General features: G+C 38.0%; 63 protein-coding genes, 1 pseudogene and 1 riboswitch. Of the genes and pseudogenes, 40 read left to right on the forward strand and 24 right to left on the reverse strand.

Annotated features, from left to right (window positions below):
• The first annotated feature begins 233 nt into the window (after positions 1-233).
• Positions 234-1,007, forward strand: coding sequence for an IclR family transcriptional regulator (locus tag VK91_RS10505; protein ID WP_036077236.1), 774 nt, complete (start codon positions 234-236; stop codon positions 1,005-1,007).
• 27 nt (positions 1,008-1,034) lie between these two features.
• Here VK91_RS10505 and VK91_RS10510 read toward each other — a convergent pair whose 3' ends face one another.
• Both VK91_RS10510 and VK91_RS10515 read right to left on the reverse strand, forming a co-directional pair.
• On the reverse strand, positions 1,035-2,234 hold the full coding sequence (locus VK91_RS10510; RefSeq protein ID WP_048392473.1) for an aminotransferase class V-fold PLP-dependent enzyme: 1,200 nt from the start codon (positions 2,232-2,234) through the stop codon (positions 1,035-1,037).
• Between the two features lie 14 nt (positions 2,235-2,248).
• Positions 2,249-3,337 (reverse strand): Xaa-Pro peptidase family protein, encoded by a 1,089-nt coding sequence (locus tag VK91_RS10515; protein WP_048392474.1) that lies wholly within the window; start codon positions 3,335-3,337, stop codon positions 2,249-2,251.
• Positions 3,338-3,628: 291 nt separating this feature from the next.
• Here VK91_RS10515 and VK91_RS10520 point away from each other — a divergent pair, with 291 nt between their 5' ends.
• From VK91_RS10520 to lepB, 3 genes are all read left to right on the forward strand, one after another.
• Positions 3,629-4,564: an LCP family protein gene (locus VK91_RS10520; RefSeq protein ID WP_048392475.1), complete on the forward strand. Its 936-nt coding sequence runs from the start codon at positions 3,629-3,631 to the stop codon at positions 4,562-4,564.
• A 351-nt stretch (positions 4,565-4,915) separates the two neighbouring features.
• Complete coding sequence (locus tag VK91_RS10525) at positions 4,916-5,026, forward strand: hypothetical protein (protein ID WP_004230560.1); 111 nt, start codon at positions 4,916-4,918, stop codon at positions 5,024-5,026.
• A 150-nt stretch (positions 5,027-5,176) separates the two neighbouring features.
• A complete protein-coding gene (lepB, locus tag VK91_RS10530) occupies positions 5,177-5,737 on the forward strand; it encodes a signal peptidase I (RefSeq protein ID WP_048392477.1) in 561 nt (186 codons plus the stop codon).
• A 36-nt stretch (positions 5,738-5,773) separates the two neighbouring features.
• Here the strand turns inward: lepB and VK91_RS22685 are convergent, their stop codons facing one another.
• Positions 5,774-5,977, reverse strand: coding sequence for a hypothetical protein (locus VK91_RS22685; RefSeq protein WP_036218669.1), 204 nt, complete (start codon positions 5,975-5,977; stop codon positions 5,774-5,776).
• Positions 5,978-6,136: 159 nt separating this feature from the next.
• A riboswitch (purine riboswitch) is annotated at positions 6,137-6,236 on the forward strand.
• Between the two features lie 74 nt (positions 6,237-6,310).
• Between VK91_RS22685 and VK91_RS10535 the strand changes: the two genes are divergently transcribed.
• Together VK91_RS10535 and VK91_RS10540 are read left to right on the forward strand one after the other, a co-directional pair.
• Entirely contained in the window at positions 6,311-7,501 is a 1,191-nt protein-coding gene (locus VK91_RS10535) for an MFS transporter (protein ID WP_009370354.1), read from the forward strand.
• A 253-nt stretch (positions 7,502-7,754) separates the two neighbouring features.
• Positions 7,755-10,361 (forward strand): cation-translocating P-type ATPase, encoded by a 2,607-nt coding sequence (locus VK91_RS10540; protein ID WP_048392479.1) that lies wholly within the window; start codon positions 7,755-7,757, stop codon positions 10,359-10,361.
• Positions 10,362-10,409: 48 nt separating this feature from the next.
• Here VK91_RS10540 and VK91_RS10545 read toward each other — a convergent pair whose 3' ends face one another.
• Positions 10,410-10,892: a DUF3231 family protein gene (locus VK91_RS10545; RefSeq protein ID WP_048392480.1), complete on the reverse strand. Its 483-nt coding sequence runs from the start codon at positions 10,890-10,892 to the stop codon at positions 10,410-10,412.
• A gap of 97 nt (positions 10,893-10,989) precedes the next feature.
• Positions 10,990-11,646, reverse strand: a complete 657-nt coding sequence (locus VK91_RS10550) for a cupin domain-containing protein (protein ID WP_348638180.1) — start codon at positions 11,644-11,646, stop codon at positions 10,990-10,992.
• A gap of 240 nt (positions 11,647-11,886) precedes the next feature.
• Here VK91_RS10550 and VK91_RS10555 point away from each other — a divergent pair, with 240 nt between their 5' ends.
• The 4 genes from VK91_RS10555 to VK91_RS10570 are packed head-to-tail and all read left to right on the forward strand — an operon-like array spanning position 11,887 to position 14,049.
• Complete coding sequence (locus tag VK91_RS10555) at positions 11,887-12,108, forward strand: transcriptional regulator (protein WP_048392481.1); 222 nt, start codon at positions 11,887-11,889, stop codon at positions 12,106-12,108.
• The gene (locus VK91_RS10560; protein ID WP_048392483.1) at positions 12,105-13,364 is read left to right on the forward strand and encodes a UV damage repair protein UvrX; all 1,260 of its coding nucleotides are present in this window, start codon (positions 12,105-12,107) and stop codon (positions 13,362-13,364) included. The genes VK91_RS10555 and VK91_RS10560 overlap by 4 nt, the downstream gene beginning before the upstream one ends.
• 12 nt (positions 13,365-13,376) lie before the next feature.
• Complete coding sequence (locus tag VK91_RS10565; RefSeq protein WP_048392485.1) at positions 13,377-13,712, forward strand: YolD-like family protein; 336 nt, start codon at positions 13,377-13,379, stop codon at positions 13,710-13,712.
• Entirely contained in the window at positions 13,696-14,049 is a 354-nt protein-coding gene (locus VK91_RS10570; RefSeq protein ID WP_009370358.1) for a hypothetical protein, read from the forward strand. Before VK91_RS10565 ends, VK91_RS10570 begins: the two co-directional genes overlap by 17 nt.
• 61 nt (positions 14,050-14,110) lie before the next feature.
• On the opposite strand, the gene VK91_RS10575 is transcribed toward VK91_RS10570, so the two are convergent.
• The 5 genes from VK91_RS10575 to VK91_RS10590 form a co-directional block, all read right to left on the reverse strand.
• A complete protein-coding gene (locus VK91_RS10575; RefSeq protein ID WP_048392486.1) occupies positions 14,111-14,851 on the reverse strand; it encodes a hypothetical protein in 741 nt (246 codons plus the stop codon).
• A gap of 206 nt (positions 14,852-15,057) precedes the next feature.
• Entirely contained in the window at positions 15,058-15,534 is a 477-nt protein-coding gene (locus VK91_RS10580; RefSeq protein WP_048392488.1) for a GNAT family N-acetyltransferase, read from the reverse strand.
• Positions 15,535-15,621: 87 nt separating this feature from the next.
• A complete protein-coding gene (locus VK91_RS10585) occupies positions 15,622-15,906 on the reverse strand; it encodes a hypothetical protein (RefSeq protein ID WP_036076476.1) in 285 nt (94 codons plus the stop codon).
• 359 nt (positions 15,907-16,265) lie between these two features.
• The gene (locus VK91_RS22450) at positions 16,266-16,391 is read right to left on the reverse strand and encodes a YjcZ family sporulation protein (protein ID WP_081011033.1); all 126 of its coding nucleotides are present in this window, start codon (positions 16,389-16,391) and stop codon (positions 16,266-16,268) included.
• A gap of 251 nt (positions 16,392-16,642) precedes the next feature.
• Positions 16,643-16,867 carry a hypothetical protein gene (locus VK91_RS10590; RefSeq protein WP_004224247.1) on the reverse strand — a complete coding sequence of 75 codons (225 nt, stop codon included), beginning with the start codon at positions 16,865-16,867 and terminating at the stop codon, positions 16,643-16,645.
• A 199-nt stretch (positions 16,868-17,066) separates the two neighbouring features.
• Between VK91_RS10590 and VK91_RS10595 the strand changes: the two genes are divergently transcribed.
• Positions 17,067-18,047 (forward strand): DUF2268 domain-containing putative Zn-dependent protease, encoded by a 981-nt coding sequence (locus VK91_RS10595; protein ID WP_048392490.1) that lies wholly within the window; start codon positions 17,067-17,069, stop codon positions 18,045-18,047.
• A 445-nt stretch (positions 18,048-18,492) separates the two neighbouring features.
• Here the strand turns inward: VK91_RS10595 and VK91_RS10600 are convergent, their stop codons facing one another.
• On the reverse strand, positions 18,493-19,479 hold the full coding sequence (locus VK91_RS10600; RefSeq protein WP_036076497.1) for an SDR family oxidoreductase: 987 nt from the start codon (positions 19,477-19,479) through the stop codon (positions 18,493-18,495).
• Between the two features lie 92 nt (positions 19,480-19,571).
• Here VK91_RS10600 and VK91_RS22850 point away from each other — a divergent pair, with 92 nt between their 5' ends.
• Entirely contained in the window at positions 19,572-19,742 is a 171-nt protein-coding gene (locus tag VK91_RS22850) for a hypothetical protein (RefSeq protein ID WP_167444824.1), read from the forward strand.
• Between the two features lie 69 nt (positions 19,743-19,811).
• Here VK91_RS22850 and VK91_RS10605 read toward each other — a convergent pair whose 3' ends face one another.
• Positions 19,812-21,368 (reverse strand): S-layer homology domain-containing protein, encoded by a 1,557-nt coding sequence (locus VK91_RS10605; RefSeq protein ID WP_048392492.1) that lies wholly within the window; start codon positions 21,366-21,368, stop codon positions 19,812-19,814.
• Positions 21,369-21,466: 98 nt separating this feature from the next.
• On the opposite strand from VK91_RS10605, the pseudogene VK91_RS23320 reads away from it, so the two are divergent.
• The 9 genes and pseudogenes from VK91_RS23320 to VK91_RS10645 form a co-directional block, all read left to right on the forward strand.
• Positions 21,467-21,763: pseudogene (locus VK91_RS23320) on the forward strand (isochorismatase family protein); the annotation flags it as partial.
• A gap of 14 nt (positions 21,764-21,777) precedes the next feature.
• Entirely contained in the window at positions 21,778-22,500 is a 723-nt protein-coding gene (locus VK91_RS10610) for an SDR family oxidoreductase (protein WP_048392494.1), read from the forward strand.
• 336 nt (positions 22,501-22,836) lie between these two features.
• Positions 22,837-23,385 carry a hypothetical protein gene (locus tag VK91_RS10615; RefSeq protein ID WP_036076496.1) on the forward strand — a complete coding sequence of 183 codons (549 nt, stop codon included), beginning with the start codon at positions 22,837-22,839 and terminating at the stop codon, positions 23,383-23,385.
• Positions 23,386-23,755: 370 nt separating this feature from the next.
• Positions 23,756-24,817, forward strand: a complete 1,062-nt coding sequence (locus tag VK91_RS10620) for a suppressor of fused domain protein (protein ID WP_048392496.1) — start codon at positions 23,756-23,758, stop codon at positions 24,815-24,817.
• A 65-nt stretch (positions 24,818-24,882) separates the two neighbouring features.
• Positions 24,883-26,544 carry a DUF6138 family protein gene (locus VK91_RS10625; RefSeq protein ID WP_048392498.1) on the forward strand — a complete coding sequence of 554 codons (1,662 nt, stop codon included), beginning with the start codon at positions 24,883-24,885 and terminating at the stop codon, positions 26,542-26,544.
• A 13-nt stretch (positions 26,545-26,557) separates the two neighbouring features.
• Complete coding sequence (locus VK91_RS10630; protein WP_048392500.1) at positions 26,558-27,253, forward strand: DUF4274 domain-containing protein; 696 nt, start codon at positions 26,558-26,560, stop codon at positions 27,251-27,253.
• A gap of 17 nt (positions 27,254-27,270) precedes the next feature.
• Positions 27,271-28,071 carry a hypothetical protein gene (locus VK91_RS10635; RefSeq protein WP_048392502.1) on the forward strand — a complete coding sequence of 267 codons (801 nt, stop codon included), beginning with the start codon at positions 27,271-27,273 and terminating at the stop codon, positions 28,069-28,071.
• Positions 28,072-28,200: 129 nt separating this feature from the next.
• Positions 28,201-28,668: a DUF4259 domain-containing protein gene (locus VK91_RS10640; RefSeq protein WP_048392504.1), complete on the forward strand. Its 468-nt coding sequence runs from the start codon at positions 28,201-28,203 to the stop codon at positions 28,666-28,668.
• Between the two features lie 21 nt (positions 28,669-28,689).
• Entirely contained in the window at positions 28,690-29,157 is a 468-nt protein-coding gene (locus VK91_RS10645) for a hypothetical protein (protein ID WP_048392507.1), read from the forward strand.
• 61 nt (positions 29,158-29,218) lie between these two features.
• Here VK91_RS10645 and VK91_RS10650 read toward each other — a convergent pair whose 3' ends face one another.
• Both VK91_RS10650 and VK91_RS10655 read right to left on the reverse strand, forming a co-directional pair.
• On the reverse strand, positions 29,219-30,253 hold the full coding sequence (locus VK91_RS10650) for a YdcF family protein (protein ID WP_048392508.1): 1,035 nt from the start codon (positions 30,251-30,253) through the stop codon (positions 29,219-29,221).
• A gap of 116 nt (positions 30,254-30,369) precedes the next feature.
• Positions 30,370-31,536, reverse strand: coding sequence for an immunity 26/phosphotriesterase HocA family protein (locus VK91_RS10655; protein ID WP_048392510.1), 1,167 nt, complete (start codon positions 31,534-31,536; stop codon positions 30,370-30,372).
• A 183-nt stretch (positions 31,537-31,719) separates the two neighbouring features.
• Between VK91_RS10655 and VK91_RS10660 the strand changes: the two genes are divergently transcribed.
• The 4 genes from VK91_RS10660 to VK91_RS10675 all read left to right on the forward strand — a co-directional run bounded on the left by VK91_RS10660 (position 31,720) and on the right by VK91_RS10675 (position 34,288).
• Positions 31,720-32,154: a GNAT family N-acetyltransferase gene (locus VK91_RS10660; protein ID WP_048392511.1), complete on the forward strand. Its 435-nt coding sequence runs from the start codon at positions 31,720-31,722 to the stop codon at positions 32,152-32,154.
• Between the two features lie 12 nt (positions 32,155-32,166).
• Positions 32,167-32,658: a nucleoside 2-deoxyribosyltransferase gene (locus VK91_RS10665; RefSeq protein WP_048392513.1), complete on the forward strand. Its 492-nt coding sequence runs from the start codon at positions 32,167-32,169 to the stop codon at positions 32,656-32,658.
• A complete protein-coding gene (locus VK91_RS10670) occupies positions 32,658-32,972 on the forward strand; it encodes a YbjQ family protein (RefSeq protein ID WP_004225046.1) in 315 nt (104 codons plus the stop codon). Before VK91_RS10665 ends, VK91_RS10670 begins: the two co-directional genes overlap by 1 nt.
• Positions 32,973-33,367: 395 nt before the next feature.
• A complete protein-coding gene (locus VK91_RS10675) occupies positions 33,368-34,288 on the forward strand; it encodes a YafY family protein (RefSeq protein WP_231595620.1) in 921 nt (306 codons plus the stop codon).
• A 32-nt stretch (positions 34,289-34,320) separates the two neighbouring features.
• Here the strand turns inward: VK91_RS10675 and VK91_RS10680 are convergent, their stop codons facing one another.
• Positions 34,321-34,752, reverse strand: a complete 432-nt coding sequence (locus tag VK91_RS10680; RefSeq protein WP_048392515.1) for a hypothetical protein — start codon at positions 34,750-34,752, stop codon at positions 34,321-34,323.
• 93 nt (positions 34,753-34,845) lie between these two features.
• Here VK91_RS10680 and VK91_RS10685 point away from each other — a divergent pair, with 93 nt between their 5' ends.
• The 6 genes from VK91_RS10685 (at position 34,846) to VK91_RS10710 (ending at position 41,120) form a co-directional block, all read left to right on the forward strand.
• A complete protein-coding gene (locus tag VK91_RS10685) occupies positions 34,846-36,534 on the forward strand; it encodes an AAA family ATPase (protein ID WP_048392516.1) in 1,689 nt (562 codons plus the stop codon).
• Positions 36,535-36,732: 198 nt separating this feature from the next.
• Positions 36,733-37,242, forward strand: coding sequence for a TetR/AcrR family transcriptional regulator (locus VK91_RS10690; protein WP_048392517.1), 510 nt, complete (start codon positions 36,733-36,735; stop codon positions 37,240-37,242).
• 90 nt (positions 37,243-37,332) lie between these two features.
• Entirely contained in the window at positions 37,333-37,752 is a 420-nt protein-coding gene (locus VK91_RS10695) for a DUF3995 domain-containing protein (RefSeq protein ID WP_048392518.1), read from the forward strand.
• Between the two features lie 44 nt (positions 37,753-37,796).
• A complete protein-coding gene (locus tag VK91_RS10700) occupies positions 37,797-38,414 on the forward strand; it encodes a histidine phosphatase family protein (RefSeq protein WP_016993289.1) in 618 nt (205 codons plus the stop codon).
• A gap of 78 nt (positions 38,415-38,492) precedes the next feature.
• Positions 38,493-39,329, forward strand: coding sequence for a D-alanyl-D-alanine carboxypeptidase family protein (locus tag VK91_RS10705; RefSeq protein ID WP_048392520.1), 837 nt, complete (start codon positions 38,493-38,495; stop codon positions 39,327-39,329).
• Positions 39,330-39,857: 528 nt separating this feature from the next.
• Entirely contained in the window at positions 39,858-41,120 is a 1,263-nt protein-coding gene (locus tag VK91_RS10710; RefSeq protein WP_048392523.1) for a polysaccharide deacetylase family protein, read from the forward strand.
• 48 nt (positions 41,121-41,168) lie between these two features.
• On the opposite strand, the gene gltS is transcribed toward VK91_RS10710, so the two are convergent.
• Together gltS and hutG are read right to left on the reverse strand one after the other, a co-directional pair.
• A complete protein-coding gene (gene gltS, locus VK91_RS10715) occupies positions 41,169-42,353 on the reverse strand; it encodes a sodium/glutamate symporter (RefSeq protein WP_048392524.1) in 1,185 nt (394 codons plus the stop codon).
• Entirely contained in the window at positions 42,350-43,315 is a 966-nt protein-coding gene (gene hutG / locus VK91_RS10720; protein WP_048392526.1) for a formimidoylglutamase, read from the reverse strand. Before hutG ends, gltS begins: the two co-directional genes overlap by 4 nt.
• 140 nt (positions 43,316-43,455) lie before the next feature.
• On the opposite strand from hutG, the gene VK91_RS10725 reads away from it, so the two are divergent.
• From VK91_RS10725 to VK91_RS10745, 5 genes are all read left to right on the forward strand, one after another.
• Positions 43,456-44,343: a LysR family transcriptional regulator gene (locus tag VK91_RS10725; RefSeq protein WP_048392528.1), complete on the forward strand. Its 888-nt coding sequence runs from the start codon at positions 43,456-43,458 to the stop codon at positions 44,341-44,343.
• 150 nt (positions 44,344-44,493) lie between these two features.
• Positions 44,494-45,729 carry an acyl-CoA dehydrogenase family protein gene (locus tag VK91_RS10730; RefSeq protein ID WP_048392529.1) on the forward strand — a complete coding sequence of 412 codons (1,236 nt, stop codon included), beginning with the start codon at positions 44,494-44,496 and terminating at the stop codon, positions 45,727-45,729.
• Positions 45,726-46,502, forward strand: coding sequence for an SDR family oxidoreductase (locus tag VK91_RS10735; RefSeq protein WP_048392531.1), 777 nt, complete (start codon positions 45,726-45,728; stop codon positions 46,500-46,502). The genes VK91_RS10730 and VK91_RS10735 overlap by 4 nt, the downstream gene beginning before the upstream one ends.
• Positions 46,503-46,515: 13 nt before the next feature.
• Positions 46,516-47,559: a phosphotransferase family protein gene (locus VK91_RS10740; protein ID WP_048392532.1), complete on the forward strand. Its 1,044-nt coding sequence runs from the start codon at positions 46,516-46,518 to the stop codon at positions 47,557-47,559.
• Between the two features lie 290 nt (positions 47,560-47,849).
• Entirely contained in the window at positions 47,850-48,065 is a 216-nt protein-coding gene (locus VK91_RS10745; protein ID WP_048392534.1) for a DUF3955 domain-containing protein, read from the forward strand.
• Positions 48,066-48,101: 36 nt separating this feature from the next.
• On the opposite strand, the gene VK91_RS10750 is transcribed toward VK91_RS10745, so the two are convergent.
• Both VK91_RS10750 and VK91_RS10755 read right to left on the reverse strand, forming a co-directional pair.
• Positions 48,102-48,587 carry a tetratricopeptide repeat protein gene (locus tag VK91_RS10750; protein WP_048392536.1) on the reverse strand — a complete coding sequence of 162 codons (486 nt, stop codon included), beginning with the start codon at positions 48,585-48,587 and terminating at the stop codon, positions 48,102-48,104.
• A gap of 30 nt (positions 48,588-48,617) precedes the next feature.
• Positions 48,618-49,061 carry an SMI1/KNR4 family protein gene (locus VK91_RS10755; RefSeq protein WP_048392537.1) on the reverse strand — a complete coding sequence of 148 codons (444 nt, stop codon included), beginning with the start codon at positions 49,059-49,061 and terminating at the stop codon, positions 48,618-48,620.
• 185 nt (positions 49,062-49,246) lie between these two features.
• On the opposite strand from VK91_RS10755, the gene VK91_RS10760 reads away from it, so the two are divergent.
• Positions 49,247-50,089: an alpha/beta fold hydrolase gene (locus VK91_RS10760; protein WP_048392539.1), complete on the forward strand. Its 843-nt coding sequence runs from the start codon at positions 49,247-49,249 to the stop codon at positions 50,087-50,089.
• An 81-nt stretch (positions 50,090-50,170) separates the two neighbouring features.
• Here the strand turns inward: VK91_RS10760 and VK91_RS10765 are convergent, their stop codons facing one another.
• The 3 genes from VK91_RS10765 to VK91_RS10775 all read right to left on the reverse strand — a co-directional run bounded on the left by VK91_RS10765 (position 50,171) and on the right by VK91_RS10775 (position 52,194).
• Positions 50,171-50,593, reverse strand: a complete 423-nt coding sequence (locus tag VK91_RS10765; protein ID WP_048392541.1) for a hypothetical protein — start codon at positions 50,591-50,593, stop codon at positions 50,171-50,173.
• A gap of 142 nt (positions 50,594-50,735) precedes the next feature.
• A complete protein-coding gene (locus VK91_RS10770) occupies positions 50,736-51,311 on the reverse strand; it encodes a GNAT family N-acetyltransferase (RefSeq protein ID WP_048392543.1) in 576 nt (191 codons plus the stop codon).
• A 16-nt stretch (positions 51,312-51,327) separates the two neighbouring features.
• Positions 51,328-52,194 carry an AraC family transcriptional regulator gene (locus tag VK91_RS10775; RefSeq protein WP_048392545.1) on the reverse strand — a complete coding sequence of 289 codons (867 nt, stop codon included), beginning with the start codon at positions 52,192-52,194 and terminating at the stop codon, positions 51,328-51,330.
• Positions 52,195-52,461: 267 nt separating this feature from the next.
• Between VK91_RS10775 and VK91_RS10780 the strand changes: the two genes are divergently transcribed.
• Positions 52,462-53,217 (forward strand): bifunctional 2-polyprenyl-6-hydroxyphenol methylase/3-demethylubiquinol 3-O-methyltransferase UbiG, encoded by a 756-nt coding sequence (locus VK91_RS10780; RefSeq protein WP_048392547.1) that lies wholly within the window; start codon positions 52,462-52,464, stop codon positions 53,215-53,217.
• 47 nt (positions 53,218-53,264) lie between these two features.
• Here the strand turns inward: VK91_RS10780 and VK91_RS10785 are convergent, their stop codons facing one another.
• Positions 53,265-54,458 carry a Ger(x)C family spore germination protein gene (locus VK91_RS10785; protein ID WP_053075695.1) on the reverse strand — a complete coding sequence of 398 codons (1,194 nt, stop codon included), beginning with the start codon at positions 54,456-54,458 and terminating at the stop codon, positions 53,265-53,267.
• 142 nt (positions 54,459-54,600) lie between these two features.
• Between VK91_RS10785 and VK91_RS10790 the strand changes: the two genes are divergently transcribed.
• Positions 54,601-54,984, forward strand: a complete 384-nt coding sequence (locus VK91_RS10790) for a VOC family protein (RefSeq protein WP_048392717.1) — start codon at positions 54,601-54,603, stop codon at positions 54,982-54,984.
• Positions 54,985-55,145: 161 nt separating this feature from the next.
• Here the strand turns inward: VK91_RS10790 and VK91_RS10795 are convergent, their stop codons facing one another.
• Positions 55,146-56,060 (reverse strand): class I SAM-dependent methyltransferase, encoded by a 915-nt coding sequence (locus tag VK91_RS10795; RefSeq protein WP_048392549.1) that lies wholly within the window; start codon positions 56,058-56,060, stop codon positions 55,146-55,148.
• A gap of 134 nt (positions 56,061-56,194) precedes the next feature.
• On the opposite strand from VK91_RS10795, the gene VK91_RS10800 reads away from it, so the two are divergent.
• Positions 56,195-56,629 (forward strand): hypothetical protein, encoded by a 435-nt coding sequence (locus VK91_RS10800; RefSeq protein WP_048392550.1) that lies wholly within the window; start codon positions 56,195-56,197, stop codon positions 56,627-56,629.
• Positions 56,630-57,671 lie beyond the last annotated feature (1,042 nt).

Consider the following 57,671-nt stretch of genomic DNA (forward strand, 5'->3'; position numbering starts at 1 on the left):
CAAACTGTCGGATAAAACTCAAAATGTGACGGATAGAAAGAGGATTCTAGCGGATAGCCTTCTTTTTTTGCGTGATAGCCATGCTCAGCACAATCCGAATGTCCATATGAACTGCTTGAAATGAAATAGTTCATTTAAAATCTAATTGTAAAATAGTTGAATTTATTGAAAATTGTCCGTCTTCATTTTATAATCAAAATACGGTTCTATTATAGAGACATTTGAGGTGTGAAATGACATTAAAAACATTAGATAACTCATTGGAGGTACTGAAATATTTTAATAAGGAAAATCCTACATGGGGTGTTCGTGAGCTAGCAAAAGAGATGGATATTAGTCACTCCATTATTTATCGGATTTTAGCAACCTTCGAAAAACAAGGCTTTCTTATTCAAAATCCTGAGACAAAAAAATATGAATTAGGGCTTCGCTTTCTAGAATATGGCCAGATGGTTAAAGATAAATTAAATCTTTCTGACTTTGTTTTACCAATTATGATCAACCTTGCAGATACCATCAAAGAATCCGTATTTTTAACATGGCTGGATGGAACAGATGGTGTCACAGTAGAAATAGCTGAGAGCTCTCAAACCATTAAGTTTTCAGTGTCGATTGGCACGCGGACACCACTACATATCGGGGCATCTTGTAAAGTCATCATGGCTTATCTACCTGAAGAGAGAAAAAAGGAGATTATGGAGCATGGGATGAAAAGGTTAACGCCTGAAACCATTACTGACCCTGATGAAATGTTAGCCGATTTAGAAAAAATACAACAGCAAGGCTGGTGCTTTTCAACAGGAGAGTACTCTCATTCAGTATTTGGGCTAGGTGTACCTCTTTTTAATAGTAAAAAAGAAGTCATTGCCTCTTTAACAATTGCTGGCCCTATTTATCGTAAGCCAACAGAGGAGAAGTTACCTGATATGGTGAATGTTCTTCAATATGGAGCGATGAATATTCAACGGTATTTCGATCAATACAGCTTTAAATTATATCATGAATAAGCATGAAAAAGAGGCTCAAGATAGACATTAACTATCTTGAGCCTTTGCTTGGATTTTTTTCATGATGGATACGGCCTTGTCAATTTCTTCAAACGTATTAAAATAGTGTGGTGAAAAACGGGCCATTTTAGAAATTTGATTGCGTTCCATAATGGTATTCGCCATAAATGTGCCAGCTTCAATGATGACCCCATGTTCTGCTAAAGCATTGGTTAGCTCATCTGGTGACAGCCCTTCAATGTTAAACGGCGTAATCGATAATCGATGGGCACTATTTTGAGGACCATATAAGACAATGCCTGGAATGGTGGCAAGCTGTTCAATTAAATAGTTTGTTAGCTGCTTTACACGATCATATATGTGATGGATACCGATATTGTTCGCATAATCAATAGCTGCCCCTAAGCCGAAAATACTTGGAATAATTGGACAACCTGGTTCAAAACGCTTAGCGGTTTCTACAAAAGAATAGGCATTGTTTTGATAATCCCACTGGGTGCTGCCCCAGCCAATCATAATAGGTGTCAATGTTGGAATGAGTGCTTCTCGTACGTATAAAATACCTGATCCTTCAGGGCCGCGTAGCCATTTTCGTCCACATGCAACTAGAAAGTCACAGCCAAGCTCTGCAACATTCATTGGTGTTAAACCAAGTGTTTGATTGGCATTCATCAATGTTAGTACATGGTGTTGCTGGGCGAGCTGACATATTTCTTTGGCAGGCTGGAGTGCCCCAGCAGCATTGGACATATGGGCAAAGGCAATCAATTTTGTTTGTGGTGTGATGAGTTGCTCAAGTGCATATAAATCTACCATATATTCATCATTGGTTTTTAACACCTTCAGCTGAACCCCTTGCTGCTGAAGGGCAAGCCAAGGCACATAGTTACTCAACATTTCTGTGTCGAGCACTATGACCTCATCTCCCTGTTTCCATTGCAAGCCCCCTGCGACATAATTAATCGCCACTGAACCGTTTGGCACAAAGGCAATTTCCTCTTTTGTTGCGCCGATGAACAATGCTGCTTTTTCTCGAATACGCTCTACTTGCGCATACGTTTCTTGACGAAAAGAGGGCAAGTAGGGACCAATACTTGCTTGTTTTTGGAGATAGCTAGTCATTTCATCCACTACTGGCTGTGGCATGGCAGATGCAGCAGCTGTGTTTAGATAAATATAGTGTTCAAGTAGCGGCATATCCTGTTGTATTTTCCTCATATCGATCATTGTACACACCAACCTTATAAAATGATTAATTCTTTCGAATAGGTCATTAAATTTTCGTAACCATTTTCTGTGACGATTAAATTATCCTCGATACGAACACCACCAACATCCTGCACATAGATACCTGGCTCCACGGTAAAGGCCATGCCTGGCTTTAACACTAGTTGATTCCGCTGCGTCATATAAGGCTCTTCATGTGCACTTAAACCAATGCCGTGGCCAAGTCGGTGTGTGAAATACTTGCCATAGCCGGCATCGCGAATAATGTCTCTTGCCAGATCATCAATGGCATGAGCTGTCATACCTGGTTTTATGGCTTCTATGGCTGTTTCATTTGCTTGCTTCACAATGCTATAAATTGTTTTGAGCGTTGGAGAAACTTCTCCTAAAGCAACTGTTCTAGTCATATCCGCCACATAGCCCTTATAAATCGCGCCAAAATCTATGACGATTAATTCACCTATCTCTATTTTCTTTGTGCTCGCTCTACCATGAGGAAGTGCACCTCGATAACCAGAAGCAACAATGGTTCCAAAAGGTGTTCCCTCTGATCCACGTCGTCTCATTTCATATTCTAATTGGGCTGCGACTTCCATCTCTGAAATACCAGCTTGAATAATCGGTAATGTGGCTGCAAGACTTTCTTCGACGATCTGTACAGCCTGACGCATGAGAGCTATTTCGTGTTCATCTTTTTCCATACGTATATCACGAATGGTTTCACCGATATCACATAAAGTGTCATATGTAAGGTTTTCGATAGCTTTCTGTTCCTTCACGTGCATGGTGTCAAACTCAACGGCAAGTGTCTGCGCTGTTCCTAGCTCTTTTTTTAGTTGCTGGATGGCCTGTGACGGTCCTTCCTCATCCGAATAGGATAAGATTGTCCCTCCATTACCCAAGTCAACTTTTGTTAATTCTACTTGTGGAACGAGAAAGTATAATTGATGATGAGCAGTAATAGCGACTACTGTTAGGCGTTCACTTTGCTTTAACTGAAGACCTGTAAAATAATACATGTTTGCCCCTGGCACTAGCACTGCTACATCAATTGACTGTTGCTGCATACGGGAAACGAGCTGCTCTCTTCTTTTTTGAAACATTGAGTGATTCCTCCTAAAACGTTTCTATTATAGAGACGTTGTATCTGAAAAATAGTATATATCAACAATAATGAATTTTCAATAAATTAAGATAGCATCATTTTGATAGAGGGAAATGAATGTAAAAGGAAGATAATTGACAAATGAGGGAATAGTATGTTGTAAATTTAGTAAATACTAGTGTACGTCTTTTTTTCGTTCATTATGCATATAAGTAGACTAGATAAACTTTTTTCCAACTTAATACGTCAAAAAGAGGGGCAAAATTGTTAAGCAAGAAAGGACTTATGTATGGAAAAAAACATGAAACGCTCAAAAGAGAAAAAGAGCAAGAAAAAATTATGGCTGTGGATTGTTGGTAGCCTATTAGCAATTTTTTTAATTTTTATAGGTACTGCCTACTTTACCATCCAAAAAACTATGAATAAAATAAATACACCACTTATTCAAACAACAGATGCAGCACAACCAGAAGAAAAAACAGTGATTAAAAAAGATCCCTTTTCGGTTCTAATGCTTGGGGTCGATGAACGTAAAGATGATAGTGGACGTTCCGATACCATGATTGTAATCACTGTAAATCCTGAAAAGCAGACGATGAAAATGCTTAGTATACCCCGTGATACTCGAACAGAAATCGTTGGTCATGATACGGTAGATAAGATTAATCATGCCTATGCCTTTGGAGGCGTCCCTATGGCTGTGGATACGGTCGAAAATTTTTTAGATATACCCATCGATTATTATGTATTTATTAATATGGAGGGCTTTTTACAAATTATTGACACGCTGGGTGGCGTAACAATCGATAATGATATGGATTTAACCTTTGACGAATACCATTATCCAAAGGGAGAAATCACATTAGATGGTAATGAGGCCCTTATTTTTTCTCGTATTCGTTATGAAGATCCTCGAGGTGATTTTGGACGCCAAATTCGACAACGTCAAATCATTGAAGCGGTGATGAAAAAAGCCTCCACACCATCAACATTATTAAAAGCAACTGATATGTTGAATGTACTAGGCGACAATGTTCGCATGAACTTTTCGGTGAAGGATCTTATTCAGCTGCAAAGTATTTATAAAAAAATGGATAAGGATATAGAGCAGTTATCGTTCGAACAGGGAGACGGTGAAAGGATTAACCGCATTTGGTACTATATTCCGAATGAGGCAGAGCTTCAAAAAATCCAAACAGATTTACAAAACCATTTAAAAAAGTAAGTAAGCAAGTTGCTTACAAATGTCGCATACTAGTTGTTAACTTTTTGGCCACGAGGGGAGGGAGATGAATGAATGGGAGGACCCAGGTGCTGAGGTATACAGCGCTGAATCATTGCATGCAAAGCTATGTACCTAAACGTAAAGTGCGAAAAAATCCAGTCCAATCAGCAATTAGAGGCCTACAAGTATTATGTTTAAAATTATTTATGTAAGGGATAAAAAATCATTCAGGTAGGGTGCATGCCTAGTTGAATGATTTTTTTGCTGTTATTCATCATTTTTCGATATTTCTTGAAATATCAGAAAATTAAGTGTATACTGACATTAGAAATGGTTAAAGGAGTGATTGTGATGATTGTAGGCACAATTTTATTAGCATTTGCATTACCAGTGGGTATCGTATTAGCAGTAGATTTATTAAACGAGCAGCATCACTCTGCTACACAAACTAACCATTCATAACGTTGAAACAGTAAAATATCAATTTCTAGACAATGTTACTTTGTAGCCTTGTCTATTTTTCTATGAATAGGAAACAATTTGTGTGATTCATTCGTCAATATATAGTGAGAAAATGTTATACTATTAAAAAAACAGTATCGGGGAATGAGCATGCAAGCGGAAAAAACATCCAATCTTAAAAAAGAAATATTATCCTACATCAAAATTATTGTCATTACAGCTGTTGTTGTTTTTGGCTGTAAGCAATTCTTATTTGCGCCGATTAAAGTACAGGGAGCATCTATGTATCCAACTTATCACGATAAGGATATTATTATTGTAAGCAAAACAAGTAAAATTGAGCGTTTTGATCAAATTGTTTTCCAATCTCCTGTCGAAGATGAGTTATATATTAAACGTGTTATCGGTCTTCCAGGGGATAAAGTGGAAATGAAAGATGATGTATTGTACGTCAATGGCAAAGCATATAAAGAAGATTATGTGAACCGTCAAACGGATGATCCTAATCAATTACGCATTACGGAAAACTTTACATTGGAACAATTAGTGAATGAAAAAGAAGTGCCAGAGGGCATGTATTTTGTGCTTGGTGATAATCGCCTAAAAAGTAGTGACAGTCGCCATTATGGTTTAATTTCAGAGGATGCTGTATATGGTGAATCGAAATTAATACTATATCCATTTAGTCATTTTCATATTGGCTCAAAATGATGAAAAAAGAGGTCACTCCATTGAGTAGCCTCTTTTTTATTGTTGGGGTAAATCGGTACAGCTTTTATAAGTGGGATAATAGACACAAATCCTTGAATTTTCAACGGTTTCCTTGATGGGCGATGGCTTACTTTTCATGGGAGATTGCATTGCTGGTTCTTCATTTGTGAACGCTTCTTCTACTAATTCTACGCCATAAAATAGTATTAAAAAATAGCAGACAAATCCTACTATACGCAAACAATCACCTCGTAAAATAGTTATTGTATGTTTATATATATGGTCAAATTCGTCGAAATATAAGCAGAAAATCGAAATTTTCTCTTGCCAAAAAGATTTTTAGAGGCAATGAATTCTATGAAAAAAGCTATTGTCAATGAAATTTTGATGTGCTACTATAGCTAAAGTAAATATTTGATCTGTATAACCTCAATAATATGGATTGAGGGTCTCTACCAGGAACCATAAAATCCTGACTACAAAACTTTGCTTCATTTTTGTAGTCAGGATTTTTTTAGTTTGTTTTAAAACAATCTCCTACAAAAATGAACGTGTATCGAAGGGGAGATTACGATGAATTGGAGAGTTTATATTCTTGCTGTGACTACCTTTGCAGTAGGGTTAGTTGAATTAATTGTTGGTGGAATCCTGCCAAATATTGCAGAGGATTTAGATGTGTCTTTAGCGACAGCGGGACAATTAATTACTATTTTTGCACTTGTTTATGCGATTTCTGCGCCTGTCCTACTATCCTTGACAGCCAAGGTGGAACGCAAGCGCTTATTCCTTATTTCTTTATTTATTTTTACGTTAGGAAATCTAATGACCTTCTTTAGTACAACGTTTATCATTGTACTAATCGCACGTATTTTCACAGCTATGAGTACAGCGTTAGTGATTGTTTTATCATTAACGATTACAACTAAAATCGTAGAGCCTCGCCATCGTGCTAAAGCACTGGGGCTTGTTTTTATGGGGGTAAGTTCTGCGCTGGTGATCGGTGTGCCAATGGGTATTTTTATTACAGAAGCGTTTGGCTGGCGAGCTGTATTTTTAGGTATTAGTATCCTATCAACGATTTCAATGATATTAATTGCTTTATTACTTGAAAAAATGCCAATTGGAGAAGTAGTGCCACTCAAGGCGCAAATTAAATCGCTGGCGAATTTGAAAATCCTGACAGCACAGTTAACTACCCTATTTATGCTAGCGGGCCATTACATGCTCTACGCCTATTTAACACCATTTTTAGTAGAGGCATTTGATATGAATGCTTCATGGATTAGTATCTGTTACTTAATCTTTGGTATTGCCTCTGTTAGTGGGAATGCTGTAGGTGGATGGGTGAGTGATAAAATTGGCACAAGTAAAGCCATAATTTTAATTGTCTCAGCCTTTGCCATTGTCTTATTTAGTATTCCTTATACAATTATTGCCCTTCCACTGTTTTTAGTATTTACGGTTTTATGGGGTGCGTTGAGCTGGGCACTGACACCGCCATTACAAAATTACTTAATTCAGGCGGATCCTCAATCATCGGATATTCAGCAAAGCTTAAATACAGCTGCCCTGCAAATTGGTATTTCTATCGGATCAGCAGTTGGTGGCGCAATGTTTGCTTGGACAGGGTCCGTTATGCACCTAGCTAGCTTTGGTACAATTCTAGTTCTTTGTGCATTAGGCTGCGCGATCTTTTCTATTAAAAGGGCACCTCTTGGACAGGAACAGCACGTAGATTATCAGTCAGCACATCATCATTCATAATCGAACGATAGCCCTGAAAGGTATTGGGAAAGCCATCCCAATACCTTTTTAATTGGTTTGCATGAATCTATTTTCGTACACTTCCCAAAATTAAATTCTCTATGGTTTCTTAGCATACTCTAATTACCTATGGAATAGATTGTTGTAGTTAATGAATTTACAGATTTGAGAAGTTTGAGATTTTAAGAGCGAATATTATTTTTAAGAAAAATAGTAGGAGACTTTCAAATCTTGTAAATGGAAGGAGAACTCAATGACTGAATATCATCAACAATCAACTGCTGAAGTCATGAAGATATTGAACGTCACCACGCAAGGTTTGACTGATGATGACGTCCAAAAGAGGCAACAAGTCTATGGCTACAATGTATTAGAGGAAGGGAAAAAGACAAGTACGTTGGCTGTTTTTATGGGCCAATTCAAAGATTTATTGGTCATCATTTTACTCGTTGCTGCCTTCGTTTCCTTTCTACTAGGAGAAGTAGAAAGCACCATTGTGATCATGATCGTGGTTATTTTAAATGCCATTTTAGGTACAGTGCAGCATGTGAAGGCTGAACAATCATTAGATAATCTAAAAGCATTGACCTCTCCCATTGCCAAGGTCATGCGTCATAATCAACTAGTAGAAATTCCTTCTGAAGAAATTGTAGTAGGGGACCTCCTGATGTTGGAGGCGGGAGATTATATTAATGCGGATGGAAGACTACTAGAAAGCCATAATTTACACATCAACGAAAGCTCTCTTACAGGCGAATCGATTGCTGTGGCAAAAAGTACAGACCCCATTCGGAAGCAGAATATCACCATTGCGGATAAGAAAAATATGGTGTACTCTGGAAGCTTTGTGACCAATGGACGTGGCATCGTGATGGTTACGGCAATTGGGATGCAGACGGAAATCGGAAAAATTGCGAATTTACTCGATACAGCCAAGGAAAAGAAAACGCCATTACAAATTAGTCTCGATCAATTCGGTGAAAAATTAGCCTTAGGGATTACGCTGATTTGTTTAGCAATCTTTACGATTGATCTTATCCGAGGACGAGCCTTAGTAGAATCCTTTATGTTTGCTGTATCTCTTGCTGTGGCGGCTATCCCTGAGGCTTTAAGTTCTATCGTGACCATCGTATTAGCTTTTGGCACCCAAAAGATGGCAAAGGAAAATGCGATCATCCGCAAGCTTTATGCTGTGGAAAGCTTGGGGAGTGTATCGGTCATCTGTTCTGATAAAACAGGTACTTTAACAGAAAATAAAATGGTAGTACAGGAAGTTTTTGTGGACCAGAAGAAAATTCCTCATGATTGGCTCAATCCAATAAATCCAGTGGAAAAAGAACTAATGGTAAAAGCGCTTTTATGTAGTGACGCTGTCGAGCGTGACCACAAAGAAATTGGTGATCCTACAGAAATTGCGCTCGTGAAATTGGGGAAACAGTATGGGTTAGACGAATTGAAGATACGTGAGCAATATCCACGATTGGCTGAAATTCCATTTGATTCGACGAGGAAGCTTATGAGCACTGTCAATCAGATGGACAAGCAGCCCATCATGATTACCAAAGGTGCTCTGGATGTACTCTTACCCAAAGTGACGCGAATCAAAACATCAACAGGTATTTTTGAGATAACCCCGCAGCATCGCCAGAAAATCGAGGCGGTGAATCGTGATTTTTCTATGAATGGTTTAAGGGTGTTAGCCATTGCTTATAAGGAGGTATTGCCTCTACAAAAAGTCGATCCACGAGCGGAACGAGATTTAATCTTTGTCGGCTTAGTAGCGATGATGGACCCTCCAAGAAAAGAGTCGAAAGAGGCTGTGGAAAGCTGTATAAAGGCAGGTATTAAACCCGTCATGATTACAGGAGACCATAAAATTACAGCAACCGCGATTGCCGAACAAATTGGTATTTTGCAAAATCCAGCTGAAGCTATAGAGGGACATGCGCTCGAAGGCTTAACTGATCAAGAGCTGCAAGAGAAAGTACAGGATTATTCTGTTTATGCCCGTGTTACACCAGCCCAAAAAATTCGAATTGTTAAAGCATGGCAGGATAAAGGACATGTGGTGGCCATGACAGGAGACGGTGTCAATGATGGACCTGCTTTGAAGCAAGCAGATATTGGGGTGGCTATGGGCGTAACAGGCACAGAGGTTGCAAAAGATGCCTCATCCATGATTTTAACGGATGACAATTTTTCAACAATTGTTAAAGCAATCGCCAATGGCCGTAGCATCTATACAAATATTAAAAATGCCATTCTGTTCTTATTATCTGGAAATGCAGGCGCTATTTTTGTCGTGTTATATGCAACGGTTCTGGGCTTACCTGTTCCTTTTGCACCTGTCCATCTTCTATTCATCAACTTATTAACAGATAGTCTGCCTGCTATTGCCATCGGTTTAGAGCCAAATAATAAGAAAACAATGAAGGACAAGCCTAGAAACATTCATACTCCTTTATTAAATAAAAAATTTACCACACAAGTTGTGCTTGAAGGGATATTAATCGCCATCTCCACCATTATTGCGTTTCAAATCGGTTTATCGACAGGCGATACGTTAACAGCAAGCACGATGGCCTTTACAACACTATGCCTGTCAAGGTTAGTGCATGGCTTTAATTCTCGATCCAAACAATCCATCTTTGCGATTGGTGTATTTTCGAATAAATATACGTGGTTCGCCTTTATCATTGGTGTGCTAAGTTTACACATGGTCTTATTTATGCCGATGCTTACAACGGTCTTTGAGGTAGCTCCATTAACACCTGCTCAGCTAGGCTTTATTTATAGCCTATCGGTGTTACCATTCCTAGTCAATCAATGGTATAAGCTACTGTTCGTGAGAAATCGATAAAGATTAAAAAAAGAAGCTTCCGTTAGTTATTAAAACGGAGGCTTCTTTTTAGTGTGTAGAGGCTAATAACCAGCCTTTACTCTTACTTAGGTCAATCAATCTCGCTCCAAGTAGCGCATAACGCATATGGAGTTCACTATATTTGGTTAGATGTGTTTTCTTTACTGCTAGCTCTAAAGCTTGGCTTACGGCAATCAAAGAAGAGGCAATATTCATCGATAAAATAGCACTTATTTCGCCATCATTAATGAAAGATTTCCCACGAATATCCGTTATTTTCATTTTACTGTATTCTATCGATGCTGTTGGTGCCAGCACACCGTTTTCCTTTAATAGCAGTGTTAGCTGTTTATTTTCCTCTTTTAAACATTGAATAAATTCCAATGTAAGGATTTTTAAGTTTTTATCACGCGTATGCTTAAAAAAAGCATGACTGGAAGCAATATAGCCTTGATTGATCCCAAGCTGTGACCAAAGCTTGAAAACCTCCTTAAATCGTAGCGATGCTAGATTTTCATTTATCATTGTCATCCTGACACTTCCTAACTCTTAGATTGATTTAAGATTAGGATGTAGCAGTAAATGACATTCTATTCATCTTTTACAATAAAAAATGTATAAGAGGTCGCTAATAGTAGGTGCCATAAGGGTACATAGGAGGGTAACGATAGGGATAAGGGTATGGACATGGTTTCATATATTGCTGTGGCATGGTTGGTTTATAAGGGGCTTGATCGGTTGCTGATTGGACACGATTGCAGCCTTTTGCTGGTCCGATATAAGTCGTAGGAACAATCGGTGCAATCGTTTTCTTCCATTGTTCTTCATCTAAACAATACGTATGGGCCATAATATTGGCTGGTGTGAATTTTAAGATATCAGAGCCTAAAATGACCTCTGGCGTTGGTGCATCAAAAATAGCAAGTAGATGCGTGTCATCTTCTGTGGCTACTTCATAATGCCACCAGCCCTGTGGTACATTCGCAACCTGCCCAGGCTTGATAGGATAGTTTTGAATTTTCTTGGTAAAGGGATTCAATAGAGAAACCGTTGCTGCTCCTGCAATACAATAGACAAGCTCTGCAGCATTTTGATGGTAATGTGGCTCGATGACATTGTCTTTACTTAAAAAAATATCAAGCAAAGATGTATTTTCTAATGTATTTAATTGTTCCACACCGAGAATATTAATGTAATTTCGGGAGTCTTTTTTAAAAAGCGTACTTTTATTGACATCAAAAGTGAACGCTGCAGAAGGGGAGCTATAATCGATATTTGAGCTGATACTTACATCCTTTCTCATATAAATTGAGCTATTCATCATCATAGATTATGTTTTAGGTACTTCTAGACTTACACAAATGCCTAGCTACAGTCAGCCTCTGTCTGGATAAAAAATTAGCTAAAATTACCACTTCTATTTCAGAACATACGTGCGTATAATAAAAACACAAACGTTTGTTCTTAGTTATCAAAAACTCTGTTCAACATGAACGCAAACAGAGTCAGTAAAGGAGCATTCAACATGAAAGAACAGTTGATAAAAGCCATGCATCGTCACCAAATCGTTCACATGATGTATATAGCGAAATCAGGTGCCATTACGAAAAGGCGCGTGAAAATCATCCACATTAAAGGTGATTCCTTTACCGCCTTTTGTTTTACAAGGCTAGCGAAGCGTACGTTTCATATTAACAATGTTCTAGCACTTCTGCCCATTCTCCAACGGGAGTCTGAGGTGATATGAATTACAACGACTTCCCACAGAAAGATATTTTTTGTATTGATATGAAGTGCTTTTATGCAAGCTGTATTGCCATGCTAGAAGGGCTAGATGTGCTGACAGATCCAATTGCTATCATTGGTAATTTTGAACAACCTGGCAGTATTGTGCTGGCTGCATCACCAGTGATGAAAGAAAAATTTAACATTAAAACAGGGAATCGACGTTATGAAATTCCCAAACATCCAGATATTAAGTTGTTTGAACCAAAAATGTCCTTTTTTCTAGAGATGTCCATGGCCATTACGCGTCTGATTGCACAATATGTCCCTCCAGAGGCAATCCATGTTTATAGTGTGGATGAAAGCTTTATAGATCTAACAGGCACGGAGCAACTTTGGGGTTCGCCTGAGCAGGTAGCCAAATTGATTCAGGAAGACATCTATGAAAAGTTTCGCATTCCGTCCGCCATTGGCATGGGACCAAACATGTTGATGGCTAAATTAGCATTAGATTTAGAGGCAAAAAAAACAGGCTTTGCCAAATGGACCTATGCCGATGTCCCAACAAAGCTTTGGCCAGTGCGTCCTTTATCTGATATGTGGGGGATTGGGAAACAGATGGCAGCCAATTTAAATGCGATGGGCATTCAAACAGTCGGTGGATTAGCCCATGCCGATTTAGCCGAATTAGAAAAGCGCTTTGGTATTATGGGTAATCAATACTATTACCATGCATGGGGCATTGATCTCTCCACATTAGGTGAGCCATTGGTGAACAATGCGGCATTAAGCTTTGGGAAGGGCCAAATGCTCATGAAGGATTATCACACACGAAAGGATATTGCGGTTGTACTCCTAGAAATGTGTGAGGATGTGATGCGACGTACACGAGAAGCAGGCTATGTCGGGCGGACTGTTAGCTTGGGGCTCTCTTACAGTCGCAATGCGATGACGAAGGGGTTCCATCGCTCAAGAACCATCGAAAATCCAACCAATGAGACCCTTGTTATGTATCAGACTTGTCTGGACTTACTAGATGAGCATTTTGCGGGTGAGCCAGCGCGTCAATTATCTGTTAGACTGACAAACTTAGAGCCAGAGCGTAGCATTCAGCTTGATTTATTTGATGAGCGTAAGGACCAGCGACAGGTCATTGGTCATGTCATGGATGCGATTCGTAGAAAATATGGAGTGGTGGCCTTATTACGCGCAGCCTCCTATACCAGCGCTGGTACAGCTATTTCACGGAATCGCTTAGTGGGCGGGCATTTAGCATAAGGAGTGGAAAAAATGATAAGAGATAGAGGAACGATGAAATGGACAGCGATGATGCTACCAGAGCATTTAATGCTTTTGAAGGCATGGAAACAAGAGGTGTTGACAGAGTTGCCTCGGGAACATGCTGAATGGGAGCTTGAAGAATTACAGCAAATAATCATACAAGCATTCACACAGCATAACTATATTATGTTAACTATATGGGAACATGGTGACTATGTGCAATGGGGAGGTACCATTCAAGCGATGAACGAGGACCGGCTGCTACTAGAAACCATTACCACAACGAAGCCCATCCCGTTAAGATACATTTATGCTGCTCGTATAGAAGATGATGGATGTGATTAATGGAGAGCAACGACGATTATTACATCAATATTTGCTGCTTGATTTAGCTGTGAAATCCTTGCAGCACGACCTAACAGTGGCGGAACATTTTAAGATGAAGCGTGTATTTTTACCTGCTATGGATGCCTTATTAAAGCAGCTACACAAAGATTATTTTCAATTAAAACGTCAGCTCGCCCAACAAAAAATACGATTAGTTGGCTGGCATCGGATTGATGACTATTTTAGTGATGTGCAGGTGGCTACCGCAGGCAATGATGAGGTACTACGCTATGCCAATCAAGCGTTAAAAACCCAAGTCGAAGAGCTAATGAATAAACATTTACACAATGCCTAGGCTTACGTCTACGACGAAAAAGCCAAAAGCTGATGACAGGAGTGGTCAGCTTTTGGCGGCTTTATTTCTCGATAGGTTTCACATCAATTTGCTCAACAAGAAACTCATTGTTAGTACGATTAAATTCATAGGTAATACGAACATCGGCTACATAGATAGGTGAGATGCCAATCGATCCAGGGATGTTTAACATTATTGTTTGATTTTCTACTGTATAAATGACCACACCACCGAAAGCAAGTTGCGCTTGCTTGATATCTGGTGCTGGATCAAAGTCATAATCAAATGTAGATTCTTTTCCCTGTGCTTTCATCGTAATCGCTAATGTGCCATCATCTTTTTTCGTAATCGTTGATTCAATAGTATGTGCAACGATGTCTTCATAATGTTGGACATTCATCTCCGATAAATCCTCTCCATTTACCACATGAATCTCATAGTGATTAAGGCCTGTCCCTCGTCCAGTTTGGATAATAATAGCAGCCTCTTCCTTATGATCATTTGTCAGATCTGTATAGAATAACTGAGGTTTAGTTCCTGTATCAGGGATTGTCCAGTCAAAATTTTTCCGCTTACCATCAATATCTAAAGTTACCTCTGTAATTTCATTTTGTGCTTCATTTCGTGCAAATAATTTCACCTTCTCATCATCGGAAACGGCGATCAATGGAGCCTCATGCTGTATCTCCAGCTGTGATGAGACCTGTTCAGCAGGGGTGTTTACTGTCTCGTTTGGAACAGTAACACTACATCCAGCTAGTAGAGAAATTCCTAATAACCATAGCCACATCTCTTTTTTCAATGTCTAGTTCCACCTTTTCTATAGCTAATTGACCTTATTATACTGTACAAACATGCCTCATAGCAGTTGAATTCGTGAAGGAAAAGCTTATATGCCAGGGAGTGGAGGTGTAACAATGAAATTCTTAGAGATGGTAGGGGAAAATAGAATTCCATTGTTTGTAAGGTACGTCTCGCATTTTGAAAAGCAAATGAGTGACGATTTCTTTACAATGGCAAATTCATAACGATTTGCTCACCAATAGGTCCCATTCTTCTTTCTCCATGATCCATAAAGCCCACTTTGACATATAAATTCTGTGCAGCTATATTTTTATGATTGACGACTAACACTACTTCATTACATTCTTTAAACTCCTGCTTCACAAAATCAGCAAGTGCAGACATAGCCTTTTTAGCATAGCCCCTACCTTGCTGCTGATGATCGATGGACAGGGCAGTTAGTAACATTGCCTGAGGATTACTAGAATATTGTTGGACTCTGTCCGTTGCATGAAGCACAAAAAAGCCGACAGGTACGCCACCACTTAAAATCACAATTGGATACTGTCCGACCTTCTCGATTGAAATCTCTTGAGGAAGTGCCGTAAATTGGTGTTGTTCTTCAGGTAATTCAAAACGATTTAACTGCTCTACATAGCTTTCAGAGAAATGTACTAACTCAATATTCGTTGTTTCTTGCATAAAAAAGCCCCCTTTTCTAATAGTTTAACCAGAGAACAAACGTTCGTCAAGGAGGCTTGTATTAAAATAATGTGGGGGTAGGTCATTTTAACTTAAAAGGGTACCAAAAAGTAAAATAAAAGAAATACTAATCATCACAATAAGTGTAATGACCATTGTTAAAATTCCTCGAAGCAAGGTCGTTAAATTTTTAACATTTTTCATACCGACCAGGCTTAGGTAGAAACAGGCAATAGACAAGAGTAGTGTCAACAGTAATGGATGGAAATGAAGATAGGTGTCAAAGAAGTCTTTCATTGAACCTGATAGAAAAAATAAAAGAATACAGCCCAAAGATAAGATAAATGACCAGAGATTTAAATTAATTCCCATTGTTTTCCTCCTTCCTATAAAAACGAATTTGTTGTAGGAATGTTCCGATGATTCCGCTTGATAGGGAAAAGGAGAAACTAAATGTGTGTTGCTAGAACAGGGTCACTCGGACGAAAGTGACCCCAAGTACCAAAAGGAGTGTAAAGTAAAGTTACAAGAACTTTACACTACTATTATTATGTGAAGCTAGCGGTTTAAGATAGTTATCTATCTAAATTACTAACTTTTAATTGTGAGTAAAAATGAATGAGCTAGAATAAAACGAAAAGGGAGGAGATTTGAATAGCTGTGGTAGCGATTCATGCTAAAAAGGCTTTAGCTTCTGTAATGGAACAGAGGCTAAAGCCTGAGACGATCAATTAACACATGAAGCTAGCACCAACGATAATAAGAAGGATGAATAGTACAACAATAAGCACGAATGTAGAGCTATTGCCGCTTCCATTGTCCCCGCCACAGTAACTATTGAAATTACAGTAACTCATGAAACACACCTCCTTTCTTTCTTTCTTTTAAAGTATGTATTGGACAAAAGGGGGGTGTTAGCGAGTAGAGAAAAAATGAGTTGTCCCTTCATTCGGGAATAAAGAGGTGAAAGCTTTACTTTATTATTATGATGGAATAGTAGCTTGAGTTAGTTGTTAGCCTGTATAGCATCAAGAATAATGAAACAAATTCTACTAATTGTATTGGTATTCAACACGATGTAAAAAAACATCCGTTCTAGGATGTTTTTTTAGTATAACGGCTGCTGCGTATGACAAGGGGGGAAGCCGTTCACATCATGAATCATATGAAGGTCGTATTGCTTTAAGGCAAATTGACTTTGATACAAATATTCAAGAACAAGCAGTTTTCCTCCCGATACGCCACAGAGGACACCAGAAGTTCCTTGACCATTTGTAAAAGAAACACCAACAGGCTGACCGATTAAATACGGAATTTTATGTTGCCAAGGCACAATAGCCACTCCTTTCACTATAATATATGAAAGGCGTGGCTAGAGGTTCTTACCTTCACAAAATCGTACACTCTGTTTGTGGAGATGCTAACTAAATACTGACAAATCAATCATTCTTTCATTACTATTTTTATGGTAATATAAGTTATATATGGGGTTATAAAGAATTTTTAGTTACTAACGATCGGGAGGAGAATGGATGAAATTTAAAAAGGGAATCACCTTTATTCTAGGTCTCTTACTACTTATGCTTGCTGCCTGTACACCAACAGAAAAAAGTGAGAGCCAACTTCATGAGAAAAAGCAAATAACAGATGATGAAGAGATGGTGCTCTCATTTGAGCACCCTCAAACCAAACAAAAATACAAAATCATTCATGCCAATCAACTGTTTTATCCGTATATGGAAAAGCTCAAAGAGAATCCGAATCTTTCAAGCTCGGAAACTCTGGATTTGTACAATAAGGAAGTTATTCAACCGATCTACCAGGATTGTTTTGAAAATGGGGAATATTATCATATGGCAGAAACCCTGCTTACTACGGTTCCTACAGGGTTAACAGAAATTCAAGTGGTGAGTGAAAAAATGGAGACGCATAAAGCAGAAATCAATCAACTCATTCAAGAATCGTTATTGAAATCCGCAGACCTCTTACCCTCTCAAAGAGATGTAGCCGTTTGTGTATTCCCTTCAGCAACCAATAATAGAATACCCTTCGCAGTTGGAGCGGGCAAAATAATCCTCCCGCTTAATCTAAATGTTTTGGATGATGGTATAAAGTCAACTGTTGCCCACGAATACCATCACAGCGTTTGGGCGGAAAAATATTTCAATAAAGATGTCGGAGCTTCGGTATTGGATAATATCGTCTTTGAAGGAAAAGCGGTCATGTTTGAAAAAACCGTTTATCCCGACTACGGCTATACAGCGAAGAATGTAACTTACAACAAGGAATTATGGTCTAAAGTAGAACCTGATTTACATAAGTACGACAGTAATCGTACCTCAGACATCTTATATGGTGGAAAAGGGTTACCGAAAAATTATGGTTACAGTGAAGGCTATAAGATGGTTAAATCCTATCTTGACTTGCATCCTAATCAAACACCAGAGGATTGGACAGCCTTAAGTGCAAAAGAAATTTTCGAAGAAGGAAAATACTTGGAACACTATCAATAACTATTTTGATGACATTTATTTGTGAGAGTTCAAAATTAAAGACTACGGTATTAAATCGCAGTGGCTTATGTAATGCCGCACAGTCCTATTAGCCTGATGGAATGAGGAGAACCTTCCCAAGAACAATGCAACGGCTTATTAATGAATTAAATCTTGGGGAAAGCTCCAACTAACAGAGTATGTAAAAAGGGATAGCATTGTACAAAAACATCTTGGGGGCGATGTTAAAGGTGCTATCCCGACATTAATGTATGTGAAAGAACTTAAGAACATTACCACTGTAAGTAAATTGAAAAGTAATTGAAATAAGGGTGTAAAGCTTTTATTATAGGTATAATCCTAGGCATCATGGATAAAAAAGGTGGATTTTCCTTGTCTGCTATGGATGAATTTATATTTTCATTTAATAGAAAACTTTTAGTACATATTTTAAATATAATGTCGATTATGAATTGGTTGATTCGCCACCATCTACATGCAAGACTTGCCCTGTAACATGCCTCGAATCATCTGATGCTAAATAGACAAAAGTAGGGGCGACTTCAAAGGGCTGAGCCATTCGGTTAAATAAATTAGTTCCATGTAAGGCGTTTTCATCAGAGGAAAAGCTAGAAGGAATAAGTGGTGTCCAAATACGGCCAGGGGCTATCGCGTTGACACGAATCTGTTTTTTGGCAACGCTTTTAGCTAGGGAACGAGTCCAGCCTACGATAGCCGCCTTTGTAGCAGAATAATCGATGAGTAAAGGTTCTCCAGCATAAGCCACAACGGAGGCAGTGCCAATAATGGAGCTTCCTGCTCGTAAATAAGGGAGAGCGGCTTTTGTCGTATAGAAGTGAGCATATACATTTAATTTAAAGGTTTCATCAAACTGTTCATCCGTGATGTCTGTCAGCTCATTTTGCTGAAATTGAATCCCAACATGGTTACATAAAATATCCAATTGACCAAAAGTGTTCATCGTTTCGGAAACAATGTCTACACATTGTTTTTTAAAGCGAAGATCTCCAGGAAGCAGCAGACATTTTTGTCCTAATTCTTCAACTCTTTTTTTCGTTCTTAGCGCATCTTCATGCTCATCTAAATAAGCAATGGCCACATCGGCCTCTTCTTTCGCAAAGGCAATGGCAGCAGCTGCACCCATCCCGCTATCACCCCCAGTAATAAGCGCCACTTTTCCCTTTAATTTACCACTCCCTTTATAATGAGGATTTTCTATGATGGGCTTAGGAACCATTAAGCTTTCCAATCCCGGTTGGCGTAATTGTCTTTGTTCAGGTTGAGTAAGTGGCACTTCTTTATATTGCGTAATCTTCCCATAGACAGGATATTGCGGGTATGGATCTTCCTTTTTATTGTCCTCAAACCACTTTTGATAAAAGTGGATTTGTGCTAATAATTCACGATAGTCCTTGTCATTCGGATTAGTAATAACCAATCCCTCCTTTTCCACATATACTATGAAAGCTTAGCTTTTTGTGTTAAACATCCAAACAAGCCGTGAAGGAAACAGGAGGACTGAAAATGGAGGTTGAATTTTTCCCAGAAGTTACGCGATTATTAGAAAATGAAGCGTCTACACTTGAGATCCATTATTTGAATGACACCTGGTTAACACCAACCATTGGCGTAAGACCACCTTATTATAGCTACCCAATCTACGAGTCATATTATCCGATTTGGGACAATGAATAAAACTGTAAACGAAGAAGCCATCTGATGCTGAAAAAACAACACCAGATGGCTTCTTTATTTATAAGAATATTAATAATTTTTAATCTCTTCGAAAGTCCCGAACGTTGCATCCCGTAGATTAATTGTACCATATATATTTTTCTTCCCATCAATCACTAGCACCTTTGGATGCATGTATTGTCTGGGAATACTTGATTTTTGTCCGTCCGTTTTGTGGAATGCTAAAATTTGTTGCAATGTCACATCATCGGTATACGTAAATCCACCGAAATCATCATTATAGGTATGAAAAGGTACCGGCCGAATGATAGGTAAATAATAAAATGTACGATCTTTTAGTACTTTTCCTTCAAATAGAACATCTCCATTATTTGTTACTGTGTAACGCTTATCACCGATATGATTCATGGCATCTGTATCAGATACCATCACACCTTGATAGTCGAAATAATATCGGTAATGCACCGTCTTGGGTGTTCTTATAATTTCTTCATTTTTCATAGATAATACAGTTCCATTGATTGTATGCTCTATTATGCCAGAATCACTGTTTATGAAATACATAGATATACCTTGTTTATCTAAATATCCTGCTTCTGATCCATATTCTTTTCCTGTATCTAATAATTTGTAATGCGCATCTGTAAAACTATGCATTAAGAAAAGGTTCATATTGATATATCCATGTTGACCTGGAATGTATTTTTTTACAATGGAGAAAGCATTTGATTGCATAAATTGATTTCTTAGCTGTAATCGTGATTCGTGAGGGCGACCAAAAAGGCTAGTCCCTTCAATTACCACTTCTTCGTCGATGGCAAAGTTACCATCATAGCGTGCATAAATATGAAGAAGAGAATTAGAAAAGGACACATGTAAATGGGATTTATTGATCGTTGTTACATTTGAAATTTTTTGAAATCCTAGCTCTTCAGCTGTTTTTTCAAAATGAATAACATGGTGATTGCGCTCAATTAATTTCATTGTTCTTGATAAAAAAGAAGCAAACTGCACACGTGTCACACTGTTTTTGGGATAGAAAGTATCTACATTGGAAATGCCTAAAGCATTAAGTGCCTCTATATAGGGTCTAGCTTCTTTATTTGCTTTCTGTATATCCACTACATCACTTTGCAAATCATAGGCATAGTCAATCAATGAATAGTTTCGGGCTAATACCATAAGTCGGTTTAACGTTAGTGCCATTTGTTCTCGTGTCATGTGATTATATGGATTTAGGCGTCCATTTTCTCCTTTAAAGATGCCATTATCGTAAAGTAAAGTTGAATACTTTAGCAATTCACGATCCTTCACACGAAGGGGCATATCCATAAAACGATCCATTTCCTCCCAATTTTTATCAACCTTCGCTATGCCGTTCTGTTCGATATATCGTCCCATCATTACGACAACTTGACCACGAGTAATCGTCGTGTTTGGGGAAAAAGTTGTCGGTGTTGTTCCCTTAATAATATTTCTTTTTGTTAGATCCTGTACTTCTTGTTGCATTTGATTCGGCAGTTTTTTTATATCATCAAAGCCACTTGCAGAGACAGAAATGTGATTCATTAAAAAAACGAAACAGAATAAAACGAACATTATTGTATAAATAAGCTTTCTTTTCATCTTTCACCTGCTTTAACCAATATCCACAAAATGATAGCATGTTTAAACAGATAAATTCTATTGGTAATAAATAACAAATATAAAGTGACCCAGAGCTAACTAGATTTATAAATGCTACTGGTATTAAAGAAATAATTATTGTTGGTTTATTTGCAGAAGGCTGTGTGACTGCAACTACTTTAGGTTCTCTTCACAATAATTTTAATACGACAATCGTAAAAGAGGCAGTGGCAAGTTCAAGTGATAAAAAGAGATTAATAGCATTAAATAAGATAAGATCAAATAAGGTGAAAGTTATTCATTCTTTTCAGTTAGTAGCGATAATTTTGAAAGGCAGAAATTCCTTTCACTTAAGGATATATACAAGCTACAGATTTCATTACATTTTGTCATGAGAAAGGATGGTAATATGAGTAGGAATTTTATTATCTTTGGAGCTAGCCAAGGATTGGGAGATGCATTTGTTAAGGGGTTACCTGTCAAAGGAGATACAGTATGGATGGTAGCACGAACGAGACCCAATAGTTTAGAACTAAATGATGGAGTAAATCGTCACTGGCTATCCATTGATCTGTCTAGTCAACAACAAATTTCCACTTTAAAAGAAGTGTTACAAGGCATTCCGCTCGATGTATTAATTTATAATGTGGGTGTATGGGAAAAGCATGGTTTTGAAGATGATTATACATTTGATAAGGATGAAGTAGAGGATATTTCGAAATTAATCAATATCAATCTAACTTCTACTATTACATATATTCAGGCACTTTTACCCAACTTAAGACAAGCGGAGCAGGGAAAGGTTATTTTAATTGGATCTACAGCAGGCTTAGATCACACAAACAATGCACAAGTTTCATTTGTCACATCTAAATTCGGCGTAAGGGGCATTACAAATGCACTACGTGAACATTTAAGGAAAGATAAAATTTCTGTCACATGCATTAATCCTGGTGAACTGGCAGCAGAAGTACCCTATGAAGAAGGAGCGGAAAAAGCCATTCATTTATATGAAGGTACACGAATCCCCGTACAAGATATTGTCTCTCTTGTGCAATGTGTAATTAATCTATCAGCAGTCTCCTGTGTAAAAGAAATTAATGTCCCAGCCATAACGGATTTAAATGCATGATTACTCAGTGAACGCTACTCAAAATTGAGTAGCGTCTTTTAATAAAAAGGACAAATAGATTCCTTACCTTAGAAAAAATTTTCACGATCCCTTCACACATAACACTACAATTAGGCTCATATAAATAAAGGTAGTAAAAAAATCAACATCCTTTCATCGTCATAACCAATTCTAAAAATACTTCCAGCCTATTAAATCTTAAGAAAATCTTCAGGTTCTACTAGGAAATATTTAAGATTCGCTGTGTATAATTATAAAAAAAGGAAATTAACGAAACCATTTGAAGATTTAAAACGTATTGGTAGTAGGAGAGAGAATATTGAAGTAGGTGAAGATATGGCACATACGATTTACATAGTATTAACCAAAACAGGGACGTTATTATCAAAAGCGATCGGCATGTATACGGGCAAGGAGATGAATCATGCATCCATAGCCTTTGATGAGGGGCTATTTGAAATGTATAGCTTTGGTCGAAGGCAATTGAACAATCCGTTAAGTGGGGGCTTTTTACGAGAGGATGCAGAAAGAGGGCTATTTGAGTGTGCGGATTGTGTTATTTATCGCTGTCGTATATCACATTATCAATATTTAGACATGATGAAAATTGTCCGTTATATGTACTGGAATCGAGATCGCTATAAATATAATTTTATCGGACTTTTTGGTGTGGTGATGCAAAAGGAAGTGAGACGTGAGCGTGCTTATTTTTGTTCCCAGTTTGTAGCGACGCTACTAAAGGTGGGAGGGCTAAAAATATATCAAAACCCAGCATTAATGACGCCTCATTGCCTAGCGCAATTACCGTATTTAGAGAAAGTATTTGCAGGGAAATTGGCAGATTATTTACAAACGGTTCGTGAGCCAGCTATGCTATATGGTTAAGATGCACTACCTGACGTTTAAATAGTAAAATAGACACTCATGCGACAATCTTCTATTTTGTAAGAGGATTGTCTTTTTATCTTTCAGCGAAAAACACCCTTCTTTATCGGTGGTGCGATAAATGTACAAATTGTACTTTTTGATTCAATGGTGTCCCAATACTTTTCGAGCAAGCCGAAAAAAATGAACGCAATTACGCTAAGGCGTCATCAATATTAGTCATATTTACCCCATATAGAATGTCAATAAACCTAGTTGCTGGAAATTGGAAAATGAGTCCTATTCCTGTTAAAAGAGTCACCATAAAATTGCTATCATAAATAATAGATACGTACGTTCTACGAGTGATATCAGCAAGGAGGATATGGAAATGAGTGATGAAATAGCAGCAGTTGGCTGGGATGCGATTGATCAGGCATTAGCACAGGTATATGGTGAGCAGGAGCCAAAGCATTATGGAACTTTGATTCCCTATTCACTAGGAGGACAAGATCCTTTAGATGGAATTAGTGTTTATAAAAGCGAAACATCCATTCCGCATTGGCATCTTGTTACATATGGCTTCTCGGAACTATATGAAAAGGAATTTGAAAACAAGGACTATAGTGGATATGGATTTGAATTAACATTTCGACTAGTACGTCAACTAGATGAGGACGAGCCACCTGCTTGGGCATTGAATTTACTACAGAATATGGGCAGATATGTGTTTAATAGTGGTAATGTTTTTAGAGCGGGAGATTATTTGGATGCAAATGGTCCGATTTGCCTCGATGCCGACACACAATTAACGGCACTAGCCTTTACACATGATCCAGAGCTTGCTGAAATCGATACACCAAATGGCAAGATGGAGTTTATCCAAATGGTCGGTATTTCAGAGGATGAGTTAGAAGCGATGCAGACATGGAATACACTTGGTGTACTACAGGCTGGCATGAAGCAAATACCAAGCTATACTACGGATTTAACAAGAACTTCTCTCCTACAAAATCCTGAAGTTGCCGAGGCAGTTGTGCGAGGAATGGAGGAAGATGGCTCTAATACGGGGTTTCTTTTCGTAGATCAACTTGCTTGGGAAGTAGAAAAAAAGAGCTGGTTTAACAAACCGTCTAATGTTGTTCAACTTGGAGCAAAGCAAGCAGCTGTCATTAGTAAATTATTACGTGGACGTATTCTGAAAGATAAAGATCTTACCTTAGTCGGTCAACAAATAACGATAATATTTAAAGCAGGCCCTCAGATAGGCTATTCAGAGAATGGTCAAGAGATTACGATCACATTGAACAAGGCAGCGGTAGAAGAATTAAGTCAGAGGCTGATACCGCAAGAAAGTCAATTCACTATTTCTTCTTTAGCTGGTGTAAGTTTTCAAATTTTGAAGACACATATTAAAAATCAAGAAGGAGCGGTTGTGAAAACAATCGGATAAGATGGATCTCTCGCTAAGGCTTTAGCGGGAGATTTTTCTCTAACCATAGAAAGGGAGGATGTAAAGTGAAGCAGTGTGTAGAGCATTTTCTAGCGGCTGTGTGGGAGCAAATCACGGCTGTTTATCAACAAGAGAGTAAACGAATAACAGGGCTGAAAGAGCAAAGTAGGTTACAAGCAGGCATCCTTCAATATTTGAAAGTTGCCTGGAAAAAAGGAAAAAGTCCTAATGGAACAATCTTTATAGATGTTTATGAGCCATTTAGTTGGAGTGATAGCTCCTATAAGGTGGAAGCGGGTTCATACATACAAGAATTTACAGATGTCCAGCATATTGAAGAGCTTTTTAGTGCTTTATGTACTAAAACAGAGGAAGTATTTCAATCTGAGCAATACGGTCCCCGATTTTTTGATTACCGCTTTGAGGTTGTGCTGGAATTTGAACATGATAAAACGGTGCTTCATTATCAAAAGGAGCTGTTGAATAATCGTAAACTAGCGTCAACGAAACAAGTGCTGGCAAGCTTTATAGAAACAAAGGTGATGGCAGAGCTACCAGTAAGACCAAGTGACAATGATGAATTTTTCCTTGCGAAGCATTTGGTCAATCCACATTTTTTCCATCAAACAGCTGAGGAAGTCGAACCATTTATTCATCGGCTTCAAGAAAAGCATCGGGCGAATAAAGAACGTTTAGACAAATGGATTTATTATTATACAATGGCCTTTAAGCAGTGGGCAGAGGAGCATTTTTTAACGCACTATTTTGAACAAGCAGGCGATTATAGGAAAGAGTGGGTATTGAAAACAGAGGACTCGGTACAACAACTAGAGCAGGAAAAACTAGATTTCTTTCTTTATGTCGCGTTGAAGATTGGTCAAAAAGAGCCAGCCACTCGATTAGAATACTTGGAACTTGCGAAGCAGCTTGGCTCGCTGCAGGCAGCTAATTATTTGGAAAAAGGAAGCGGTCGTTTTGAAAGTATAAGAAAGCGGGATGTATTCGAAGGACAGGCAAATGATATTTTACAAACGATTGATATACGAGTGATGGTAGAAGAGGAAAACGCTTATCGTGAAGCCCTTTACTATATCATTCAACTGCTACAAGAAGGTTTTCCAAAGGGCTATAAGCTGACTTTAAAGAGTAAAGCGAAAAATTATCTTCCTATTAAAAAGTTAGCTAAATCAAAGCTTCATCAATTTTTCGCCAATTGCCTACAATATCCAAATCTTTTCCCTTTATTAACGGACTATGCCCAGCTTGCTATGGAGGAATTTGCTTGGTATCAGGATGTTGAGCCGAGTGAAAAATCAGCTATGCCCAGCACCTATGCGGTTTTTGGATTAGGACTTTATAGCAAGGATTATTTTCCACTTGTTCAACGATATATGTTACTCGTTGATACAGAGCATCAATCCGTACAAGATGCTTATGCGGAAGCCTTTCTTGAAGCACATGGCTTATCAGTAGAGATGATGCCTGTGTTTGTAGCTATTTTACTTGGTGCAAGTGAATCAGCTAAGCCAATAAAGAACATTGACATCATGGATTTAGATTTGCTCGTGGCACTCGGACAAGAACTTGAAAAGAAAGCAGATTATCAGCGTCCATTTGTTTTATATCGAATATTCGGTAGTTCCAAGAAGCTTGCTCAGCGACTAAAGCAAGAATCAGCACCAATAAGGGATGAACTTGAGAAATTACTGCAATGGATGGATTCCTGAAGGGGGTAGACGAATGGAATGGACGGAAGTGAGTAAATCCAAGGATTTAGAGGTCGTTGGGGAGGCTATTAGTAAATTAGATGTAAATGAGCGAGATGCACGTGGGAGAACACCATTGATGCTTTTTATAACAAATCGAATGCCACATGAAGGAATCAAGCTTCTTTTGGCACAGCATATAGACTTGGAGGCACGAGATAAGCTTGGTGATACAGCACTGAAAAAAGCGGTAAAGTTTAAGCAGAAAAAAGTGATTTCTTTACTACTTGCAAAGGGTGTAAATTTATCTGAGCCAGAGGGGATTACCGCTACAGCTTGGTTTGCGGCAAGGGAGCATGCAAGAATCGCTGATTTATTGGTAGATACACCAGGTGCAATCCGTCTAACTTTGAATGCAGAAGAACAACAGCAAGTTGATGCCATTTTATATGAGGATTCTCTCAATACAATGTGCCAGCGCATAAGCAAGGTATCATCAGCTGTTATTTTACATGCCATTGTCAATAGCTATAACTGGGATGATGGCCCCGAGCCTATGCTCGCAGCATTAGCTAATCCAGTTTGTGCCCCTATTACCATGATAGACATGTTTGAGCTAATGGAAGGAGAATATTGGCTAGCACTAACAGAGGAAGAGATAGCGAGTTCCGATTGGAAGCGACCATGGAAAGAGATGGCACTAACCTTACAAGAAAAATTAAAGTGCTAGCTAGCGAGGAGAGAATAATGGACCAAAAAGCAAGGAAAATATTAATGCAAACCTATTGGCAATCTGGTGGATGGCGTTCAGGTGGTTATACCTATACAGAAGAAGATTTTCAATATGCTAAAAGTAAGGGCTTGATGTTTGATCGATTAACGATTTCCCATGATGAATGTGTACAAAGATTGCGACAGCTGCATGAGAAATTCTTAACAAAGGAGCTTGTGGTAAAGGCATTTTTGCATAGCTTATCGACGCGCAAAGTACATTTACGCAGTGCCTTATCGAGCTGGGCTCTTACGCATAATTTACCAATGCATACGTATGATGAACAACCTGTGGCATTGGTCTCCTATAGTGGCTGTGGCTACTGTAATGAGCGGAAAATCATGTCCAATGCTACGTATGTCAATGAAGATTTAAATGTGCTTAATTTTGAACGCATCAAGTGGGGAGGGGTTCGCCTCAATTGGCTCATCTATTGTTTACTAGACTTAGAATGCCTAGTGAAAGAACAAGAAGCATTGAATGTAAGTGAGGATGACGTAGCCATCTTAAAACAGATGGTAGCAGCAATAGAATCCTGTAACGACACAGATGCAGCTAGACAGCTTGAAAAGCGCTGGAAAGATGTTTTCAAGTCCAATCAACATGAACGAGATGTAGTCATGGAAATCTGGGGTTATGCGGGACTACTCGTATCAAAGGATGATTATCGCAAGGAGCGTGGACGTGGAACTGATTTTATGTCAATGGCGACTTGGAGAGGACAGGATGGCTATTCACAGGAAAAGATGAAGTTTTACTTTGCCTCCTACCTATAAAGCTGAGGATTATTGATATAGCAAAGGAATTTTAAGAGCGGCTACTATAATGAACAGCTGTCATGGTCATGCGTGCAGATTTTACTTTTACCAGAGCTTTACTAGAATAAATAAGAGAGGTGCAGTGAGATGGGGGCTTGGGGATACAAAGCATTGGAAAGTGATGAAGGTTTAGATGTAGTGGCGTTTTTGCGGGAGTTTATGGAACAGCATAAGGAATCCAATCAGCTAACATTATCGGATATTGTACAGGCTATGAAACAGCAAGGCTTTTTTGGTAAAACATTGGAGGATATAGATTTTTTCTACGATATAAGTGCCCTGGCTTTGGCAGAGCTTTATAGTCAATATCTGAATACGGGAACCATTCATGGTCAAGAAAGTAAGGATGAACAAATACAATGGGTTGTAGATGAAAGCTCTTTGACATTTATATTGCGGTATTTACAGGACATTAGAGATGAAGTACCTGATCAACATGGTAGTAGAGAGATTGTAGAATTATGGCAAGAGTCCAAGAGTTGGCCAGAATGGCAGACCAACTTAGCCTATCTTATTCAGACGGTGGAACAAGCGATTAACCGTTTGCCACAATAAAAATAGATGGAGTGATTGGAAATGACCTATGATTTTTGGATGATGGCTTCCATCATGGAGTTGGTTGAATATCCAGATGAGACAAGCGATGACTATATAGCACATCCAACTTTACAGACGATCATGGATGTGCTTGAAATCCAAGTACCGATAGCAGAGATTTACGAACGTTATTTTGGTCAATCCATTCATACAGGACATGTTTTAGTATTTTCGAATAAGCAGCAACCACATGTCTGTGTGGTACTTGATACTTATCGAGATCCGCTCGATCAGCTGGATTTAATTCAATTTGGCTGGAGAGTGAACACAAAAGATGTTCACCTAGTAAGACAGCTGACACGAAAACTATTTGATAATTGTGATGAGGGGATTCGCTATGAGGAAGGTCAATCCATTCTCTATCAGGTATTACAAGAACAACGCTATCCTCGAAAACTTTACTATGAGACATTATATGAACAACAGCTGAAGAAATTTTGGGTATGATAGCATCAAAAAGGATTCGTAACACTTTCTATAAAAAGTGTACGAATCCATTTCCTAGAACCTATACAAAGAAAAAGCTGAATAGAGATAGCGCAATCGAAATGATTACAATAGGTCCAATCATTTTCATATGTCGTTTTCGTGCCATTACAACAATCGCTACATATTCACGAATCATCGCATTTGGCCAATAATAAAAGGCTGTCTTAGAGCCAATGCCCTGACTATCTAAGCCCGCAAGTCTTGCATAAATACCCGCACGAAAAAGATGGAAATTATTCGTGGTGAAAATACTGTTATAGGCCTCACCCTGTTTCCGATCATCCATGAGCTGCTTAGAAAATAACATATTTTGATAGGTATTCACAGAGCGGTTCTCCTGGAGTGTATGCTCAATGGGAATGCCTTTTTCTATTGCATATCGTTGCATCGCTTCAGCTTCGGGTAGATTTTCATCAGGACCTTGTCCACCAGAGAAAATAATGGTAGGTGGAGTAGTCACTGCTGCTTGCTTATGATAGAAGTCAATTGCCTTTTGAATTCTACTAGCTAAAAGTGGAGGCACCTTATCATTAATTAATCCACTGCCTAGTACAATAATAAAATCTTGATTCAATCGAGGGCGATTGAATTGGTAGAGAAAATAAGCAGATAAAAAATTGGATAAATGGATAAAAAAATAAAACGTAATGAGTGAAATTCCACCAAAAATGGGCTGGAGGTGGACTGAAAACAAACTCGCTGGATTGATAATCGGTAATAGGATAAAAAGTAAAATGCCAATCGCCACAAGTAATGTTAAGGAATTGGCTAAACGTCTACCTTCTCGCTTCATTAATACTCTCGCATTTAAAAATAAACCAAACATTAAAGCCACAATACCAAAAGGAATTAAAATGAAAAGAGCAATCAGTGGAATAATGACAATAAGCCTTAAAAAGTAATGGTCAGATGCTAAAGATAGAATGACGCAGAATAGCAGAAATGAACAGACAAATAGATTAAATAATAGTCCGTTGATCATTTTTCTTGGGTCTTTAAAGTAAGAAATAAGAAAAACGATGAAAAGAATCAGTGGAATAATGCCAAAATACATACAAAATGCACCTCTAGTGATGGAAGTTGGTTAATGATATCTCTATATTATAAGTAATTATTGGATGAAATCAACCATCGATGAAAAAGTGGAGGGGGAGCATCTAGAAGCTCCCTCTATTTTTTTTGTGTACGATAATAGGTTTTATTGAGGTAATGAATATATTGGGTGCGGGTCAATCCACCCGTTTGGCGATTAAAGTCATCGTAGGAGATATCTTCTGGAAAACTAAATTCAGCGAGTGCCCGCTGACGATCTTCGCGGAAGTGTGGATGATCTAGCGACTCTGTTACAATTCCTTCCTCTTGCTTCAACCAATCACTGGAAACGCCTGCATAGACACCATGATTGGTAAAACGGCTAGCTGTTTGATAGGAGGTGGAAGGTGCAGGTTTACTAATTGTTCCTGTCCCCCAGGATAGACGATATCGAGGCTCTTTCCCATAGTTTAGTGTCACGCCATAGCCCATTGGAAAGACAATATCGGATTCTGTTAACATTTTATGGCCTATCTTTTCATAGCATCCTCGCATAAAATGGTCATCCATCACAATATGGGTTTGAGGGGCCAATGGAGCAGATATGATTTCCTCAAGAGAAGGCAGGCGCTCTGTCGTTGTCAACAAATAGGGACGTACAAACAATGGCATTGTCATTACATTATGCCAAATACTATCTTCTCCAAAAAGATGATCCTTTTGCATTTGACGTAAATCGCCAATGACAAGCACATAGCCATCTACAAATAAATCGATTTCTACACGAAAAATATCACCTGGCACAGTCTTATAGCGTAGACTTTTCATCTTGGTTAGCTTTTCTAGCTTGTCTGAGTAATCAGCAGGAAGCTGGGAGGGAAATTGCTCTAACCAATTCAAGAGAGCCGACTTAGTCGTTAAATGCTCAAAGCCTGTTAATGGTAGCTGGTAATATGTTTTAGTGTTACGAGCTGTGATATAGCTAGATGGATGGTTTTCATTACCTAGACCAGCAGAAAAAACAACGCCTGCAGCTTTCACAGCGGAGATATTGGTATAATTCAATTTCTTTTCTTTTCCACGCGCAGTTTGAGGGACAATGACTTCACGATTACGTGTTAAAATGTCGACATCCGCTTCTTGGTAGCTATGCTCATTCACGAAAATTCTTTTTTTAATGAGATCGCCTTCAAGGCAAATAAAATAATCCTCTCGAATCGGAATCGTTTCCCAATGTGCTTCTAAAGTATGTAGGCCGAAATAGGGGCGCAATGAATTCGTTAACCAACTAGTAAATGGTGTCAATCGAATTTCCTCCTAGCTATTGTTTTGTATTTTGGTCAAGTATACTGAATTTGGTGGGTGTCGAAAATAGCTTAGATGGAAAATAGTTACTTTTATGCAGTGATAATAATTGCTTTTGGAGCAGATGCCTACCTTTTTCTTCAGGCTATAGAACTGCTATAATGACAGACAGAGGTGATGAATATGCATATTGTGACGATTGAAGGCATACCCTATGCTTGGCTTGAACAATTACAAGAAATCCACGCTCACGTTTTTGATGGAGCAAATTTGCCACTCGAAAAGCTAGAAAAGAAAGAAGGCCTTCTTTGCATATTGGCAGTGGAAGGTGACACATTGATCGGCTTTAAACTAGGCTACCCACAACCAGATGATATTTTTTATAGTTGGTTGGGTGGCGTTCATGTAGCACATCGAGGTCAGGGAATTGCAAGTCAATTAATGAAACAACAGCATGAGCATATCAAGACTTTAGGCTTTCACAAAGTTCGTACATACGGAAGAAATACATTCAAAGCCATGCTCATTACCAACCTCAAGCATGGTTTCGATATATTATCAACATTTATTGATGAAAAAGGCAGACATAAAATTATATTTGAAAAAACAATTGATTAAGGAGTTTTATACATGAAAGCATATTTAGCAAATGGGTTATTTTCGTTAGGCGATCGTTTTGTAAATGAACAATTGGCAGCAGCTATTCGCGAGGCAGCACCAGGCATCGCATTATATGTACCTCAGGAGAATGAGACCATCAATGATAAATCTGCCTATGCAGATAGCTTAGCGATTGCCCAAGCAGATTTAGAGATGCTACAGGATAGCGATGTTCTGATAGCTGTATTAGATGGGGTGGAAATTGATTCAGGCGTTGCCGCAGAGATAGGTGCGTTTTCGATGCTGAATCGTCCCATTATTGGTGTGCTAACAGATGTTCGTCAGCAAGGGCGGGACAATATGCAAAAAATAGAGGCACTGATCCGAGATGGGCTAGAGAATCAGTTTGTTTATCGTAATTTATTTGTTGTGGGGTTAATTAAACGCAATGGCGTGATTACATCTTCTATTGAAGAGGCTGTGAAAGCCATACAAAAACTACAGAACGGGGAGGCATCATGATGCTATTAGCTACATCAGACATGGTGGCAGGAAAAGATATCATGGAAACATTAGGGCTAGTGAAAGGGAATTCTGTTCAATCTAGAAATATTGGTCGTGACATGATAGCAGGTCTTCGCAATATTGTCGGTGGAGAAATGAAGGAGTATGCGGAGATGCTTGTGCGCTCTCGTGAAATTGCCACAGAGGCAATGGTAGAGGAAGCCAAACAATTAGGTGCAGATGCAGTTGTAGGCGTTCGTTATGCTACTTCATCTGTCATGGATGGTACATCCGAAGTATTGGTATATGGAACAGCTGTAAAATTCAAATAAAAGAGTACAAGGACTTTCATTCAATGGAAGTCCTTTTTCAATGGTTAAAAAGTGACACATTCATCTAAAATGCTGTAAAATTTTAGTTAATTATGTCAAAAATACAGTCTATTGTGCTGCTTGAATGGTGATTTATTATAGGATGCGTATAGTACAAATTATACCAATAAAGTAGAAGTTTTATCTTGATTCAGTTTATAGATAATGAGATGAATGCACAAATGGAGTAGGTGTCAAAACACCAACTGAATCAAGATAAAAGCCCAAGCGGAGGTCACAGATTTTGAAGAGGAGCTTTTTGAGCAACTCGCAAAAAATCTGGACGCAATCAGTAGAAGGGCTATTTATGGCCAATATACTGCAAGCTGGGCATGATAGAAGAAAGAGTGGGATATATGGTAGATTCACAACAAGGCAAAGGCTATCGCGTACTATCGATGTTTGATCGATTGATGGATGGCCAAGGAATCAACAAGAAGCAAGAAGCATTGACACATCAGGTTGGTGAAAAAACCATACAACGGGATATCGATGAAATTCGTACGTATCTGGAAAAGGCTAAGCTAGATTACCATTTACAATATGTACGTACAGAAAAAGTGTATAAATTAATGCATACAAAAAACAATCGTTTATCTAAAGAACAGGTACTAGTCATCGTTAAAATACTGATTGCCTCAAAAGCTCTCGTAAAATCGGATATCGGTGAGATCGTTAATCAACTTCTCTCACGTGTAGCAGACGATCAACTGTTATTAAATGAAAAAATTGTATATGAAGATATCCATCAAAACAAGTCATTATTGTCCTTGATATGGGGAATTTCAACAGCCATACAAAAGAGAAAGGTCATTACAATTGATTATTTACAGGAGGGTGAAGCGATTCCAACTACAAAAATTTTAAAGCCGCTCGCTGTTATCTTTTCAACACATTATTTTTATTTAATAGGAGATAATCAAGAAACCCCAACTGTTTACAGAATGGATAGTATTCAGCATTTTCGTGAAATGACTATCCATTTTGAATTTCCATCTGTACATCCATTACAAGTAGAGGACACTAATGACCTTACTCATATCCGTCTTCTCTATAAAGGCCGTTCTCCTCAAATAGTCTACAGTCGTTTCCCAACAGCCCACCTAGTTTCACAAAACAATCATGAATATGTTTTTGAGGCAGAAGTGTTAGAATATGGCGTGAAAGAGTGGTTGTTAAGTCAAGGAGCCGATATGGAGGTATTAGAGCCAATTGAACTGAGAGAAGAGATCATTGAGACCTTACAAGCTATGCAGCAAAATTATCGTTACATATAAAAACCCGTGCGTACATGCACGGGTTTTTACGCTTACTGAAACAATTGTTTGATAAATGTCGTATCGATATCCTTAGTGAGCTTATAATCTTTCATGTAATTTTCCTCATATAAATACACGAATAAATGCTGGTCATCATCTAAACGCAAGCCAATTTCTCTGTTGTCATTAATTGAGAGTGTTAGCCAGTATGCTTCATGAGAATCAGAATTCGAAAACCACACCTTTTTTAAAGGTAGGTCCTTGAATGGCTGCATAATTTGATTGATTTCTGCTGCGTCAGTAATCGTTACTGTTTTTTCATCTGAGGAACGAATAATTTCAATCTCATGAATTTCCTCCATTTCGAGACGTTCTGTTACCTCTGTTGTAAAATCAGTGTCTCGTGTTAACAGCATTGTCGAGATATACAGAATAAGTAGTGGTAGTAAAATGCCTAGAAGTAGTTTGTATCTTTTTTTCATGCTTGTCTCCTTAAATTCTAAAAATTCACACATATGTATTCTTTTCCACGCTATAATTGAGCATATACTGAAATGATGAAGGAAGGCAATTAAATGACACATAATCATGAAGAAAAAGAACTATTTTACCCAAGTGGAATCATCATGTATCGAGGTGGCGTCAAGAAGAATGATTTCGGTCACGATATTTATGACGGCAAAGGCACGCTATTTGATCAAGAGGGAGAATTATTATTCGAGGGTGAATTCGTCAATCATATGAAGCAAGGCAATGGCATTATGTATTTGAAAGGACAACTCATTTATCAGGGTGAATTCATACAAAATAAAAAACAGGGTCATGGCATTTTATATAAGGATGGTCATATCCATTATGAAGGTCATTTTCGCAATGATTTAATGGATGGCTATGGTGTTTTATATTATGAAGAAGAAGTAATTAGCCCTTATCAAACACTACGCGCACAGTATCCACATTTAAATCAACCGCAGTATGAGGGTGACTTTGTCCATGGCATGAAAAAGGGAAAAGGCAAGCAATACTATCCAAATGGATTTTTACAATATGAGGGCGATTTTATTTGGCATCATATGCAAGGGGCTGGGAAGCTATATTATCCTACGGAATCACCAACAGCTGAGGAGCTTGCACGTGGTGTAACTAATCTCCACTATGAAGGTCATTTCTTTGAGGACCTAAAGCATGGTAAAGGCAAAGTATATTCTAGGGATGGAATTTTAGAAGCGGAAGGGCAATTTAAAGAGGATATGATGACAGGGCAAGGAACGCTCTATTATGCCAATGGGCAAGCTTCCTATATTGGTGACCTCGTTCAAGGCAAAAAACATGGACGAGGCGATTATTATAATGAAGAAGGCAAAATTATCTATAGTGGTGAATTTATTAACGATGAGCGGTTACGCATTACACCTGAAGTCGAGCAAGAGATTGCCAAGCTACAAAAACAATTAGATAGTCTTGTAGGTCTTCCGAATGCAAAGAAGGAATTACATAATTTAATAAACTTTATTAAAATTCAAAGTCTGCGTGTGGATCATGGTTTAACAAGCTTTCCTATTACGTATCATCTTGTCTTCTCGGGCAATCCAGGCACAGGTAAAACAACAGTGGCCCGCATTATTGGCCAAATCTACAAGCATCTTGGCGTCCTTTCAAGTGGGCATTTTGTGGAAACAGATCGTGCAGGTTTAGTCGCTGGCTATGTTGGACAAACAGCGTTAAAGGTTCAGGAAGTCGTTAACAAAGCAAAGGGCGGGGTACTTTTTATTGATGAAGCCTATTCATTAATAAATGATAAACAGGATGCATTTGGGAAGGAAGCTATTGATAGTTTATTAAAGGCAATGGAGGATCTACGTGATGACTTGGTAATTATTGTTGCGGGCTATACAGAGCTAATAGAAGATTTTTTACAATCTAATCCAGGCTTTAAATCTCGCTTTAATCATTTTGTACAATTTGATAATTTTAGCACGGATGAACTCTATGATATTTTTGCGATGCTTTGTCAAACGAACGATTATCAATTTGGCGAAGCATTTGCCCAACATATGAAAACACAGCTACGTCATATGTCAATTGAAACCATCCCTAATTTCTCGAATGGTCGTTATATTCGAAACTTGTTTGAGAAACTAGTGACGATCCAATCAAACCGATTGATTCAACAGGCAACAATCTCGAGAGAAGAACTCATGACATTTGAGGAGCAGGATATTTTACAGGGCATTGCAGAAAAGTTGTTTGACAATACTTTTTAAGACAAGGAGTAAATTCATGAAAAAGCTATTAGTGTTTATTTTAGTGTGTGCATGTATTTTACCACGACTAGTAACAGTTCATGTTACAGTGAATAATCATATTAATGTACGCCATAAAAACGATAAAAGTTGATGAGTGATGTATAAAGTGGTAATATAAGACAAAACATACGCTAACGTATTTTTTGGAGGGCAATTATGCAAGTAACGAAAGAGGATTGGATTAGAGCGGGTCTAGAGCAATTAGCAGAAGCGGGGATTCATAAAGTACGTATTGAAGCACTTGCTCGATCATTAAACATTAGTAAAGGTAGCTTTTATCATTATTTTCCTGATCGTCAACAACTATTAGATGCCATGCTAGACTATTGGGAAAACCACGCAACAAAGGCCATTATTCAAAATATGGCGCAAGTTGATGCTACTTTAGAGCAGCTTTTACGGATAAGTTTTCACAAAAATAAAAAGATGGAGATAGGCATTTATGCTTGGGCCAAATATGATTCAGATGTCGCAAAGCGTATCGTTCAAATAGAGGAGCAGCGAATAGCCTGTGTGGCGACACTCTATCAAAAAAGTGGTATCAGCATAGACGAATCCACTGATCGTGCAAGATTAGCTTATTTAACCTATATAGGCTGGATGACACGATTTGAAGCCAATCCTCATTTCGATCTCGAAAAAATGATTAAGCTGTTAATACAGTAAGAAGGTCTCTCGGAGCTAACATGGGCTTTGAGGGACTATATTTAACGCCAGAACATACGGTAGCGTATGTAAATGAAGAGGAGGTAGAACATGTTTATTTTATCAATTGTCGCAGTGGGACTATTAGGGCTCATTAGTATCCTACATATTTATTGGGCCTTTGGTGGTCGATGGGGTACAGAAGCTGTTATTCCTATGAAAGAAGGCAGCCAACAAGCTGTTTTTACGCCGAGAAAATGTGGAACGCTCTTTGTTGCAATGCTGTTGATGCTAGCAAGTGGTATCATCCTTGTTCAAGGAGGCTTCATGCCATTTTTTCAAGCCTCTATTTTTTCAAAAGTAGGAAGTATCGTTTGTGCGCTAGTATTTTTGCTACGAGCAATTGGTGATTTTAAGTATGTTGGTATTTTTAAAACGATTAAGCATTCCACATTTGCTCAAAATGATTCAAAATGGTATAGTCCTTTATGCTTGTTTCTTAGCTTTGTTTATGTGCTGGTGTTAGTTTAACAGCAATTTTACTTTAATAAGGGGAGCAGAATGGGGGATATAAAATGGAGCAAATGATCTACTTACTTCGCCATGGTGAGACAAATTATAATACACAAGGGAGATATCAAGGACAGCTTGATTCACCACTCACTGAGCGTGGTCGGGAGCAGGTTCAGCAAAATGCACGCATGCTGAAATCACTCATTGGCGATGCAGATGAATGGACCATCCTATCAAGTCCAATGGGAAGAGCCATGCAAAGCACAGCCATACTTTGTGAAACACTGGGCTATGACAGCAACAAGGTGAGGCAGGATCCACGTTTAACAGAGGTTGCTGTGGGACAATGGGCTGGATTAACCATGGCGGAAATACAGCAACAATGGCCTGCCTTGTTAACGAACACAGATGCCTTCAATTGGTATTTTCGTGCACCAGATGGGGAAACCTATGAAGCTGTTGTAAGCAGATTAACTGCTTTGCTTGAAACGATTCAACCACTTTCAAAAGTGATTATTGTCTCGCATGGCTTAACTGGTCGTATTTTACGCGGCGTCTATGCAAGTCTAAGCAAAGAAGAGACGCTCAAGTTAGAGGTTTCTCAAGATGTAATGTTCAAATTAAAAAATAAAGAGATTACAAGAATTAGTTCAAATTTCGATGATGATTTTTACCTGTGAAAATATTTGAGCGCATCCCATTTTTCTCAAGGAATATTCAGAAATGCCGCCTCTTATAATGTGTAGGAGGCGTTTTTTATGAAAAAGTGGATGTTAGTAGGCTGTATTTGTATCATGGTTTTCTTATTTTATTATACAAGCAAAACATATGAATTCACGCATCTAGAACTGCCATCATTACATAGTCAAAATGCTTTGTTACTCAATGAACAGGGCGATGTATTATACGAAAAAAATGCGGATGCTATTATTTATCCTGCATCTTTAACAAAGATCATGACAGCCATCGTTGCCATAGAGATGACAGATAATTTACAAACACAAACCATTGTAGAGCCCCAAACGATTGCGAACTATACGGCACAAAATGCTTCGATGGCAGGCTTTCAAGCAGGAGATTTTGTCACGATGGAGGATTTATTGTATGGTACACTCCTTGCCTCAGGTGCCGATGCAACAGGAACACTTGCAGATGCTGTCGCTGGCAGTGAGGACAAATTTGTCACGTTGATGAATAACAAGGCGCAAGAATTAGGCATGCATGACACACATTTTGTTAATACCAGTGGCCTACATGATGAGGCACATGTATCCACCGTGCGGGATATCAGCAAGCTTCTGCGATATGCATTAGAAAATCCTACCTTTTATCAAATATTTACCTCAAAAAACTACACAACCTATGTTCCCAATCAATTAATCATCACAAACTCATTATTTACAAAATTACCGGGTCTAGACAGTCCGATAATAGGTGGAAAAACAGGCTATACCCCAGAAGCAGGACTGTGTCTGGCGACCATAATCGAGAAAGAAGGGAAATCTTTTTTATTCATTACAACCAATGCTCCTAGCTATATATGGAACCCACCCCCACATATTGAAGATGCCCTAACGGCCTTCGAAGCTTTATAGCAGGAAAAATAATGAAAAAACCTCAACTTTTTCATGGTTCCTAACGTCTTAATAGAAAGGGGGATTATATAGCTGAGGTTCGGTGGTGGATAACCGGCTTTTTATAGGAACCATCAAATACGGGGAGAGCTGCTGCTAAAAGTGAGGGAGCAGTTCGAAAAGAGAGGGGAGCCATCTCCAAAAGGTGGCGAACCTGCTCAAAGAGGTGAGAGCCCTCTCCCAGTAAGGAGAAGGTCACTCACCTAAGTCCGTAGGCCATTTAGCAGCATGAGAAAAAGGAGCTAACAAAAAATCTACAAAATAAGCCACCATCATTTAATTATCATAACCTATGCATAGTTTCTCAGTAAAAAGGGAAGGAGGAATGTATAAGTATTTACTAAAATATGAATTTTAGCAGCATCGTAAAAGGGAATCTAGTTGATTATTACTATTTTATGGCAGGGTTGTTTACTCTATAATAAAAGTTAAATCTTAGCAATTTTTTAGCAAACAGACATGGAAGACATCTAAGGGCGGTGTAGAACAATGAAAAAATTTTTACCCTTTGCCATCGTTTTGACGTTTATGATGTGCATCTTGGCAGGGCAACTTTCAGTAAATGCTGAAGGGTCAGTGGTGATTCACAAGGTAGTCAAAGATACGGTTATTTTTGAAGAAGCTTCTACGAATAGTGCGGAGATCGGGGAACTTTCGAAAGGTAGCTTTGTTTCAGTAACAAAAGTAAGTAAAGGTTGGACACATATTCAAACGCCAGAGCAGGAGGGCTATGTCACATCTGATGCTTTAGTCAAGTTGAAGTCTGAGGGATACCTAGTGATTCAAAAGGGTGGTACAACATTATTTACAGCCCCAAGTCAACATGCCCAGCATGTAGGACAGCTCTATGAAGGACGAATAATTTATGTATATGGCACAGCACCTGGTGGTTGGTCTTTCGTTCAATATGGCGAGGAGATAGGATATGTAGCGACAAACGCATTAAAAAAACCAGCTCCAACGAAGAAAAAAATTAATGCTGTTGCTGGTGCTGAATTACGTTTAACAGCTAGTCCAGACGGAGAAGTTCTTGGTACACTTCCCAATAAAACAACTGTCCAGTATTACATAACACTTGCTGGTTGGGCTTATGTAGAAGCAGGCGACCAAAAAGGGTATGTCAAAGCTTCTGAGCTAGCCGATATTCAGTTAATAGATAATAAAGTTTATAATAAAGGTGTGCCAGTAGCGAAAGGCGCAAAAAAACGGGTAGCCTTAACATTTGATGATGGGCCAGATGCTAAGGTGACACCACAAATTTTGGCAACGTTAAAGAAATACGATGCCAAGGCTACATTCTTTATGGTAGGTAAAAATGTGTCAAGAAATGCTGCAATCGTTAAACAAGTCTATGAAGCAGGGCATGAAATCGGAAACCATACCTTGAGCCATAAAAAATTAACGACCTTATCAATAGCAGGCGTTAAACAAGAAGTCAATGGCACAAGTAATGCTATTTATGCAGCCATCGGGCAGTATCCAACTGTTTTCCGCCCACCCTATGGGGCGACCAATGACCAAGTACGTTCTGTCATGACAATCCCCTCGATTTTGTGGTCGATTGATACACTGGATTGGAAACATCACAATCCAGATAAAATTTTAGCGTATGTCAAAGCCTCTGTAAAAGATGGGAGTATTATTCTAATGCACGATATCCATCAAACGACAGCAAATGGTTTAGAAAATGTTATTCTTTATTTACAAAAACAAGGCTATGAATTTGTTACAGTAAGTGAGATATTACAATAATAGAAAAGCTTTGCAATCGTCTACTCAGAACGAATGCAAAGCTCTTTTTTATTTAAATAAATTGATAGTCGTAATAATAATAGGAATCCCAAATACGTCAATTAAAAATGCGCCGACAATCGGTACGACAAGAAAGGCTTTTTTAGAAGGACCGAAGCGTTGCACAACGGCTGACATATTAGCCATGGCATTTGGTGTTGCGCCTAGACCATGTCCTGCAAAACCTGCTACCATAACAGCAGCATCGTAGTTTTTGCCAAGTAATTTAAATAACACAAAAATACTAAATACAACAATAAAGAATACTTGCGCAAAAACAATGATGAATAATGGTAGTGCCAAATCAGCAATTTCCCATAATTTAATACTCATGAGAGCCATGGAAAGGAATACACCTAATGTGACATCTCCAATTAATGAGATGCTTTTCATATTAATGGCTTCAGGTTTGAATTTATCCATAATATTGCGCACTAATACAGCCACAAACATTGCTCCTACATAGCCAGGTAGAACGAAACCTGTTGCTTCTGAGAATAGTGTGCCGACGTACGTACCAACAGCCATACAGAAAGTAATTAATAAGACTTGTGTAAAGAACGAATCCGATGTAATTTGCTCATGTTTATTTTCATATTCGACTTCTTCCGATTCTTGTTCATCTGGTGTTAAATTATATTTACCTACTAAATATTTGACAATTGGACCACCAATTAAGCCACCAGCAACTAGACCACATGTTGCGGCAGCAGCACCAATTGTCATAGCTGAAGAAATCCCTAAATCTTCTAAGGTTTGGCCAAATGCAGCTGCAGCGCCATGACCACCCTCCATAGAAACGGCCCCCGCCATCATACCGATTAAAGGATGGATCCCCATAAGTGAGGCCAGAGATACCCCAATGACATTTTGCATTAACGCTAGGAAGCCACATGCTAGCCAGTAGATAATCAGTAATTTACCACCGAGCTTTACAAGTTTAAAGCTTGCACCTAAGCCAATTGTCGTAAAGAAAGTAATCATAAATAAGCTTTGTAAAGAAGTATCAAGTGATATTTCTAAAATACCCGTTGTTTTTAAGATAGTGGCAAGAGCAGCGAACAATAAACCACCAACCACTGGTGCTGGGATACAGAAACGCTTTAAAAAGCCTATTTTATTGATAAGAAAGCTTCCTAATGCAAAGAGTGCAACAGCTAGGAATACCGTTGTAATTTGATTAATTTCGATCATGAACCTTGCCCCCTAAGTAAGTTGTTCAGTGCCTCATATACAAAATAGGCACCTAATTTCACTGTACGTCCGTTTTCATCTAATAACGGATTGACCTCACATATATCAAATGAATGGGTGTGAGGGTGTGAAGTGACTTGTTGCAAAATTGAGCGCACAGTCGATGGGTCAAGCCCAAACGGTGATGGAGCACTTACACCTGGAGCAAATGCTGCATTCAATACATCCATACATAATGTTAAAAGAATATAATCATGCTTATCCATAAAATGTTGTAATGCATCCGTTAATTGTTGTTGGTAGGCTACCGTTATTTGATCCTCATAAACATACTTCACGTTTAATTCGTCAGCTTTTTCGAAAAGTTCTCTTGTATTGCCGTAGCGTTGAATACCAACAACAAAATAGTCAGCGTGTGGATCCTGCTCTAAAATTTGACGGAACATCGTACCTGACGAAGGTTGTTCATCATATGATCGTAAATCAAAGTGAGCATCTATATTGATGATGCCGATTTTAGCTTCCTTTGGTAGAGCAGAACGAACGCCTAAATAATGGCCATACAGCGTTTCATGCCCGCCACCTAGCACCACACATGATATGTTTTTTTGTAGTACTGTTGCAACGACTTCACCAAGCTCACGTTGCGCCTCCTCTAAAGCATGGTTTAGACAAACGATATTGCCAACATCAATAATTTGCTGATCGTCCTCAAATGTCCACGGTAAACTGGCTAAGCCTTCTCGTAGGGCGTTTGGACCATTTGCTGCCCCTACACGGCCTTGATTTCGACGTACCCCTTCATCGCAGATAAAGCCAACGAGAGCAGCACTTTTCTTATCTGAAGCGCTTACATCATTAATCGCAACTCTTTTTACTTGTTGATGTAAACGAAAGCTGCTTGTATTTGTCGTTGAATCTATTCGGCCTTTCCATTGTTTTTGATCTGTCATTGTGTACATAAACTTATCAACCCCATTGTGAATATTATTGTAGAAAAAGTATTGTTGTAATTCATTATATATTCACATAATTATAATTACTAATATATAATTAATATTAATCTATAGCTTTTAACTATAAATCTGGGAGGTATCTATAGGTGGACATTAAACAACTACACTATTTTATCGCTGTTTCAGAACAGATGAATTTCTCAAAAGCCGCAGAAAGACTGCATATTTCGCAGCCTTCCTTAAGTAATGCGATCAAAAAATTAGAACAAGAGATTGGCTCCCCTTTATTAGAGAGAAATACTAGAAATCTGCAATTAACAGAAGCTGGAGAGTTACTTTTTGAACGAGCAAAAGTTATTGTAAAAAATATGGAAGTGCTAAAAATCGAAATGGATGAAGTGATTGTTCATGGCACGAGGGACATTACCATTGGTGTCATGGAATCTATTAAGCATTGGCTGCCAAAGGTAATCGCCAACTATAAAAAAGACTATCCTCACATGAAAATTCACTTAGTCGATATTTTAGGTAGTAAGCGGGTGAAAAAATCCTTGAAAAGCTATAAAACTCATTTAATCATCACCAATCAGCTAATGGATGATCCAGAGTTGGAAGTTCAAACTTTATATGAAGAACGGTTGGTCGCAGTATTACCTTTACATCATCCGTTAGCTCAAAAGGATACTTTAACCATCTCAGATATTTGTGAAGAACCATTTATTATTAGTACCGAGGGCTTTCAAACAAGACGAGATATCTTAACGTCATTTGAACAGGCTGGTAAAAACATTAATATTCAATTTGAAATTGAGCGTTTTGAAACCGCTGTATCGCTTGTACGAGAACATTTAGGAGTGACCATATTACCTGAAAATTACTTGCAAGGACCGACTGCCAAAACAATTGTAAAAAAAGAAATAGAGGGTCTGAATTTAAGTCGCAATGTCTATCTAGTGTACTTAAAAAACCGTCATTTACCATTAGCCATCCGACAATTACTGAAGGATATAGTACAGTTTTTTGAAAATAAATGATGTAAGTCCATAGTAATGAATTCTCGCTTTTGTTAGAAAATTCAAAAATAGAACATTGCTTTACTAGAAAAATAGCGGTAACATTTATTGTAAGAATGAAAATGAACATTCATTCATTTTGCGAAGTTCAAGCAAAGGGGGTATCTTCTAATGAATTTTTCCTATAGTGAAAAAGTTGAGAAGTTACAGGACAAGCTGAAGAATTTTATGGCGCAATACATTTATCCAAATGAGGCCGTTTATGCTGCACAGGTTGAGGCAATGGAGGATCGTTGGGGAGCGATTCCACCGATTATGGAGGAGCTGAAACAGAAGGCACAACAGGCAGGTTTGTGGAATTTATTTTTACCAGATAGTGAATATGGGGCAGGTTTAACCAACTTAGAATACGCACCTTTATGTGAAATCATGGGCCGCTCACTTCTTGCCCCCGAAGTGTTTAACTGTAATGCACCTGACACAGGCAATATGGAAGTACTTGTACGCTATGGATCGGCACTGCAAAAAAAACAGTGGCTAGAACCATTATTACGAGGTGAAATACGGTCCTGCTTTGCGATGACGGAGCCAGCCGTTGCATCCAGTGATGCTACAAATATTGAGGCAAGCATTGAACGCGATGGAGATGAATACATTTTAAATGGCCATAAATGGTGGACAACTGGTGCTGGGGATCCTCGCTGTAGGGTGGCTATTTTTATGGGCAAGCATAAAGATTCAACGGCTCCTATCCATGAGCAGCAGTCTATGATTCTTGTACCGATGGATACACCAGGAGTAAAAGTGGAGCGTATGCTAACGGCTTTTGGCTACGACCATGCGCCAGAAGGACATGGTGAGGTTACATTTACCAATGTGCGTGTACCGGTGGAAAATATTTTATGGGGTGAAGGTAAAGGCTTTGCCATTGCGCAAGGCAGACTAGGACCAGGTAGAATTCATCATTGTATGCGTCTTATTGGTGCCGCAGAGCGTGCATTAGAGGAAATGTGTGTGCGTGTACAAGCGCGACAGGCATTTCATCGATCACTAGCAGATCAAGGGGTAATGCGGGAGCGCATTGCAGAATCTCGGATGGATATTGAGCAAGCAAGACTTTTAACATTGAAGGCTGCTTATATGATGGACACAGTAGGCAACAAAGAGGCAAAAGCTGAAATTGCTATGATTAAGGTAGTTGCTCCAAATATGGCACTCAGAGTCATTGATCGAGCTATCCAAGCATTTGGTGCTGCTGGGGTAGGTCCCGATACTACGCTTGCTGCACAATGGGCTAATTCTCGTACATTACGTTTAGCGGATGGACCAGATGAGGTGCATCGTAATACCATTGCTAAACTAGAATTAAAAAAGCATGCCAACAAACAAGAGGAGCTGGTGAAATGACGGTCCTAGAGTTATTTAGCTTAAAAGGTAAAACAGCGATTGTGACAGGTGGAGGACGTGGACTCGGTGCGCAAATTGCTCAAGGATTTGCAGAGGCTGGAGCCAATGTGGTCTTATGCTCACGAAAGGTGGAGGCATGTGAGGAGGTTGCCGCAGGACTCGAAAAGCTTGGTGTTCAAGCATTAGCTCTAGCCTGTGATGTCACAAAGCCTGAGGATATTGCCAATGTGGTAGCCCAAACGATTACAACATTTGGTAGAATTGATATTTTAGTCAATAACAGTGGCGCATCATGGGGAACACCTGCCATTGATATGCCCTACGAAGCCTGGCAAAAAGTATTTGATGTCAATGTCAACGGGACATTTTTATTCAGCCAAGCCGTTGGCAAAATTATGCTAGAGCAGAAAAGCGGCAAAATCATTAATATTGCTTCTATTGCTGGACTAGGTGGAACGCTACCAGCCTTTATGGATACGATTGCCTATAACGCGAGTAAAGGGGCTGTCATTACTTTAACGAAGGATTTAGCCGTCAAATGGGGGCCACATGGAGTCAATGTCAACGCTATTGCACCAGGTTTTTTCCCTACGAAAATGTCCAATGTCTTAATCGAACGTGGACAAGACTATTTGATGGGTGTTACACCGTTGAAACGCTTAGGCTCCGAAAATGATTTGAAGGGCGTAGCTTTATTTTTAGCAGCACCAGCTTCGGACTATGTAACTGGGGATGTCATTGTAGTAGATGGGGGCATGAGCTCCATTATTTAAGGAGGGAAATAGAATGGATACGATGCAAGTAAGGTCAAGTGAACGTTTAGATTTTGATAAACTACATGCCTTTTTAGAGAGTTATTTCACTGAGCTTCCACAGGGGAAGCTTGAAATAGCACAATTTAGTGCAGGGCATTCCAATTTGACGTATTGTTTAAAAATAGCTGATTTTGAAGCTGTTCTACGTCGTCCTCCGCTTGGACCAGTTGCCAAAAAAGCGCATGATATGAAGCGGGAATTTACGATTTTATCGGCACTGCATCCATTTTTACCATCGGTTCCAAAACCATATGTCTATGTAGAGGATCGAGACATTATCGGTAGTGATTTCTTTTTAATGGAGCGCAAAAAAGGAATCGTCCTTGATACACATTTTCCAAAAGGCACAGAACCAACAGAGGAGCTAGCACGTCAATTGTCCGAACTGATGGTTGATTCTTTAGTTGCATTACATGCTATTCCTTATCAGGACACTCCGTTAAAGGATATCGTGAAGCCTGACGGATTTCTTGAAAGACAAGTGTATGGCTGGATTGAGCGTTATGAAAATGCGAAAACAGCAGAACATGCAGAAATAGCGATGTTAACAGATTGGTTAAAAAACAATCTTCCGTCCAATCATGAGGCAACCATTATTCATTACGATTATAAATTGAATAATGCAATGTTCTCCGAGGACTATACCGAAATGATTGGCCTTTTTGATTGGGAGATGGCAACAGTAGGGGACCCACTTGCTGATGTTGGTGTAGCAATGAGTTATTGGATGCAAGCGGATGACCCGAAAATGCTATTATATGCACTTGGTGAACCACCAGTAACTGTATTACCAGGCTTTTATACCCGACAGCAATTTATTGATCGTTATGCAGAGAAAAGTGGGCGAGATGTGTCAGCTATTCATTATTACTGTACATTTGCTTATTTTAAATTAGCCGTTATTTGTCAGCAAATCTATTATCGCTATGTTCAAGGACAAACGCAGGATGATCGCTTTGCTCAGATGGATAAAATGGTCGCTGCCCTCATACAACAAGCTTCTCAATCAATATGATTTTATGGAAAAACGGTTACTTTTAATAAAGTAGCTGTTTTTTAAAGCCTATTATAACAGATTATCCGACATAAATTTATATAATTATTTATACTAACTCGCACAAAATTTACTCAAAAAACATAATAAATCACGTACAAGAAATTAAAAGAGGAGGGAACGTTTGTTCTTTTAGGCAGGAGTGTTAATCAATAACTATTTATTGTTTTTCGATAAAAAATAATTGACTTGCAATAAAAATAACGCTATCATCAATTACAACAAGGATTTAACAAATGGAGGAAGAAATAATGGGGAAATATTTACTTGCCACAATTCCGATGATCATGGGGATCGTATGTTTATTTATAAAAGGCCTTATAGGAGATGAGATACTAGCAGATGGTACGATAGTGGAGAAAAACTTCTTTTTAATTCCATTGAGCTATTTATTTTTCTTTAGCGGTATACTTACATTCTTGATTATGGCGTTATCTTCTACATTCAAAAAGCAAACTTCCATATAATAATGCTAAAAACAGGCTCTAAATAGGGCCTGTTTTTTATAACCATGTTTGATCTAGCTTATCACAGTAGTAGTGAATAGCTTTTTTATAATCTTGAATGCCTTGATGATTGGCTGTGCGTAATATCGTGTTCAATAATGTTTCCATTGATTTTACATGTTCGCCAAGATTATAGAGTGTCATGGCATAGAAGACCTTGATATGCTCAGCCTTGGGGAACTCTTGAATGGCTTGTTCAAAGATCCGTTTTGCTTGCTCGTATTGTCCTATAGTCCGATAGGTGCTCCCTAAACCAAGATAGGCATCCACTAAAACTTCTGGCTCTAGCCCCAACTTTATCGCTTCTTCGTAGTGCGGAACAGCCTCTTTTTCCTGCCCTAAAGAATCAAATGTCCAAGCACATTGAAATTGATAATAAGCATTTTGAGGCTGTTCCTTGACCAGTGCCACCATACATTGATTTGCTTCCTCAAGCTGTCCGTTTTTTCTTAATGTAAGTATGTGTTCTAATTGTTTGTCCATTATATTTAACCTCTTCTTTACTTAAGTAACTTACCATTCATAAAAACAATCTTCTATCAGCAACTCAAATGAATCAGCTATTCGCTTAATTTCTCCACAATCATGATCGCAAATAAAAACATGGCCTGATGGATCGATGAAAATAGGATTACCCCCACCATCCATTGAAATAACATAGCTCGTTTCTAAAACATTTGGAGATAGGAACTCTTTATATTGTTGACGGAAATCCAGTGTTAAATCGACAACGGTTTCGTTTCCTAGACTTGAGCCGTTAGAAAAAGCATGGATTGCTATACCTGCATATGCCCCACCAAACGTTTCAATGAACGCTACGTAATCGCTGTGAAATTGTACATGAAGTTTTTGCTGTGCCTCTATGACTTCTCTTTGACTTGCAGGTTTACCCACTAACGTTTGATGCTTTTCATTAAATAAAAATGACCGCAAACGCTTTATTAGATCTTCCTTCATAGACATTCTCCTTTTATTCAGTATACACGATCCTTCATTGCTAGGAATCTGTGGGAATGATATTGTTAATGTAAATAATAACATCTACTGGGGTGATAGAATGCTAGAGCGTTCAATGGAAAAAACACGGGAAAACCAAGAGGGAAGGGAGTGATGATACAAAAATAGAAAAGAGGATGAAGAAAATGACATATCAAAAACTTATGTGTGATGGATTTGAATTAAACTATTGTATAAAGGGGCAAGGCCAACCAATTTTAGTGGTGGGGAGTAGTGTTTATTATCCACGTCTGTTCTCAGAAGACTTTTATCAACATTTCCAGGTGATTTTTTTAGATCATCGAGGTTTTGGTAAGCCAGCTCAAGCATTTACGCAAGAAGATTACACATTAAACAAAATAGTGAAGGATATGGAGTATGCGAGACAAATCCTACAGCTAGATAATTTAATAGTGTTAGGACATTCAGGACATGCATTTATGGCAATGGCGTATGCCAAAGCCTATCCTCAGCATGTTCAAAAACTCGTTCTATTAAATACAGCAACATCGAATAGTCAAGAAAGACAGCAACAAAGCTTGTCTTATTTTGAGGCACATGCAAGTATGGAGCGTAAACATCAATTTGCGCACGAAATAGCCTTATTGGAACAGGATCTAAAGAAGGAGCCTGAACGACGCTTTGTTCATATGTGTATTCGTATGGGGGCGCATAGTTTTTATGATTTTATGTTCAATGCTACCTCTATGTGGGATAACGTTCATCCGAATATGGAAATTATTGATTATCTATGGGGAGTAGCTTTTGCGGAGCAGAACCTTTTACAACAAATGCTACAAGTTAACAAGCCAATTTTTCTAGGTCTAGGCAGGTATGATTATTTAGTAGCCCCTATTTCATTATGGGATGCAGTAGATCATATTCCCTATGTAAAGAAAGTCATTTTTGAAAAAAGTGGTCATAATCCTATGTTTGAAGAGCCTGTATTTTTTAATGAACAACTAATTCAATGGATAAACGAGAGGTAGTCGAATGGCTGGTTATGCTTGTATAGCAATTAACCAGCCTATTTTAATAATAAAAAGAGAAAAGCCAAAGTATCAACTACCTCAACAAGTTTTACGTATTGCATCAATGTTTTGACAGTCCATAATGACAGGCCGTGCCATATCATTGATTTGAAGGAAGTACCCGCAGCAGCTTTGCGGAATAAGATAAATAAAGTATATTCCTAGAAATTGGCTGCCATCTGAGAGGTATACATCTACTAAAGTCCCTGGTTCAAAACATTCTAAGTGACTACAAATACAGCTTTGACAATGCTTTTCAATTTGATTTTGTTTCTGATATTTTTTTTCAAATTGGGGACTATTATAATATTTTATTTTATAAGAATCTTCCTCAATAATAGGATGATCTACGCTGGGAGAGTGACCAAAGTAAAAATTCTTTGAGTCACAATAGCATTTAGAAAATTTATGATAATTGTTAAATTCCCAATTCATTCGTGTTAAATATCTGTTTCCATCCATTTCTAAAACGCTCCTTTATGATTACAATGTCATGCTAGCATGAGTCATCTATTTCTAGTCTATGTTAAAGAGCCCTTTAGGAGATGGTAAAATGTCCATTTATCTGTACAATATAAGAAAAGACTAAACTCATTAGTAGAGTTTAGTCTTTCAAATTGTAATCGCCTTTCAATAAGCCGTATATCTCTAAATCAACAACACCCTTACCAGACCATAATGAAGCTTGTCTCAGAAGACCTTCTTTTAAAAATCCATTTTTTAACAAAACCTTTTTCGAGGGTTCATTTAAAGGCATGACTTCTGCCTGTATTCGATTAACATTTACCTCTTCCAATAAAAATTTTACGATTGTTGCAACTGCCTCTGATGCAATGCCTTTTCCCCAGGATGCTTCAGCTAAATAGTAACCGATTGTTACCATATCTACTTTTTGATTAAAGTCCATCGCTTCGATAATCCCTACTAGTTTTTCACGCTGTGATATTTCGAAGATCCCCCATTTAATCCTGCTTTTCTTCGTATAATCACGTTCAAAATGGCCAATCATTTTTTGAACAGTTTGAAGGTTATGTTTTGGGATGATGCCACAATACTCAAATACCTTGTCATTATCATAAATAGCAAATAGCTCTTGTATATGTGAGTCTTCAATTTTTTTAAATTGTAAATTAGCTGAATGTAGGGTAGGGAACTGCTTAAATACTTTCTCAATAATCATCGACCTTGCTCCTTTATTATTCTTTAATGGGAATGTAGATTTTCATTTTCATCTCCTGTGGATAGATCGATTGCATGACATCGGTTATTTCAAAATCAGGACCCGTATCGCGCTCATAATTAGAATTCGGCAACCATACGCCATAAATATAACGTCTTGTATTTTGAATTCCTTCCGCAGTACCATTCAATGTAAATTCTGCATATTTACCAGCAGGAATTTCAAGGTGGGTGAAGCCTTTCTCTAATTGCTCCTCAAAGATTTCGACTTCCTCTCCTACAATAAAAGAAAACCGGCCATCCTCCTGAAAGTTTGTAGAAATGCCATACGCCATATTAGGGGCTACCTTATGGGAGATTCGTTCATAATATTGCTGCTGACCAAAATCCAAATAAAAGCCAGGGATTTCTGCATAGTATTGTTCGTCTTGTAAGGACGTTTTGTATTCATAGCCTGTAATACGTTTTTTAGATAAGTGAAGTATTTCCGGTCGCTGCATAGGGAGTTCTCCTTCCAGTTTATAATCCAAAAAGTTTATTTTGGTTTGAAATGGTATGGAGTTGGCTCCTTTTCGGTATTTAGCAGGTGTGACACCAAAATACTGAACAAATGCCCGTGTAAATGCCTCCTGAGAACCATATTGAAAGTTGATTGCAATCTCAAGTATATTCTGCGTTGTTGTTGCTAATAAGGAAGCTGCTTCAGAAAGCCTCCTGTTGCGAATATACTGCTGCACAGAAAAACCTGTAATGGCTTGGAAAAGTCGTTGGAAATGAAATGCTGAAAAGTAAGACTGAGAAGAAATATCTGTAATCGTTAACTTTTCACGTAGGTTTTTCTCAATAAACTCTATGGCGTTTTGAATTCTTTCAAAATAATCCATACCATCATCCTTTCTTAACTCAATGGTACCGTTTAATGGGAAGGGTTTTTTGATAATTTGTGCTAATTTGTACATTAAATTGTAATGTATAGGAAATCAATAGAAACATTGATTAAAACAACAAATAAATGTATAATTTAACTAAATTTACAAGAAAGTGAGTGATAGATGATGATAGTCAGCTCTGTTTTCCCATTGAATATAATTAAGGTGCGGGAGAATAAATAGATTAGTTGATTTCTTCCGCAAACAATCGGAGGAGAATATATGTACAAAAATTACGGACCGTTAAGCACAGCACTTTATGATTTTACGAAACCAGTTGGATACTCGCTTGATGGAGATATTGAATATTATCTAGAACGACTGCAAGGTGTAAAGGGGAAGATTCTAGAAGCAGGGGTTGGTTCTGGACGTTTCTATATTCCTTTTATGGAAAAAGGCTTTGATATAGAGGGAATTGATCATTCCCCTGAAATGCTAGCATCCTGTCGAAAAAGATGCCAAGAACGAGGATTGACGCCAGTGCTGTATGAAGGGAATGTTTGCCAATTCACCTTAGGGCAACAATACGAAGCCATTGTTATGCCTACAGGCTCATTTTGTTTAATTGAAAATCATCAAGAAGCACTATCAGCATTAACCTCTATGTATCAGCACCTTGTCCCTGGTGGGAGACTCCTCGTAGATTTATTACTTCCTACAGACTGGAAAACAGGAGAAATTACGACATCTTACCATCAAATTTCACAAGATGAAGGAATTGCCCTTGAAAGAAAATCGATTGCCATGAATTGGGTGGAGCAATATACGCTGATGGTTTTAAAATATGAGAAGTGGCAACAAGGCACATTAAGTGATACGGAACTACAAAAGTTTTTATTACGCTGGTATGGGATTGAAGAATTTAAGCTTCTATTACAAAGTGTTGGCTTTTCTGCAATAACTTGTTCTGCGCATTATAAGTTCCTTCAACAACCAACTGAAGAAACGTCACTCATAACGTTTGAAGCGGTACGTTAATTAAAATGACCAGTACTCCTTAAAAGAGTACTGGTCATTTTTACGAATTAGTCAAGCTTTAATTTTGTTGCAGTTCCTACTCCTTTTGTATGCACATCGACTTCAATTTGAACTTCAAGATTAGGGTAGAGGGTTTGCCAGTTCTTTTTAATTCGATTCCATGCTTGATAGTCCTCTCGATGTAGTACATTACTAAATTTTAATAAATCGGCTTGATAGGTTTGTTGAATTGTTTGAAGTGTACGTTCTAATCGTTCCTTGATTTGTCTGCTCGTTTCTTTATTTAAAGCATCGATGGTTTTTGATTTTGTTAAATCCAAAGAGCAGCTTACCTCTGCAACGTTTTGCTCAATATCAAGTTTAATGGAAATCGAGGGTACATCATTTTGAAAATGACCCGTCATTTTAGTAGAAGAATTAATAATTTCTGTTGAGATTTTCCCTTCTTCAGGACAAGCAATAATTTCAAATGTACTTTTTATATTATTATTTAAAAAATTATAGTCTCTGCTTTCTTGTTCTGTTAAATAGCCGATGAGCTTATAATTTTTAAAAATAGCCAGTCCACCATATTTTAATTGTGCAGGGCTATCAATTTTTTCTATATTCGAGCTAAAATCTCCAGCATCTGCATCACCGTATATATGAATAGAGGGTAAGACGGCACTATGATCAATACTGCCTAACGATTGAATTAAATCATCAAGAATAACAGATTCTGTTGTGCCCAATACTGCTTCAGAAACCTTTAATGATTTAAACATTTTGCTAGCAGGCACATCCTCTAAAGGGGTTAAAACACTTAATATTTCTTGTGCAGTCGAATCATGAGAAACAATAAAATTAAAATCACTTCGTCCTTCTGGGTCTCTTTGAAATAAATCTAAAATGCTATTCATACCTTCCTCAGCCATTTCTTCACCAATAATAATAATTTGGGCATGCGCATAATAAGGCTTTCTAGGTGTTAGCGCCGTTAATTTTCGAATGGCATCAAATAATGATTTACCTTTTGCATGGTGGGTAAAAACAGGGACTTGAATGCCAGATGCTTTGTTCGAAGCCACTTGACTTGGATTAACAATCTGAACAGAAATTTCGAATTGCTCGTCCGATTTATCCACACCAACAGCCGTAACAATAGCTAGTTCGTTTAACTCCCGCTTATTCCAGCATCCACCTAGTAAAAGAAGTACTGACAGCAATAGGATGAATGATACCTTGTGTTTAATGGTGGACACCTCCTCCAGGAAAAGAAGACATTTCCGATACTATTAAGGATAAGCAAAAGACAGGCAAAATAATCAATAATGAAAATCTCAATGAATCTTTTTGAAGGAGAATAAAATGAAGAAAACAAACTGTGAAATGGAGGTAAGAAAAATGAAACAATCCTTATTTAAAGGTGTAGAGGCCATTTTTATTCCAATAAAAGATCCTAAATTATCGGCTAAATGGTATGAGGAAATACTCGGATTTAAGCTTCAATATATAGAAGAGGGCGCAGCAGTTATGAAAATCACTGAACAATCCACCACGGTCATTTGCTTAGTAAAAGCTAAGGAGCATCAGCCATGTCATTTTCCAGACAATCACTTTGGTGTGGGGAAATATGTAAACTTCCTCTCTCGAAATATTGAAGAGACCTATTTATTTCTAGTGGATCATCATGTCCAAGTCGAGGCTTTAGAAGGAGAAGGAGATACCAAATTTTTTACCTTCTATGACCCTGATGGGAATCCTTTAGGTGTTTGTCAATCATTATAAGCGGGTCACTGCGTTAACAGTGACCCTAGTAACAAATCTAGGAGGTGTAAGGCTAATTAGCTTTACACTACTATAGTATACTAATTCTCTATGTTGAAATAGTTAATTGCCTGGGTAATAAAAAGAAAATTTAGAATTTTATAAAATTAAATGGGATGGACCTATTTTTTAACAATATGCATGTAATGGATAGTTTCAAAAGCACATAAGTAATCTGTTCGATTTTGAAAATACAGCTCTTGAATCGCTGTAGGAGATAGATGTTCATATATAAGCAAACCTAATCGATCTAGCATCCTCTCCATGTCCTCATAAGCATAGCATGATTTCATTGGTTCACCACCAACTGCGGCCATTTTGACCATGTTTTCTACTCTATTGGAGAGTCCTTTTTCCGTGAAGAGTGTTTCATCAGCATAATCCAAAACAATGGAACTACCTGATGGAACTAAGGCAAATAGATGATTGAGTAAACTTGTTAATTCATCTTTTGTTAAATAATAGGACACACCTAACAGACTAAAAAACGTTTTTTTAGATTGAAAGCCTTGCTCTGAAAATAATTGAGATTGAAATTGCTTTGTAAAATCCATAGGTACAAAATGCAGATGATTCAAGAGAGGGAGAGAAGCTTCCTGTAATCTTTTCATTTTGGATGCCTGTGTTGCGGGATAATCCACCTCAAAAATTTCTAGCATGGTTTGTCCTTGTTGCTGACGATACGGAAAAGTATCAAAGCCAGCACCTAAGATAACATATTGCTCGACACCAAGCTGTATTTCGCTATGCAAGACCCTTTCACAATAAGCAGCACGTGCCAAAGGAGTTGGTGAGAGTTGAACTTGTGTAATCCATTTTATTAATTCCTTTGAATTGTCTTTAAACTTTGTAGCGATATCTTTATTAAAAAATTCAATGCCTTGTATCAAATTAGCTTGGATATTTTGATATTCTTCTTGTGAAATCAATTCTTTGGCTATATAATCATCAAAAATTTTCGGCGTATCAAATTGGCTATGGTAGGCTCTACTAAAGGCAGCAACTAATGAAGTGATACTAGATTCCTGTTGATTCATACCAACACTCCTTAACAAAAAATAGGATTCCCCTGGCCAGGAGAATCCTATTATATATAATATTTATTTAAATGTAAATTTTAGCATAAAAACATTTTTTTGTCAAGTTATAGATACTGAGAAAGAGGAGTAATATGAAAAAATTTAAAATAGGCTTATCTTTACTCTTAGCAGTAATTGTTAGTGGTATGCTCATTACATGGAAAGATCAAAGCTATTCTGCTATTGATCTGTTAGAAAATGCTAATTTTCATGTGGAAAATTCCACTGTTACGCTACATCATATAGATACAGATACAGAAGATATCTTTTCTGAAATGAAAATATCAAAAGAAACACAGCAAGAATTGATACAGTCTTTTCAACAGGCAACATTCAAAAAAACAGCCATAAAAACTATTGATTACGATTACCGAATGACAATTTCACTCAATACAAGCTACCCGATGTTCATTGATTCTAAAAATAAAATATTGGTTCTCCTTAACACAAATGAAAGCTTTGAACTGATAAAAGATCACGCTTTTTTTAGTCTTTTAGAAAAAGCAACGGAAGATTCACAGAATTAGTTAGTATCCAACACAAGCTAAATAAGTAGGGATATAGCATAGATCTTACCTGTGAATTATGTAGATGAACCAACTGGGAATGGTGAATTTCACACCTCCTTTTATAGTGACCATTCTGATGAAGAACTCGGTATCTGATATGAGGTGAAAAATAAAGGCACACAACAATTTAACTGGAGTGTCACGGCTTCGGAAGGGAAAATATGGACTAAAGGTAGAGTAACAAATATCTTTACTGGAAAAAGAAGCCTACATAAGTCAGAGGGAGCGTGTGCTATGTCAATTAGTATGGTAGATGGAGCTGACCGCGTGTTTGATTTTGCCATTTAATTAGTAGAGTAAAAAATTTTTAAGAATGTGTAACTTTTTAAAACATCAGCCGTCTAACTCATCAGTAGAATACAAAGAACTAAAGCAAACTAGTAACATTCACTTTTCACAAAAGGGCCAGGATTCACATTTTTTTGTGTTTCCTGGTCTTTTTGTGGTGGTGGTCCTATAATTTAACGAAAAAATAAAGAAATTTATGAAACCTTTAGCCTGTTCATTCGTATTGTAATTTGAATCTAAAGCTAGACAAGATTTAGTAAGATTCACTTTCACTTAAAAGACTAGAGCTTACATCATCATGTGAGAGTCTAGTCTTTTTTGTATGGTTGTTCAGATATTGTTCAGTATAATATGTTAATCTATGAATGAAGATATTTCATAGTCTTCAACCTAAACGCAAAATGGCCAGTTCTCTTTAAAAGAGTGACTGGTCTTTTTGTTTAATGTTCCTTTAGCAGACTTAGATTCTTCAGCATATTTTATGAATAGCACGAAAAAGTTAGTAGCTTCACCTATCATAGTTAAAACCATAGAGACCTGTATGGTTTTAACAGCCATGTCATGCTTTCCCATCACCAAGCGAGAATGATGAAGTGGATTTCACGCTTTCAGCAGAAATTTTTCAGTTAGAGCAGAGGGAGGATTGTTATCACTTTCAGTTTGTAGAAACATACTTTAAATTATGTGAAAATAGCAAACAGTCACCCATACA

Origin of the sequence: Lysinibacillus sp. LK3, assembly GCF_001043675.1 — a bacterium.
Classification (GTDB): Bacteria; Bacillota; Bacilli; order Bacillales_A; family Planococcaceae; genus Lysinibacillus; species Lysinibacillus capsici.

Coding starts and splice junctions, on each gene's coding strand:
- VK91_RS10745 (WP_048392534.1), top strand. CDS start 47,850: ATGGGGAAATATTTACTTGCCACAATTCCGATGATCATGGGGATCGTA.
- VK91_RS10630 (WP_048392500.1), top strand. CDS start 26,558: ATGGAATGGACGGAAGTGAGTAAATCCAAGGATTTAGAGGTCGTTGGG.
- VK91_RS10690 (WP_048392517.1), top strand. CDS start 36,733: ATGCAAGTAACGAAAGAGGATTGGATTAGAGCGGGTCTAGAGCAATTA.
- VK91_RS10795 (WP_048392549.1), bottom strand. CDS start 56,060: ATGAATCAACAGGAATCTAGTATCACTTCATTAGTTGCTGCCTTTAGT.
- VK91_RS10700 (WP_016993289.1), top strand. CDS start 37,797: ATGGAGCAAATGATCTACTTACTTCGCCATGGTGAGACAAATTATAAT.
- VK91_RS10670 (WP_004225046.1), top strand. CDS start 32,658: ATGCTATTAGCTACATCAGACATGGTGGCAGGAAAAGATATCATGGAA.
- VK91_RS10740 (WP_048392532.1), top strand. CDS start 46,516: ATGGATACGATGCAAGTAAGGTCAAGTGAACGTTTAGATTTTGATAAA.
- VK91_RS10790 (WP_048392717.1), top strand. CDS start 54,601: ATGAAACAATCCTTATTTAAAGGTGTAGAGGCCATTTTTATTCCAATA.
- VK91_RS10535 (WP_009370354.1), top strand. CDS start 6,311: ATGAATTGGAGAGTTTATATTCTTGCTGTGACTACCTTTGCAGTAGGG.
- VK91_RS10605 (WP_048392492.1), bottom strand. CDS start 21,368: ATGAAAAGAAAGCTTATTTATACAATAATGTTCGTTTTATTCTGTTTC.
- VK91_RS10675 (WP_231595620.1), top strand. CDS start 33,368: ATGGTAGATTCACAACAAGGCAAAGGCTATCGCGTACTATCGATGTTT.
- VK91_RS10595 (WP_048392490.1), top strand. CDS start 17,067: ATGAAATTTAAAAAGGGAATCACCTTTATTCTAGGTCTCTTACTACTT.
- VK91_RS10555 (WP_048392481.1), top strand. CDS start 11,887: ATGAAAGAACAGTTGATAAAAGCCATGCATCGTCACCAAATCGTTCAC.
- VK91_RS10705 (WP_048392520.1), top strand. CDS start 38,493: ATGAAAAAGTGGATGTTAGTAGGCTGTATTTGTATCATGGTTTTCTTA.
- hutG (WP_048392526.1), bottom strand. CDS start 43,315: ATGTACACAATGACAGATCAAAAACAATGGAAAGGCCGAATAGATTCA.
- VK91_RS10800 (WP_048392550.1), top strand. CDS start 56,195: ATGAAAAAATTTAAAATAGGCTTATCTTTACTCTTAGCAGTAATTGTT.
- VK91_RS10570 (WP_009370358.1), top strand. CDS start 13,696: ATGATGGATGTGATTAATGGAGAGCAACGACGATTATTACATCAATAT.
- VK91_RS10565 (WP_048392485.1), top strand. CDS start 13,377: ATGATAAGAGATAGAGGAACGATGAAATGGACAGCGATGATGCTACCA.
- VK91_RS10735 (WP_048392531.1), top strand. CDS start 45,726: ATGACGGTCCTAGAGTTATTTAGCTTAAAAGGTAAAACAGCGATTGTG.
- VK91_RS10710 (WP_048392523.1), top strand. CDS start 39,858: ATGAAAAAATTTTTACCCTTTGCCATCGTTTTGACGTTTATGATGTGC.
- VK91_RS10560 (WP_048392483.1), top strand. CDS start 12,105: ATGAATTACAACGACTTCCCACAGAAAGATATTTTTTGTATTGATATG.
- VK91_RS10750 (WP_048392536.1), bottom strand. CDS start 48,587: ATGGACAAACAATTAGAACACATACTTACATTAAGAAAAAACGGACAG.
- VK91_RS10770 (WP_048392543.1), bottom strand. CDS start 51,311: ATGATTATTGAGAAAGTATTTAAGCAGTTCCCTACCCTACATTCAGCT.
- VK91_RS10760 (WP_048392539.1), top strand. CDS start 49,247: ATGACATATCAAAAACTTATGTGTGATGGATTTGAATTAAACTATTGT.
- VK91_RS10765 (WP_048392541.1), bottom strand. CDS start 50,593: ATGGATGGAAACAGATATTTAACACGAATGAATTGGGAATTTAACAAT.
- VK91_RS10580 (WP_048392488.1), bottom strand. CDS start 15,534: ATGCAAGAAACAACGAATATTGAGTTAGTACATTTCTCTGAAAGCTAT.
- lepB (WP_048392477.1), top strand. CDS start 5,177: ATGCAAGCGGAAAAAACATCCAATCTTAAAAAAGAAATATTATCCTAC.
- VK91_RS10780 (WP_048392547.1), top strand. CDS start 52,462: ATGTACAAAAATTACGGACCGTTAAGCACAGCACTTTATGATTTTACG.
- VK91_RS10540 (WP_048392479.1), top strand. CDS start 7,755: ATGACTGAATATCATCAACAATCAACTGCTGAAGTCATGAAGATATTG.
- VK91_RS10610 (WP_048392494.1), top strand. CDS start 21,778: ATGAGTAGGAATTTTATTATCTTTGGAGCTAGCCAAGGATTGGGAGAT.
- VK91_RS10645 (WP_048392507.1), top strand. CDS start 28,690: ATGACCTATGATTTTTGGATGATGGCTTCCATCATGGAGTTGGTTGAA.
- VK91_RS10520 (WP_048392475.1), top strand. CDS start 3,629: ATGGAAAAAAACATGAAACGCTCAAAAGAGAAAAAGAGCAAGAAAAAA.
- VK91_RS10695 (WP_048392518.1), top strand. CDS start 37,333: ATGTTTATTTTATCAATTGTCGCAGTGGGACTATTAGGGCTCATTAGT.
- VK91_RS10515 (WP_048392474.1), bottom strand. CDS start 3,337: ATGTTTCAAAAAAGAAGAGAGCAGCTCGTTTCCCGTATGCAGCAACAG.
- VK91_RS22450 (WP_081011033.1), bottom strand. CDS start 16,391: ATGAGTTACTGTAATTTCAATAGTTACTGTGGCGGGGACAATGGAAGC.
- VK91_RS10635 (WP_048392502.1), top strand. CDS start 27,271: ATGGACCAAAAAGCAAGGAAAATATTAATGCAAACCTATTGGCAATCT.
- VK91_RS10505 (WP_036077236.1), top strand. CDS start 234: ATGACATTAAAAACATTAGATAACTCATTGGAGGTACTGAAATATTTT.
- VK91_RS10525 (WP_004230560.1), top strand. CDS start 4,916: ATGATTGTAGGCACAATTTTATTAGCATTTGCATTACCAGTGGGTATC.
- VK91_RS10685 (WP_048392516.1), top strand. CDS start 34,846: ATGACACATAATCATGAAGAAAAAGAACTATTTTACCCAAGTGGAATC.
- VK91_RS10640 (WP_048392504.1), top strand. CDS start 28,201: ATGGGGGCTTGGGGATACAAAGCATTGGAAAGTGATGAAGGTTTAGAT.
- VK91_RS10775 (WP_048392545.1), bottom strand. CDS start 52,194: ATGGATTATTTTGAAAGAATTCAAAACGCCATAGAGTTTATTGAGAAA.
- VK91_RS10620 (WP_048392496.1), top strand. CDS start 23,756: ATGAGTGATGAAATAGCAGCAGTTGGCTGGGATGCGATTGATCAGGCA.
- VK91_RS10665 (WP_048392513.1), top strand. CDS start 32,167: ATGAAAGCATATTTAGCAAATGGGTTATTTTCGTTAGGCGATCGTTTT.
- VK91_RS10680 (WP_048392515.1), bottom strand. CDS start 34,752: ATGAAAAAAAGATACAAACTACTTCTAGGCATTTTACTACCACTACTT.
- VK91_RS10650 (WP_048392508.1), bottom strand. CDS start 30,253: ATGTATTTTGGCATTATTCCACTGATTCTTTTCATCGTTTTTCTTATT.
- VK91_RS10545 (WP_048392480.1), bottom strand. CDS start 10,892: ATGACAATGATAAATGAAAATCTAGCATCGCTACGATTTAAGGAGGTT.
- VK91_RS10510 (WP_048392473.1), bottom strand. CDS start 2,234: ATGATCGATATGAGGAAAATACAACAGGATATGCCGCTACTTGAACAC.
- VK91_RS10755 (WP_048392537.1), bottom strand. CDS start 49,061: ATGAAGGAAGATCTAATAAAGCGTTTGCGGTCATTTTTATTTAATGAA.
- gltS (WP_048392524.1), bottom strand. CDS start 42,353: ATGATCGAAATTAATCAAATTACAACGGTATTCCTAGCTGTTGCACTC.
- VK91_RS22850 (WP_167444824.1), top strand. CDS start 19,572: ATGGAGGTTGAATTTTTCCCAGAAGTTACGCGATTATTAGAAAATGAA.
- VK91_RS10730 (WP_048392529.1), top strand. CDS start 44,494: ATGAATTTTTCCTATAGTGAAAAAGTTGAGAAGTTACAGGACAAGCTG.
- VK91_RS10660 (WP_048392511.1), top strand. CDS start 31,720: ATGCATATTGTGACGATTGAAGGCATACCCTATGCTTGGCTTGAACAA.
- VK91_RS10585 (WP_036076476.1), bottom strand. CDS start 15,906: ATGGGAATTAATTTAAATCTCTGGTCATTTATCTTATCTTTGGGCTGT.
- VK91_RS10615 (WP_036076496.1), top strand. CDS start 22,837: ATGGCACATACGATTTACATAGTATTAACCAAAACAGGGACGTTATTA.